We start from the raw sequence: 41,647 nt of genomic DNA on the forward strand, positions 1-41,647 counted from the left end.
GGTGTTTGTGGCTTGTGTGAGTTGGTGGTTGAGGTTGGTGAGGGCGTTGTGGGTGGCTTTGGTGTGTTGGTTGGGGATGGTGTGTTTGGGGAGGAGGGTGGGCCATCCGTGGGGTGTGGTGGTGAAGGTGATGGTGAGTTTGGTGTGTTGGTTGTTGTGGGTGGGGGTGAGGGTGTAGGTGGTGGTGCCGGTGAAGTGGCCGGTGTGGGTGGTGGTGAGGGTGTGTGGGGGTGTGGTGTGGGTGGTGGTGGCGGTGGTGTGGATTTTGGGTCCGGGTTTGGTGTGGCCGTTGGGGTGGATGGTGATGTGGGTGGTGCCGCCGGGGTGTTCGGGGGTGGGGTTGCCGGGTTGGTGGGTGTTGTGGGGGGTCCACCAGGTGGTGGTGCCGTTGAGTTCGGCGATGAGGTGGTTCCAGACTTGTTGGGTGGGGGCGTGGATGATGGCTTCGTTGATGAGGTCGTAGGTGTGCATGGCGGGCCCTCCTGTTCGTTCCTGATGTCCTGATGCCTTGAGTTCCTGAGTTCCTGAGTTCTTGTTTTCTGGTCTTTGGTTTCCTGGTTTTTGGTCTTCCGCCCTTCCGGTCTCTTATCTTTCCGCTTATCCGGTCTTCTGTTCTTCTGGTTTATTGGTATTTTTGTCTGTATTTCTTTTTTGTCGCTTGTCGCTTGTGGTCTGTGTCTTCCGTTTTTCGTTTGCTGTTTGGTGTTTTCGGTTGCGTGGCTGCTGTCTGCTGTTTGTGGTCCGCGTTTGTGTCTGCGTGTTTTATTGGTGCATGTCTGCTGTGGGCCTGCGTCTGTGCCTGCGTGCCTGTGTCTGCGCCCGTGGTTTGTTTGTTGGTTTATCTGTGGGTCTGTGTCGGCGTGTGTGTTCTTGTTTCTGTGCTTGCTGTGGATCTGTGTCGGTGGGGGTGCTACGCGTGTGCGCCTGCGGGCCGATGCCTGTGTGCCCGTGTGCCCGTGTGCCCGTGTGCCCGTGTGCCCGTGTGTCGGCGTTTCTGTGTTTCTGTGTTTCTGTGTCTGCGTGTCTATTTGTCGGTGCCTGTGTGCCTATGGCGGTGCCTGCGTGCCTGTTTGTGTGCCTGCGGCTCGCGGCCTGTGGTCTGTGTCGGTGTTTGCGGGTCTGTGGTCTGTGGTCTGTGTTTGTTGTTTGAGGGTTTGTTTGCTGGTTTGTTTTATTGCCGTGCGGTGCCGTGCTGTGTCTTGTCGTGCTGTGTCTGTGTCTGTGTCTGTGTCTGCGTTTGCTGTGTGTCTGCTTGTGCCTGCGGTTGTGTCCGTGTGTTGTTAGGGGAAGATGTTTTGGCCGGGGGTGAGGGTGTGGGTGGGGTCGTATTTGTGTTTGGTGTTGGTGAGGTTGGTCCATTGGGGGCCGTAGTGGTTTTTCCAGTCGGTGGGGGTCATGTGGGGGATGGCGCCGACGAGGTAGCGTTTGGCGCCGAGGGTGGTGGCGTGGTCGTAGAGGGTGCGGTTGTGGGTGAGTTGGGTGGTGGGGTTGGTGTTGGGGTGGGGGAAGGTGAGGAGGTCGAAGAGGTAGGTGGTGGGTTCGTTGGGGGTGATGGCGTAGGGGTGGGTGAGTTTGTTGGTGGGGAAGGGGTAGAAGAGGAGGAGGCCTTGGCCGAGGGTTTGGGGGGTGAGGAGGGGGGTGGCGTAGGTGATGAAGTTGGCGGCTTGGGTGGCGGGGAGGAAGAGGCTGAGCCAGGGTTTGGGTTGGTTCCAGTAGCCGAGGTTTTTGAGGTTTTGGGTCCAGGTGTCGGCGCGGTAGGTGTATTCGCGGTAGGTCTGGTCGGTGGTGGTGGTTTGGTGGGGGTTGGGGTTGAGTCCGGTGAGGAGGGGGGTGGGGTTGGGGGGTGTGGTGCCGTTGTAGTAGGTGGCGGTTTCGATTTTGTAGAGGGGGGTGGTGTTGGGTTGGGGGATGATTTCGCCGACTTGGGTGTGGAAGCGGCCGTCGTTGAGGATGGTTTGTTGGTCGGTGAGGTAGGTGGTGAGGTTGTTGTAGTAGAGGTTGAAGACGAGGGCGCGTTGGGGGGCGGGGATGAGTTTGACGGTGGCGCGGATGATGATGCCGAATTGTCCGGCGCCGGCGAGGGCGGCGTGGAAGAGGTCGGGGTTTTTGGTGGGGGTGGCGGTGAGGAGGCGGCCGGTGCCGGTGATGATGTCGATGGATTCGACGGTGTCGGCTTGGAGGCCGTGTTTTTGGACGGTGTTGCCGATGCCGCCGATGCTGATGGTGCCGCCGATGGAGAGGTGGAGGTAGTCGGTGAGGCAGGGTGGGGTGAGGCCTTGGTTGAGGGTGGCGTCGGTGAGTTGGGCCCAGGTGACGCCGGCGTCGACGGTGGCGTTGGTGGGGGTGATGGTGTGGATGCGGTTGAGGGTGCGGGCGTCGATGCTGATGCCGCCGTTGGTGGAGGCCTGGCCGTAGTTGGAGTGTGATTCGAGGTCGTTGTCGGTGCCGCTGCGGCCGTTCATGGCGACTTTGAGGCCGTTGCAGCGGGCGTAGTTGATGATTTTGATGATGTCCTGGTCGGAGCCGGGTTTGAGGACGGCGTGGGGGGTGTTGGTGGTGAGGCGGCCGAAGTCGTGGCTGAATTCGGTGAGGGTGGTGGTGTCGGTGGTGAGGGTGCCGTCGAGGGTGGGGACGGGGGAGAGGTGGTTGTGGGTGGTGGGGGTGTTGGTGGTGGCCCAGGTGCGGGTGGTGGTGTTGAAGGCGGTGATGAGGGCGGTGGTGGCGGTGGTGGTGAGGATGGTGCGCCTGGTGGGGTTGGGGTTGGTCATGCGGGGGTTTCCTGTTCCGGGTAGGGGTGCCTGATGGTGTGATGTTCCGGGGTTGGCGGCCGGTTGGCGGCCTGGTGGTGGTTAGTGTGAGGGTGGGTGGGTGGGTCCCTTGAGGTGATGGGGCCTGTGCAGGTGTTCGGTTGTCGGTCGTGCGTGCGTGCGGTTCGGGTGGGGTGTCCTGGGGTGTGGGCCGGCCGGGCGGCGGGGTCCGTGGGTGGGCGGGTGCCGCCCGGCCGTGTTGGGTGTGCCTGTGTGGTTGTGTGCGTGTGCCCGCGTGTGTGCCCCTGCGTGTGTCCGCGTGTGTGCCCGTGTGTGTCCGGGTGTGTGCGTGTGGGGGGTTAGGGGGTGGTGTGGGTGACGGTGGCGCGTTGGTAGTTGAGGAGGTCGAAGCGGCGGGTCTGGCGGCGGAAGCGGTAGGTGTAGGTGGGCCAGATGGAGGGGTTGTTGCCGTGGTGGTCGGTGTACCAGCTCTGGCAGCCGCCGGCGTTCCAGACGGTGTTCTTCAGGCGGTCGGTGAGGGTCTGGTTGTAGGCGTTCTGGGCTTCGGGGCGGATCTCGACGGAGGTGATGCCGAGTTTGTCGATGGTTTTGAGGGCGTCGACGATGTAGGCGATCTGGGCTTCGATCATGACGGTCTGGGAGGAGTGGCCCAGGGTGGTGTTGGGGCCCAGGAGCATGAAGAGGTTGGGGAAGCCGTGGATGGTGGTGCCGCGGTGGGCTTTCATGCCGTGGGTGTGCCAGGTGTCGCGCAGGGTGGTTCCGTCGCGGCCGTGGATGCGGCGGGCGACGGGGCGGTCGGTGGCGGTGAAGCCGGTGGCCAGGATGATGGTGTCGACGGTGCGGGTGGTGCCGTCGGCGGTGGTGATGTGGGTGGGGCCGATGTCGGTGATGGTGTCGGAGACGATGTCGACGTTGGGCTGCTGGATGGCGGGGTACCAGGTGTTGGAGAACAGGAGGCGTTTGCAGCCGACGGTGTAGTCGGGGGTCAGGCGCTGGCGCAGGCCGGGGTCGGGGACGGATTTCTTGAGGTGGCCGGCGGCCATGTTCTTCATGCCGGTGGTGCGGGTGGGGCGGGACATGAAGAACGCGACGATCTCGCGGCCGTTCTTGTTGAAGGCGCGGCGGAAGCGCTGGTAGCCGGGCAGGTGGCGCAGCATCCAGGTGTGGCGGGGGGTGTTGGGCTTGTCGGGTTTGTGGGCGACCCAGGGCGGGGTGCGCTGGTAGAGGTCGAGGCGGGCGACCTGGTTCTGGATGGCGGGGACGAACTGGATGGCGGAGGCGCCGGTGCCGATGACGGCGACGTTGCGGCCGGTGAGGTCGTGGTCGTGGCGCCAGCGGGCGGAGTGGAAGAGGGTGCCGGTGAAGGTGTCCAGGCCGGGCAGGTCGGGGACGGCGGGCTCGGAGAGGTAGCCGGTGCCGGTGACCAGGATCTGCGCGGTGTAGCGGCCGTGGGTGGTGTGGATGCGCCAGTGGCGGTGGTCGGCGTCCCAGTGGGCGTCGAGGAGTTCGTGGCCGTAGCGCAGGTGGGGTTCGACGCCGAAGCGCTGCGCGGTGTCCTTGAGGTAGGCGTGGACTTCGGCCTGGGTGGCGAAGGTGGACTTCCACCGCGGGTTGCGGGCGAAGGAGAAGGAGTAGAGGTGGGCCTGGACGTCGCAGGCGCAGCCGGGGTAGGTGTTGTCGCGCCAGGTGCCGCCGAGGTCGGTGGCGCGTTCGAAGACGAGGAAGTCGTCGGTGCCGCTCTGCAGGAGGCGGATCGCGGTGCCCAGGCCGGAGATGCCGGCGCCGATGATGGCGACTTTGAGGTGGCGTACGGCGGTGTTCGGCGACTCCGTGGTGGCGCCGGCGGGTTCGGGCTGGTCGGCGCCGGAGGGGGCGGGGTGTTCGGCGGTGGTGGTCATGGCCGGGGTGTCCCCTTTCAGGCGCGGCGGGTGAGGGTGACGCGGAAGTTGTTGAAGATGTGGTCTTCGAGGGTGTAGGCGAAGATGTCGAGGTAGCGCTCGAAGCGCTGGACGGTGGTCTCGTCGGCCATGGCGACGGCTTCGTCGCGGCGGGCGGCCAGGAGCTGGAGCCAGGCGCGGCAGGCGCGGGCGAAGGACTCGGGTTCGTTGCGGATCTCGGTGACCTCGAAGAGGCCGTCGAGGCCGGCGGCGAGTTCGGGCAGGCGCGGGATGTGGCAGCCCTCGAACTCCTCGCGCTGGAGGAACTTGAGGTCGTCCAGGAGCTGGCGGCGCAGCGGGGGGTTCTCGACGGTCATGGTGTGCAGGACGAAGCGGGCGCCGGGCTTGAGCAGGGAGTGGACCTGCTTGAAGAAGACGCGGTAGCGCTGGGTGCGCTCCTTGGGGGTGAGGGAGGAGAGCACGAAGTGTTCGAGGGCGTTGATGCAGAACGCGGCGTCGTAGGGCTCGCCGTCGGCCTTGTGGTCCTCCCAGCTCTCCACGCGGGCGTGGATGGCGGGGTTGTCGAGGGCGGCGACGAAGTCGGCCTGGGTGCGGGAGAGGGTGACGCCGACGGCCTGCTGGACGCCGTGGACGGTGGTGAGGCGGTTGAGCATGGTGCCCCAGCCGCAGCCGATGTCCAGGACCTTGGCCTTGCCGGCGGCCTGGGCGAGGTCGGTGAAGACGTCGAGCTTGCGTTCCTGGGCCTCGTCGAGGGTGGCGACGAGGTCCTCGCCGTCCTCCCAGTAGCCGCCGGAGTACATCATGGTGGGGCCCAGGATGAGCCGGTAGAGGTCGTTGCCGACCTCGTAGTGGTGGCGGATCGCGTCGACGTCGGGGTTGATGGAGCGGGTCTCGGCGGTGGTCATGCGGGTGTGCCCCTGTTCTGATGGCGGATCGGATGGACCGGGCCGGGCTCGGCCGGGCCGGGTGGTGTAGGTGTCCGGTGGTGCGGGTGTTTGTGGTGCGCGGCGGCGGGTGGTGCCTTTCCTCGCGTGGACGGCCGTTGCGGTGGCGGTGGCGGTGGCCGCTCTCGTCGTCTGCGGACGGGAGCGCCGGTGAGGGCGGCCGGGTCCGTGCGGTGTGAACGGCCGTGCGGGTCGGGGTGGTCGGGGTGTGTCCGTGCTTGCGTACGGTCGCCCTCCCGCCCCGGCGGGTGCGGCCTGCGGCGCGGTGCGGTGGCCTCGGTGCGGTGCGGTGCGGGTGCAGTGCGGGTGCGGTGCGGGTGCGGGTGCGGTGCTTCCCGGTGCGGTGGCCGGCAGCGCTGTGCGGTGCGTCGCGGTGCGGGTGCGGTGTCCGCGTCGCGCCGCGGGGTGGTGGGTGTCGTGCGTGTGGGTGCGGTGTCTCGGGTCAGGTAAGCGCGTGTCTCGCAAGCGGTGCGCAAGCGTGGGCGCAGGGCCGGGGTTGCGGGGCGTTTGCGTGGGGGTGGGTTTCATGCGGTTTCGACAAGACACGCGGCCCCCACGGCCTTCCCGGGTTTTTCCCCGGGGGGTTTTCGGGTTCCGTCGCGGTGCGTTCCGTGGCCTGTGGGCGGCGGGGGGCGCGGTGGCGGTGTCCGTGGTCCTCCCGGGGTGTCCGGGTCTGTTCTGCCTCATCACGTGTTGGCGCCCGTTCCGGGGCGTCCAGGAAGGAACGATCACTCATGTCCGACATCCCCACCATCGAGGACCTGGCCGCGCAGTTGCAGGCGGTGTCCGGGGCGCAGGAGATCGACGCGGACGCGGCGCTGCAGCACATCGCGGACGTGGACTCGCTGGATCTGATGGAGTGGCTGTACGGGTTCCAGAACCAGTACCCGCACATTCCGGCGGACGAGTCGCTGTTCGCGGACATCGACGACACGACGACGCTGCGGGTGGTGCACGAGCGGATCCTGGCGCTCGTGGGCCAGGCCGGCGTCTGAGCGCGGGGCACTGCTCGATGAGCGGCTTCGACATCACCGGGTGGGGGATCTTTGTCCCCGAGCGCGTGGTGACCAGCGTGGAGCTGGCGGAGCGTTTCGGTGTGGACGAGCACTGGATCGTCTCCAGGTGCGGGATCCGGGAACGGCGGGCGGTCGGGGCGGGGCAGAGCACCGCGTCGATGGCGGTGGAAGCCGGGCGCCGGGCGCTGGAGCGGGCGGGGCTGTCGGGTGCGGACATCGCGCACCTGATCGTGGCGACGGCGACGCCGGAGCAGCCCTCGCCGGCGACGTCGGCGTTCGTCCACGACGCGCTGAAGATCGCGGGCAGCGCGCACGACGTGAACTCCGAGTGCGCGGGGTTCGTGTACGCGCTGGTGACGGCGGTGGGTCTGCTGCACATGGACCCGCGCCCGATCCTGGTGATCGGTTCGGACACCCACACGCTGACCGCGAACCCGGCGGACCGGGACCTGTCGATCCTGGTGGGTGACGGGGCCGGTGCGGTGGTCCTGCAGCCCGGCCCGGTGGAGCGGGTCCTGGCGTGGAACCTGGGCGCGGACGGCTCGTGCAAGGACAGCCTGAAGGTCCTGGCGGGGGGCTCGCGGATGCCCACCACCGAGGAGACGGTGCGACGTGGGCTGCACTACGCTCAGATCAACGGCAACGAGATCTACCTGAACGCGGTGCGCTACACGGTGCGCACGATCCGCGAGACGCTGGAGCAGGCGAAGCTGACGCCGGCGGACGTGGACCACGTGGTGCCGCACCAGGCGAACATCCGGATCATCAACTCGGTGCTCGCCCATACCGGGATTCCCGCGGACCGTCTGGTGGCGAATCTCGACCGGTACGGCAACACCGCTTCGGCGTCGATCCCCATCGCGCTGGCGGAGGCGCTGGACGCCGGGCGCATCCAGGACGGCGACACGGTGCTGCTGGCCGGGTTCGGCGCCGGGATGACGTGGGGTTCGGTCCTGCTGACGTGGGGAGGGGCGCGGTGAGCGGCAAGGGCGCCTTCGGGCAGCGGCCCGCCTCCCCGGTGGCGCTGGTCACCGGCGCCTCGGGAGGGCTGGGCCGGGAGCTGGCGCTGGCGCTGGACGCGGCCGGGTGCCGGGTCGCGGTGCACTACAACAGCGCCCGCCAGGCCGCCGAGGAGGTGGCGGGCAAGCTCGCCGGCGACCACGTCCTGGTCACCGGCGACGTCGCGGACTACGCGCAGGTCACCGCGATGTACGAGCGGATCACCGAGGCGCTGGGCCCGGTGGACGTGCTCGTCAACAACGGGGCGGTGCGCAAGGACGCGCTGATGGCCATGCAGAACCCGGTCGAGTGGCGGCAGGTGATCGACACGAACCTGGTCGGTTCCTTCCACACCGCGCGGGTGTGCGTGCCGGCGATGCTGCGGGCCCGCTGGGGCAGGGTGGTCAACATCGTCTCCCCGTCCGCGCTGATCGCCACCGCCGGGCAGACCGCCTACGCGGCGTCCAAGGCGGGGCTGATCGGGCTGACCCGCACGCTGGCGGCGGAGTGCGGGCGCCGGGGGGTGACGGTGAACGCGCTGTCGCCCGGGTTCATGATCACGGGGATGACGGACACCCTGCCCGAGCACGTGATCGCCGGGATGCGGGAGAAGGTGCCGGTGCCGCGGTTCGTCACCCCGCAGGAGGTCGCCCGTTCCATCGGGCTCTTCCTCGACCAGGACTGCATGACCGGACAGGTCATCAGCATCGACTCGGGAGCCTCCATCACCTGACCCGCCCCCGGCCCCGCCCGCTCCCCTTCCCGGCCCGCCCCCCTTGGTGAAGACCTGAGGGGCGGGCCGGGCGGCGTGCACGGACAGGCCGGCCGGGGCCGGCGGGGCCGGGGTCCCGTGGCGGGGCCTGGGCCAGGACGGCTAGGCGAGGACGGCGAGCGCGGCCTCGTAGTTCGGCTCGTCGGCGATCTCCGCGACCAGCTCGGTGTGCAGGACGGTGTCGTTCTCGTCCAGGACGACGACGGCGCGGGCGGTCAGCCCCGCCAGCGGGCCGTCGGCCAGGGCCACGCCGTAGTTCTCGTGGAAGTCGCGTCCGCGCAGGGTGGACAGGGTCCGGACGCTGTCCAGGCCCTCGGCGCCGCAGAAACGGGCCTGCGCGAACGGCAGGTCGGCGGAGATGCACAGCACCACGGTGTTGGCCAGCGAGCCGGCCTTGGCGTTGAAGGTGCGCACCGAGGTGGCGCAGGTGGGGGTGTCGATGCTGGGGAAGATGTTGAGGACCTTGCGCTTGCCGGCGAAGTCCTGCAGCGAGGTGTCGGCGAGCCCCTCGCCGACCAGCGTGAACGCCGGGGCCTGGCTGCCGGCCTGGGGCAGCGCGCCGCCGACCTGGACCGGGTTCCCCTTCAGCGTGACCTGAGCCATGAAAAGCCTCCTACCAGCGGTGGAATGTGGTGACAACGCCGCCGATCCTACTGCGCGCCCCCGGCCCCGGACGCCGGGTGGCCACCTCTCGGACACGGGAGGGCCTGCGGGTGCCCGCGCCGGTGTGCCCGCCGGTGCGTCTGCCAGCGGGTCTACCGGTGCGCCTGCCGGCGGGTCTGGCGGAGGGTCTGGCGGTGCGTCTGGCGGTCAGGCGGACCAGAACGGGTCGTCGTGGCGGGGCAGGACGTCCAGGTTGCCGTTGGGCAGGGTCGGTTCGGGCACGTAGGTGCCGAAGGGGTCGCGGTCGCGGATGACGGGGATGGGGCCGACGGTGGCCTGGAAGGTGATGTTCCCGGCGGCGCCGAACAGCACGGCGACGCCGTATCCGGCGGGCGTGGTGGCGAACATGGCGGGCTGGCGGGGGTTGACGGCGGTGATCCGGTAGCCGCGGGCCTGCCAACCGCGTTCGGTGACGCCCAGCAGCGCCCCGTACCTGGCGGGGGCGACCCTGGTGGTGACGTGCCGCTCGCGGGTGGCGGTGGCGTAGCCCAGGGAGCGGTCCTGGAGGCCGCCGGTGGTCTGCTCGGTGGAGCGCGGCCAGCCGTCCCGGTGGCGCAGCGGGGGGCGGATGGCGGACATCGCCTCGTCGAGGAGCGCGTCGAGGGCGTGGACGGCCTGTTCGGGGGTCATGGGGGCGGCTCTCAGTGTGACCAGAACGGGTCGTCGTCCGTGGGGATGACGTCGGGGTTGCCGCCCGGCAGGGTCGGTTCGGGGGTGGGGGTGCCGAACGGGTCGCGGTCGCGGATGACGGGGATGTGGCCGCCGCCCGAGGCCTGGAGGGTGATGTTGCCGGCGGCGCCGAACAGCATCGCGATGGAGGATCCGTCCCCGGTGGCGGCGAACAGGGCCGGCTGGTTGGGGTTGACCGAGGTGATCTTGTACCCCTTGGCCTTCCAGTCGCGTTCGGCCATGTCCATCAGGGCGGTGTACTTGGCCTTGGAGACCTTGGTCGTGATGTAGCGGTCGCGGGTGGCGGTGGCGTAGCCCTTGGAGTGGTCGTCGACGCCTGTGCTCTGTTCGGTGGAGCGCGGCCAGCCGTCGCGGTGGCGCAGCGGCGGCTGGATGCCGGAGAGCGCCTCGTCCAGGAGCGCGTCGAGTTTCTGGACGGCCTGTTCGGGTGTGGTGAGGGACTGGGGTGCCGGGTGCTCGTCGCCCACGCCCACGCCCGCGCCCGTGTGCCCGCAGGCCGTCAGGGCGAGTGCCAGCGTGGCGGCCGTGAGGCCGAGCCGTCGTGCGGTCGGGGTTGCCATGCTCATCGGCCTTCCTGCCGTGTCACGGCGTCGTACCTGCCGGCCACGATCTGGCCGATGTTGTTGATCGACTCCGCGGTCGCGGTGTCGGAGGAGCTGTTCATGTAGTTGGAGTGGGAGTCCAGGGACAGGGACTTGCCGTCGGGGACCGCGAACCGGTTGGCGCCGAAGTCCTTGCTGGCCGGGTCCTGGCCGAACCAGAGCTGGTTGTCGGGGGCGAACGTCTCGTAGAGGTCGTCGGCGACGGGGCCAAGGACGGGGCCCAGGACCACGTCGGTGGCGACCCGGCCCTTGGCCGGCAGGTGGCTGACCGGGTCGTTCTCGGCGTCGCCGACCCACACGTGGTGGGGGTCGATGTGCAGTTGGGAGGCCTTGTCGGCGCCGGTGCCGGGGGAGCCGACCAGGATGATGTCGTCGGCGCCGGTGCCGCCGGGCAGCTGCGCGCCCAGGCCCACCGTGGTGGAGCCGTAGCTGTGGGCGAGGGCGACCAGGTGCGCGGGCGCTCCCTCGTGGGTGGCGCGCAGTCCGGCCATGAACGTGTCGTAGGCGGCGCCGCCCTTGGCGGCGCGGTCGGTGCCCATCACCTCCAGGGGCCGGGGGTCCCCGTCGAGGACCTTCTCCAGTCCGGGCGGCGGGTCGTAGCCGAGCCAGATCATGGAGGCGACCTCGGCACCGGAGTCGGCGATGTGGGCGGCGTTCCACACGTTCAGGGCCCGGTCGGCGTCCTTGCCGCCGACGGAGGACAGCTTGGTGCCCAGGCCCGGCACGTAGGCGCTGACGTTCTTCGCGGTGTCGGGGTTGCCGAAGGACAGGATGCCGCGGCCCTGGCCCTGTTCGCCGACGCCCAGCAGGAACGCGGGCGGCTGCCGGCCGTTCTGCACGTTCAGCTTGTCCCGGATCGCGCGGAAGCCCTCCAGTTTCTGCTTCTCGTCGTCCGACGGGTTCGGCTTGTGCTCGTAGGTGTCGATCAGGTGCGCCAGGTTGAGGCGGTTGGCCTGGTCGCGGGCGGTGGCGGGGATGCCGTCGCGCATGCCCAGCAGGTCGGGGTGGGCCTGGAGCAGGCGCTGCTGCCCGTCCGGGGTCAGGCCCTTCCACCAGGAGTTGACCTCGGTGGGGGCGGCGCCGGCGGGCGGCCAGCCGGCCGCCATCAGGCCGGTGCCGAGCTCGTCGACGGCCTTGCGGTCGGCGCCGGCCTGCGCCAGGTCCAGGCCGGTGCCGGTGCGGGCCCGCACCGTCAGGTCGTCCAGCAGCTTGGCGATCTTCTGGTCGGCGCCGTCGGCCTCGGTGACGGCGTGGGAGATGCGATCCGCCAGCGCCCTGGCCCGCTGCGGCGTGTCGTAGCCGGGGTCGTGGCGTTCGGCCTGCGAGGGCGCCGGCCAGCTGACCGTGCCGTCCTCGGCGACCGTCAGCCCCGCGCCCTGCGCCTCCTGGAGGGCCTCCTTCAGCTTGGACTGCGCCAGCTGGAAGCTCTCCGAGGCCTCGCGCAGCAGCCCCGACACCGCGGACATCTCGGTGTGCGCGGCGTCCAGGCGCCCGCTGGTGCGCTGCAGCGAGGCGTTGGCGGCGCCGGCCGCGGTGCCGACCCACTGGCTGTTGAAGACGTGCTTGGTGACCTCGGTGTTCATCGCCTGGACGTGCTTGCCGAACGCGCCGGCCAGGGTGTCGTAGGCGCCGGCGGCGCCGGCCAGGGCGGACAGGTCCGCGTCGCGCAGCTGGGCGAGGGTGACCATCAGTTCACCGCCGGCGCGTAGGGCCCGGCGCCGGGCAGCTTGAGGGCGCCGGCGTTGCCCGTGTCGGTGCCGCGGTAGTTGCCCGCGGTCTGGCCCAGCTTCAGGCTCACCCCGTCCACCTCCGAGGCCAGCTTGTTCAGGCACTCCTCCCACGCCGCCGTGCAGGCGTGCAGCGACGCCCCGGTGCGCCAGCCCGACAGCGCCGCGACCGCCGTGTCGGAGGGCTCGTGGATGTGCTTGAGCTCGCCCGGCATCGCCTCACCGGTGTCCTTGGCGACCTTCGCCGCCGCGTCCAGGTCCGCCGGGTTCACCCCGAACAGCGGCCCGCCCGCCGGCGGACCGTAGGGCCCGTACAGGCCCGGCCCGTCGGAGCCCGCGTACGCGTTCATGGATCCCGTCCCCCCGCTGGTCGACCGACTGCTGTGCCCGCCCCGCACCCGCACCCGGGGCCCGCACCCGGGGCCCGCACCCGGGGCCCGCACCCGGGGCCGCGGCCGGGCTCGCGGCCGGGGTCCCGTGCGGGCATGCGAAACCGCACGCTTGTACGGTTCGCTTCGAAGCATGGCGAAAATAGCAGATCAGCCCACCGGCGCCGGCCCGGTGACGGCCTGGCGGCGGGCTTTCGGTGCCCGCGTCCCGGCGGTGGCGCCCCGTCACCCGGGCCCGGGTCGGCGCGGCCGGGCGGTGGCGCGGGTCTACGGCTGCGGTGGTCGGGCGGCGATGAAGACGAGTTCGCGGCCCGGCCGGTCGGGGGCGTCGCGGACCTCGCGCAGGATGAAGCCGTGTGCGGCCAAGTCCGCCTCCACCTCGTCGCGTTGGCGAAAGCGCAGGGTGGAGGTGGAGGTGAGCTGCTGCCCGTCGGCGGCGAACACGCAGGTCCGCCGGAAGGCCACCGGGGCCGGCCCGGCCGGGCGGCTCAGGGGGCGGGGTCCGCCGGCCCGGCCGGGCAGTGCCAGGGGTAGTCGGGGTCCTCGGTGATCCGCACCTGCTGCGGGGCGTCGCGGGGGAAGGTCCAGATCCGTCCCAGGGTGCTGGTGGCGGTCACCGCGGTGTCGTCCAGGGTGACGTCGGCGAACGGGTTGGAGGAGCAGGAGATCGCGAGCCACTCCAGGGTGTTCTCGTCGTCGTCGCGGGTCAGCGCGACCCAGCCGATGCTGCCGTGCTGGGACGCCTCGCCCGCGAGGGCGCGGCTGCCGGCGTGGGTGCTGGTGGCGAACGTCGTGTCGACGTCCGTCCAGTCGGTGGGGGTCCACGCGGTGGCCCGCAGCAGTTCCCACCAACTCCACTGCTGGGCCCGCGGGTCGTGGAGCCGGTCGGCGGGGGAGAACCGCATGAGCCGCATCACCGACAGCGACCCGTCGCCGAACATGATGAAGTCCCCGTCGGGCGCCTCGCGGGCACGCCAGCGCTCATGGACCAGGCCGGCCCGGGGTCGTGCGTCGTCAAAAGCCACGCCCGCCATGATCGCACCCGGCAGCGCCACGTCCGCAGCCGGGCCCGAACTCCCCCGCACCGCACGGCCGGTGCGGCACGGCCCGGCGGCGGGCAGCCCGGGAAACCCCCTCCATATACTCGGATCCGAGTAGTACGATCCGAGTGTCACCGGCCCGGGACCCCAGCCCCGGGCCCCGCGTGCGACCACGGAGTGCCATGACCGCCAAACGACCCGCCAACCCCCTGGCCCTCGCCCTGCTCGGCCTGCTCCTCGAACAGCCCCTGCACCCCCACGCCATGGCCACCACCCTGCGCGAGCGCCACCTCGACCAGGTCTTCAAACTGACCACCGGTTCGCTCTACGACACGGTGCGCGCCCTGGCCCGCGACGGCTGGATCGAGGCCACCGACACCGAACGGGTCGGCGCGCGCCCCGCCCGCACCGTCTACCGCCACACCCCCCAGGGCCGGCAGTACTTCACCCAGTGGCTGGACGAACTCATCCGCGAACCCTCCCGCGAATACCCGAGATTCCTGTCCGCCGTCAGCTACCTGGGCGCCCTGGGACCACACCGCGCCGCCCAGGCCCTGCGCGAACGGGCCGCCGCCCTGCAGACCCGCATCACCGAGAGCGAACAGGCCCACCACAGCGCCACCCGTGAACACCACGCCCCCCGACTGTTCGTCATCGAGGCCGAGTACGCCCACGCCATGCTGCACGCCGAACGCCAATGGGTGCTGCGCACCGCAGAGGAGATCGAACAGGGCACCCTGGCCTGGCCGGAGGCCGCCCCCGATGCCTGACACCCCCGCACCCGCACCCGCACCCGCACCCGCACCCGCACCCGCGCCCACCGCCGGCGCCACGTCCGCCCCCGCGCCGGCCCGTACCGGACAGCGCTTACCCGCCGCCGGGGCCGCCGCAGCCGCCGCCGTGGCCGGCGACGTGGACGTCCTGGTCGTCGGCGCCGGCCCCGCCGGCCTGATGCTGGCCTGCGAACTGGCCCTGGCCCGCGTGCGCACCGTGCTCCTGGAACGCGACCCGTCCCCGCCCGGCTTCTGCCGCGGCTTCAACCTCAACGCCCGCAGCCTGGAACTGCTGGAACGCCGCGGCCTGGCCGAGCGCCTCCTCGCCGAAGGCCCCACCGTGGCGACCACCGCGTTCACCGCACAGGCCCGCCTCGACCTCGCCGCCATGCGCACCCGCCACCCCTACGTCCTGGGCGTCGCCCAGACCAGGGTGGAGGAGATCCTCACCGAACACGCCCGCCACCTGGGCGTACGCATCCTGCGCGGCCACCGCCTGACCGCACTGCACCAAGGCGACGACGGCGTCCACGCCCACACCGACACCCCCAGCGGCCCCGCACTGCTGCGCGCCGGCTGGCTGGCCGGCTGCGACGGCGGCCGCAGCACCGTGCGCGAACTCGCCGCCATCGCCTTCCCCGGCACCCCCGCCCGCCGCTTCACCCTGCTCGCGGACGTGGTCCTGACCGACCCCCGGCAGATCCCCTTCGGCGTGAGCACCGGCCCGGGCGGCACCGTGTTCGCCATCCCCAGACCCGGCTACCTCCGCCTGCTCACCGCCGACCCCCACCCGCCCCGGGACCGGCACGAACCACTCACCCTGCCCCGCTTCCAGCAGGCACTGGACCACGCCCTGGGACGCCGCGTCCCGATCGCCCGCGCCCACTGGCTGACCCGCTTCGGCGACGCCGCCCGCCTGGCCGAACGGCTGCGCCAGGGCCGGGTGCTGCTGGCCGGGGACGCCGCCCACATCCACCCGCCCGCCGGCGCCATCGGCGTCAACGCCGCCATCGACGACGCGATGAACCTCGGCTGGAAACTCGCCCTCGTCGCCCGCGGACAAGCCCCCCAAACCCTCCTGGACACCTACCACAGCGAACGGCACGCGGCCGGCGCCAGACTGCTGCGCAACACCCGCGCCCAGGCGCTGCTCGCCGGCGACGACGAGGAACTCGCGCCGGTGCGCGACCTGCTCGCCGAACTCGCGCAGGCCAAGGAGACGGCCGGCCCCCTGGCCGAGGAGATCACCGGCATCGCCACCCGCTACCCGGCCCCCCACGGCAGCGGCCACCCCTGGGAGGGCGCGATGGTCCCGGACATCCCCCTCCAACACGGCACCCTGCAGCACGGCACCCTGCAGCACGGCACTGTGCAAGACGGCACCCTCCAACACGGCGCCCTGATACCGCTGCTGGCCCGCACCGGCGCCGGCGCCCTGCTCCTGGAGGACACCACCGCGGCCGAGGCGCTGCGCGCGGCGGCCGCCCCCTGGGCGGACCGGGTGAGCGCGGCGACGGTGCGGCCCGGCGCCCTGCCCGACACGTCCGCGGTGCTGGTGCGCCCGGACGGCCACGCCGCCTGGACCGCACCGCCCACCGCACCGCCCCCGGCCGCCGCCGAACAGCTGCGCGCGGCCCTGCACCTGTGGTTCGGGCCCCCGGCGCAGGGGCCGGGGCCGGGGGTGTCCGGCCTCCCGTAGTGCGGCGCCGCGCGGGGTCCGGGCGCTCCGGCGCTCCGGCCGTGTGCTGCCGGTGTGGCGGTGGGTGAACCGGCGGTGGTGTGCGAGGCGTTGGCGGCGTCCGCGGCACAGGCGTCCGCGGCACAGGCGTCCGCGGCACAGGGGTTCGCTGTGCCGCGAGGCCCGTCCCGCCCGCCCGCTCTCCCTGGCCGCCCGCGCCGGTGCCCCCGGCGAGGACCCGGTCCGCCCGGCCGGGGACCGCGGGCGGATCGGGTGCGGCCACCGCGAGCCCGGGGCCGTCCGGCCGCGACCGCTGCGAAGACCGCCGCGGGCCGTCCGGCACCGCCGCGTCACCCCCGCCGACGCGGACCCGGCCACCCGTCGCCGCCGTCCGCTGCGGGGCCCGTGTCGCGGGGCCTGCCCGGCGGGGCCGCTTGGACGGCCCGCCGGTGTGGCGGTGGGGGCGGGCGTGTGGAGCATGGGGCGTATGCATACTTTTCGTGGCTGTTCGACTCCCCTGAGTCGCAGGATCGCTGTCGCCGCGGCCGCCGTGGCGGTACTGCCGTGCAGCCTGGCCATGGCGGCGGCGCCCGCCGCGCCCGTCGCGCCCGCTGCGGTGCCGCACGGTGAGCAGGGCTTTCCGGCGGGCCTTCCCACCAGGTTCACGGTCCCGGCCGGGGTGAGTGAGATGACCGTCTACGCGTGGGGCCCCGGCGGTAACGGGGCGGGCGGTGGCGGTGGCGGCGGCGCGGGAGGAGGGGGCGGCGGCGGCAGCTTCCCGCCCGCGGTCTCCCAGCCCGTCGGTGGAGGCGGTGGAGGCGGTGGTGCGGGCGGCAGTGGTGGCAGTGGTGGCGGCAGCGGGGGCAGTGGCGGCTACACGCAGTGCACGCTGGCCGTCACCGCGGGCCAGACGTTCAGAGTCTCCGTGTCCGGCCCCAGTCGCGGTCCGGTCGCGGGCGGTGGTGGCGGGGCGGGTGGTGGCGGAGGTGCGGCCGGCAGCACCTTCTCCAGCGGCCGGCCCGGCAGCGCCGGAGCGGGCGGCGGCGACGGCCGGGACCCCGGCGGCGCCACGACGCTGACCCAGGTCGAGGGGCCCGAGGACCTGGTCACCGCATACGGCGGCGGCAACGCGCTCGGCGGGGGCCGGGGCCCCGGCGGCGGTGCCGGGCGGGGCGGGGAGAACGGCAAGATCGGCAATTCGGGCGGTGCCGGCGGCGCGGGCGGTGCTTCCGGCGCCAGCAGCGCCGGGGGCGGGGGCGGCGCGGGGGCCCCGGCCGACGACGTGCAGTTCTGTTCCGGAACGGCCGTGGTCCTGGCCGGCAACCGAGGGGCCGCGGGTCAGCCGGGCGCCGCGGGCCTGGGCGGTGTCACCGGCGGCCAGGGCACGGCCGGTGACGCCGGTGCGGGCGGGAGAGGCGGTTCGGGCGGCGCCGGCGGGACGGGCCCCGCCGGGGGCGTACCTGCGGTGGTCGCCCTCACCCCGCCCCCCGGGACCGGTGTCGGAGGAGCCGGAGGGGGCGGCGGTGCCGGCGACGGCGGAGGCCGGGGAGGGGACGGCGGCGCCCCGGACCCCAACCCGGGCGCGCAGCCGGGCAGTTCCGGCACCGGCGGCAACGCCGGCCAGACCGGCGGCCGGGGCGGCCCCGGCTACGTCCTGATCACCTGGTAGCACCCCCTGCCCTCCCCGGGGCTGGGGGAGTGTCCCGGCCCCTGCCACCGTGCCCGGGGCCGGGGTGGGGTGGGCCGGTTGCCGTGCCTGGCCGGACCCGCCGTCGAGCGCGGCGCCGGGGAAGGCGCGCCGGGCGTCGATTCGCCGCCCGGACGGTCGCGGCCTTTACCGGGGCCGTTCCCGCAGCGCCCGTGCCGGTGGATCGCACGGGTGTCTTGTCGCGGCCCCCGGGGGCCGGTGTCGCGGGGCCTGCCCCTCGGGGCTGCCTGGACGGCCCGGCTGGTGTGGCGGTGGGGGGCGGGCGTGTGGAGCATGGGGCGTATGCATACTTTTCGTGGTTGTTCGACTTCTCTGAGTCGCAGGATCGCTGTTGTCGCGGCTGTCGTGGCGGTGCTGCCGTGCAGTCCGGCCATGGCGGCGGCGCCCGGCGCGCCCGCCGCGGCACCCCACGGTCAGCAGGGCTTCCCCGTGGGCGTGGTCACCAGGTTCGTGGTTCCCGACGGGGTGAGCGAGATGACCATTGCCGCCTGGGGCCCTGGCGGTAACGGGTCGGGCGGTGGCGGTGGCGGCGGCGCGGGAGGCGGGGGTGGCGGCGGAAGCTTCCCGCCCGTGGTCGCCGACCCCGTCGCGGGCGGTGGTGGCGGCGGTGGTGCGGGTGGCGGCGGTGGCGGCGCGGGCGGCAGCGGGGGCAGCGGCGCCTACACGCAGTGCACGCTCGCCGTCGCCGCGGGCCAGAGGTTCAGCGTCTACGCGGCCAACCCCAGTCCCAACCAGATCGCCGCCGGCGGCGGTGGGTCGGGTGGTCGCGGCGGCGCGGCCGGCAGCACCTTCACCAGCGGCCAGGCCGGGGGCGCCGGCAGGGGCGGCGGCGATGGACGCACCGACCCCTACACGACGTACACCGAGGCCGAGGGGCTCGGCGAGGTGGTCATCGCGAACGGCGGTGGCAACGGCGGCGGCGGGGGCCGGGGCCCCGGCGGCGGTGCCGGGCGGGGCGGGGAGAACGGCAAGGCCGGCAATGCGGGCGGTGCCGGCGGCGCGGGCGGCACGTCCGGCGGCCCCGGCGCGGGGGGCGCGGGTGGTGCGGCGGCGCTCGCCGACGACTTGGAGCTCTGTTTCGGAACGGGCAGGGCGCTGGCCGGCAATCCCGGGACCGCGGGTCAGCCCGGCGCCGCGGGCGGCGGCGGTGTCACCGGCGGTCAGGGCAGGGTGGGCAACCCCGGTGAGGGCGAGAGCGGCGGTTCGGGCGGCCCCGGCGGGACGGGCCCCGCCGGGGCCGCGCCTGCGGTGGTCGCCCTCACCCCGCCCGCCGGGACCGGCGTCGGAGGGAGCGGAGGGGGCGGCGGTGCCGGCGGTGCGGGAGGCCAGGGAGGAACGGGTGGTGCCCAGGACCCCAACCCGGGCGCGCAGTCGGGCAGTGCCGGGGCTGACGGCAACGCCGGCCGGACCGGCAGCCGGGGCGGCCCCGGCTACGTCCTGATCACCTGGTAGCACCCCTGCCGCGCCCGGGAACGGCCCCGGCGGGGAGCGCGGTCGAAGGCGAAGTGGAATGCGCCGAGGATCCCGCCCCGCCCCGACCGGCACGCCGCCGGATCCCGACCGCCGGGCCCCGGCCGCCGCCGGGCAGGCTGAGGACGCAGCGGTGCGGGCGGCCCCTGCGCCGCTGCGCAGCCGGCGCGGACGCCCCCCCCGGCCCCATCGGGTCACACCCCGACGTCGGCCACGGACAGGACGCCGAAGCGGTGGTGGGCGGTGGAGTAGTCCCCCTGGGTGTCGGTCCCGGTCGGGACGATCATGGCGGACGCCTGGGTCAGCTCCCGGGGGGCGCCGCTCTGGACCGCGAACGGGATGCCGATCGTGGCGGGGGTGCCGCGCCCGGACGCGCCCAGGCTGCGCGGGACCGCGAGCTGGTAGACGGAGGGGACGGCGGGGTCGTCATTCTCGTAGAGCGCGGTGAGCCCGTGCGGCCGCCCGGCGGCGGGGACGCGTGTGTAGAACGGTGTCGAGAAGGTGAACACCGCCGGGTCGGCGGTGCCGCCCGGCAGGGTGGCGGCGCCGTTGTAGAACTCGAACGGGACACTGGCGGCGCTGCCGCCGGGGACCAGGGCGACCTGGCGCGCGGTGTAGTACAGGTTGGCGCTGCCGGCGGGCGGGGCACCCGCCCGCCGGCCCACGGCCGCCGCAGGGCCCCCGGGAAGGGCCGCCCCCAGCCCCACCGCCGCGGCACCGATCCCGGCGGCCCTCAGGACGCTGCGCCGCACCACCGCACCCGCCTTCGTAGCGGCCGGCTCCCTCTCGTCACGGACTGCGTCGGTCATGCGATGCCTCCGTCGGCGCTAGCAGGGCAACAGGCCGCCCCAGCCCAGTGGTTCGCACCCTGACACGCAGGCCGTGCCCCCGGGCGCCCGGACGCGCGGCCGCCTGCCGCACCGTCACCTGCCCGGCGGCGGCGCCGCACGACCACACGGCCCCGCCGGAGTCGACACCACCGGACGCGGGAAGGGGGCCCGCCATGAACGATCCTGCGAGGGACCCCGACGAGACGCCCGGCGCCCCCGCCGGCGTGCCGGCCCACCTGCTCCCCGGCCCGCCGGCGCACGCGGTGCGCCTGGCCGGCGGCGCCGCGAACACCGTCTGGCTGGTCACCCTGGCCGACGGCGGACGCGTGGTGGTGAAATCCACCCCGGCACTGGCCCCCGACACGTACGCGAAAGAGGCCCAGGGCCTGCAATCCCTGCGCACCCACGGCGCCCTGCCGACCCCGCGGGCGCTGGCCCTGCACCCGGACGGCCTGGTCCTGGAAGCCCTCGAACAGCCGCCCGCGCACGACACCGGCTTCTGGGAACGCGCCGCACACGCGCTGGCCGGCCTGCACACCACCACCGGACAGCGCTTCGGCTGGGCCGAGGACGGCTGGCTCGGCCGCCTGGCACAGTGCAACCCCTGGACCCAGGACGGACACGAGTTCTTCGCCCGCCACCGCCTGCTGCGCTACCTCGACGAGCCCCTGGCACGCCAGGCGCTCGGACCCCGGGGGCGCGCCGACCTGGAACGCGTCTGCGACCGGCTGCCCCAACTCCTCCCCGCCGCACCGCCCGTCCTCACCCACGGCGACCTGTGGCACGCCAACATCCTCGCCCGCCCGGACGCGGCACCGGCGTTCATCGACCCGGCGGTGTGCTGGACATGGGCGGAGACGGACCTGAGCATGATGTTCTGCACCGGCGGCGTCCCCGCCCGCTTCTTCGACGCCTACCGCGAACACCACCCCCTCACCGACGGCTGGCAGGACCGCATGCGGCTGCTCCACCTGCGCGAACAGCTCAGCTGCGCCGCCCACTTCGGCGCGCGCGACGGCCACACCGGCGACCTCCTCGACGTGCTGCGCACCTACCGGTAGCGCGGCCGCCCGCTGCGCCGTCCTCAGCGGCCTTTTCGTCTGTGGTGGTCCTGCGGTGCGTCGGGGACCAGTTCCTGGTCGTAGCGGGCCAGGAGGGTCTGCATCGTCCGGCGGTCCGGGCGGCCGTCGGCGGCGAGGGCGGCGGCCTCGACGAAGAACTCCTCGAAGCCGGCCGGGGTCAGCGTCACCAGGATCGTGGCGGGGGTGTCGCCGATCGCGGTGAAGGAGTGCGGGTGGGTGCGCGGGACGTGCAGGAAGGCGCCGGGGCCCGCCTCGGTGGTGTGCTCGTCGCACCGCAGGCGGAACGCGCCGCTGACGACGTAGAACGTCTCGTCGTGGCCGCGGTGCAGGTGCAGGGGCGCGCCCTGGCCGGGTTCGAAGGTGGACTCCAGGACGGCGATCGATCCGCCGCTCTGGGCGCCCGCGAGTTTGACGACGTACGGGCTGCCCGGCACGTGGCGGCGCCCGCCGTGTCCGGGGGCCAGGGCGACGGGTTCGCGGTGGACGCCGCCACGGCCGGGCTGCCCGCCGGGCTGCCGTCCGGGTTCCGCGCGGTGGGTGTCAGCCACGGCCGGGCCCCTCGCCGGGGTCCTCGGTGAACTCCCCGGTGAACTCCTCGCGGTGGCGTTCGGCCCAGGCCCGGAACGGTGTCGCCGCGCGGCCGGTGAGCTGCTGGACCGCGGGCGTGACGGTCGCGGCGAACGGTTCGAGCGAGGCGGCGCGCAGCGCCATGACCGCGTCGGCGGTCTCCGGGCGCAGGCCGTGGTCCAGGAGTGCCTGGCGGGCGGCGGGGGGCGGGATCTCGGTGAAGTCCAGTGGGGTGCCCAGGACTTCGGCGAGTGTCGTGGTCATCTCGCCGGGGGTGAGGGCCTGGGGGCCGGTCAGCAGGTGGGCCCGGCCGTCGTGTCCGGGCTGGGTCAGGGCGTGGGCGGCGGCCGCGGCGATGTCGGCGGGGTCGATGACGGAGACCCGGCCGGCGGCGAACGGGGCCCGGACGGTGCGGGTCGCGCGGATCGGTCCGGCCCAGGCGAGGGTGTTGGACATGAAGCCCATCGGGCGCAGGAACGTCCATGCCAGGCCGCTGTCCTGGACGGCCTGTTCGCCCGCGCGGTGCCAGCGGGCGACGGGGTCGTCCGCGTCCGGGTCGGCGGCCCGGCCGGAGGACAGCTTGACGACGGCCTCGGCGCCGGCGCGGGCGGCCGCGGCGGCGAGGTTGGCGTCGTGGCGCGGGATGTCGGGGCCGTCGGAGAGCAGGAACACCTTGCGCACGCCCCGCAGGGCGGCGGCCAGGCTGTCCGGCTCGCCGAGGTCGGCGCCGACGACGTCCACGCCGCCTGGCAGGCGGGCCCGCTCGGGGCGGCGGGTGGCGGCGCGCACGGGGGCGCCGAGGGCGGCCAGGTGGCCGACGAGGGCGCGGCCGACGGTGCCGGTCGCGCCGGTCACGAGTATCACGGGGTCCTCCGGGTGTCCTTCGTCAGGCTGTTCTTCGGCAGGGTGTTCTTGGTCAGGGTGTCGAGCAGGTCGTCGTGCCAGGCCAGGTCGGCCTTCAGGCGGGCGAGGCAGTGCTCGAAGATCCACGGTTCGAGGCCGGTCAGGTCGGGCCGGGCGGCCTCGAACTGCTCCTCGAACAGGGCCACTTGGTCGGCCACGGCCTGCCGGCGCGCGGCGACGGCCCCGGCGAGGTCCTCGTCCGTGAGGTCCGCGGTGTACTGCAGGGCCAGGTCGACCGGGTCGGGCAGCAGGCGCACCTTGCGCAGGGCGGCGTCGCGCAGGGCGGCGAGCTCCCGGCGGCCCTGGTCGGTGATCGCGTAGACGGTCCGCTCGGGCGGGTTGCCGACCTTCTCGTTGCGCACCACCTCGACCAGGCCGTCGTCGGCCATCCGGTGCAGGACGCTGTAGAGCGATCCGGGCTTGACGTCGGTCCACAGCTCGGTGCGGTCGAGCTGGGCCGCCTGGCGGATCTGGTAGCCGTGCATCGGGCCGCCCCGGGCCAGCGCGCCGAGTGCGAAGAGTCGCGAAGTGCTCACAGTGTTAGTCGAACACGACTACAGGTCATAGTCAAACGCGATTATGGGGTGCGGGTGCGGGTGCGGGTGCGGGTGCGGGTGCGGGTGCGGCGTGGGAAGTCGGCCGGTCCGACTTCTCACGCTGTCGCGTCCGTTGCCGGGGGCGGGCGCGACCCGGGGCGAATCGTTCCTGCGGCCCCGTTGCTCCCCGCAAGGGGCCGCCGGTACAACAGAATTGGCCGTTCCGGCCGTCTCCAACACCTGCGCAGGGAGGTCGTGGCCACCGTGGTGCGGGTCGGGCGGGCTGGTCGGGTCGGAGCTCGCGGGCTCGGTACACCGATGGGGCCGGCGGGGCGGGTCGTCGGGCCGGACGGCATCCCCGTGGTGCTGCGGCTGTACGGACCTGTCCACGGCCTTCCGCCGGACGGCGGCGCGGCCTATTCCGACGGCTTTCCGGTCTTCCTCGTGCTCGCCGTTCTGTTCGGCGTGGTGATCCTGCTGGTCGAGGCGGTGTGGTGGGTGCGCGGGACGCCTAGCTACCAGCTGAGCGTCGAGGTCGGCGGGCCGCAGCCGCGCAGCCTCCTGCTCGGTTTCAAGTCCCGGGCGCAGGCCGAGAATTGCCGCCGGAGCCTGACCGCCGCCATCGGCGAGCACGGCGGGGAAGCGGTGCCCCGCACCCCCGAGGAGGCGGGAGGGCTACCGGTTGCGGCCGGCCGCCGCCCCAGGGTCCCCAAGGGCCGCAGGGCGGCGAAGGCGGACTGAAAGCGCGGGAAGTCGGCCGGTCCGACTTCCTGTGCGGAACAGCGGTTTGCTGCAGCCCGTCGCTCTGCTGGGTCCTGTTCGGCTCCCACTCAGAGGCCTGGTGGATCCGCTGGGACGGGTCCTTGTCGCTCACGGTACGTCGCAGGCGGTGGCGGGGGCGGCTGGGGGTCAGGCGGTGGGGAAGTCGCCGGCCTTGATTCCGGTGAGGAAGGCGGTCCAGGCGTCGGCCGGGAAGACCAGTACGGGCCCGTCGGGGTCCTTGGAGTCGCGGACGGCCATGCCGTCAGTGACGATGTTCCCCGCCTCGACGCACTCGCTAGCCTGTGCGCTGTAGCTGCTCTTGCGCCACCGTGTCTGGTCGTTCGCGTGCACGGTTGTCTCCCTTGGCCGCAGGGTGTTGTGAACGAGACGCTACGCCACGGGGGTTGGCTTTCGGTACAGCATCGCGATCAGCGGCGGCGCGTCCGGGTGGGGGCGGACCTCGTTGACGTCCTCGTAGCCCCACGCCCTGTACAGCGCGTGCACCTTGCCGTCCCCGGCGGCGGGGTTGACCATGAGCGTGGCCCGCTCCTCGGGCCGGGCGGCGAGGAGTGCGTCGTGGATGCGGCGGGCGACGCCGGTGCCGCGCCACGGGGTGCGCACGCCCAGCTCCTTGAGGGCGAACACCGGTGTGGCGGTGAGGCGGTGGGGCATCGGGCGGGCCATGCGGGTCCACCAGCGGTCGGCCGCCTCGACGGTGTTGCCGTAGGCGTAGCCGACGGGCACGGTGCCGGTGTAGCCGATGACGGCCTCGAAGCCGGGCTCCACGCCGTGGCGTTGCAGGCGTTCGGTGAAGGTGGGCAGGGCGTAGTTGGGCAGGTGCAGCAGCGGGGCGCGCACATCGGCGTACAGGGCGGCCAGTTCATGGCGGACCGCGTCGGTGAGTTCGTGGTGGTGGCGCAGTTCGATGCCGGTCATGCCGCCGTCCTCGGGGAGTCCGCGAAATGCCCGGGTCCCTGCCGCGGTGGCAGGGTCCCGGGTTTGCCAGCTGTCAGATCTGGCCGAACGCGCCGTCGCGCACGGCTGTCACGAAGGACTGCCAGGCATCAGGGGAGAAGGCCAGCCGGGGGCCGTCGGGGTCCTTGGAGTCCCGGACGCGGCCCGGGTGTGCGTCGTCGACCTCGACGCAGACACCGCCGTCATTGTTGCTGTGGCTACTCTTGCGCCATTCTTCCTGCGTCTCTGTTCGCACGGCCGTACTCCTTCAGAATGCGTCTGATCATCGCCCGGGAGTCCCGGGGCGACAGGGCCTGGGCCCTCAGTAGATCGTAGGACTCACGCCGCTCGGCGACCTTGGGCATTTCGTCGATGACCTCACCGTTCTTTGCACCTTCTGCCCAAGCGATCACACCGCCCGCCGGGAGGGTGTACAGCATGAGGGAACCGCCCATCTCAGGGTGTTCGCCGGCGGCGAAGGGCAGGACCTGGATCGTGATGAAGGAGCGCTTTTCGTCTGCCAGGGCGGTGAGTTGCTCGCACATCACATGGAGGCCGCCGACTGGTCGCCGGAGCGTCGCCTCGTCCAGGATGAACCAACATCGCGGCGGCGTCGTGGAATCCAGCCGCTTCTGACGTTCGAGTCGTGCGGCGAGCAATGCGTCGATCTCTTGCTCGGTAGCGTGCTGTTGGCCTGCACGTAGCGAGTGTCGGGCGAAAGAAGGAATTTGCAACAGGCCGGGGATGGTCGCAGAGGCGAACTCCTCGATGACGGCAGCCTGACCTTCCAGATGGATCGCCTGCCGGTACTTGCCAGGGAACTTCTCGTTCTTGGCCAACTGGTAGATGCGGTCGAATCGGCCGTCGGTGCCGAACGCCGCGTCCAGCATGCCGGGCAGGTCCGGCGGTGGCATCGATTCGGCGCGTTCGACCCGCCCGAGATGGCCCTTCGAGATATTGACGATCTTGGCGAGTTGGTCGAGCGACATGCCCGCTCGCTCACGATGGGCACGCATCTCCCAGCCGAACTGGTCTCGCGCCGACCGCCCAGGATCCAGCTCGTTTGGTTGGAACCCCATGCTCAGCCTCCATGTGCCCAATCGCAGCGTGACACAGGGTCACCCTTCCCAGGATAGCTGCTCAGAGCGATGCTTGATGCACGCACAGTGAGAATGGTGCGCAGCGATCAAGGCCACAGAGAGCTCATCATGACGAACGATCAACCAGCGGCCCGGCGGCACGGCCCGACGTGGCGGAACTCCGGCATCCGGGACAACTCCGAGGCGAGTGAGGCCATGCCCGAAGTGTTGAAGGAACAGCCGGAAACGGTGGGGGAGTACTCCTGCTGGCTGTCGCGCCACCAGAAGTCCGTGCCCACCGCGCGGGGGCTGCTGCGCGGCTTCCTCTCCGACCACCAGGGGGGTGAACTGTTCTGCGACTACTCCGGGTTGGTGCTCGGCGAACTCGTCACCAACGCCGTCCAGCACGCCCGCACCCCGTCCGACCGGCTGCTGTTCGTGCGCTTCGCCCTCTCGGCCGACGACCTCAGGATCGAGGTCCACGACGCCGACTCCCGCCAGCCCGTGCTGCGCCGCGTCAACGGGGACGAGGAATGCGGGCGGGGGCTGTGGCTGGTGTCCGAACTCGCCCTCCAATGGGGCTGCCGACCGTGCGCGGGCGGGGTCGGCAAAGCGGTGTGGGCGGTCCTCGGACCCCAGAGCGGCGCCGCCGCGTGACCACCATCGCGCCCCGCGACTACCCGCACCCGGTCACCGTCGAGATCGCCGGCGTCACCGAGACCGCCACCTTCGCCCGGCTCGCCGACGCCCTGGCGGCCGTGCGCACCGCCCTGGCCCGCCTTCCCCTCGACGACGACCACGCCGCCTACCTCGCCGACCTGTTCGCCCCCGAATCCACCGCCCTCATCTCCCGCCGGCTGACCGACTTCGGCGCGCTGCGCACGATCGCCTTCGTCGGCATCCACGCCCACCCCATCCACCTGCGCCCCGCTGACGGCATCGACGAGTTCCCGGACCCGAGGTGAGGCGCAGCTGCGCCCGGGTCGTGAGGTGGTGGTGCCTGCGCGGCCAGTTCTCCCTGCCCGTACGGGCGTTGAGTCCGGGGCGCCGCGCCGCCTACGCCGAGATACGGAGCTGGGCGGCCACCCCGGGCAGTGCCGAGGCCCTGCTGCGGGCCGTCGCCGACCGCGCCGCCCGCCAGGCGCCCTCGCGCTAGTGCTGTGACCGGGACCGTTCGCCGTGTACGGGGGCGCCTCTCAGTCTTCCTGCGAGAGGTCTGATCACTCGGCCACTGCCGCGCGCCAGATCCATGAGGTGCGGCGGGGGCGGTCTTCCAGATCGCCCCGGCCGGTGCACCAGAGGAGGACATGAGCCGGGTCACCGGGTGGAGCTTCGGGGAAGAGCCGGTGGAGTACCGCCGCGCAGAGCGGCGCCGGGGGCAGCCACGGCACGCCCAGCCCCTGGGTGATGTCGTGGGTGTGCAGGAGCACCTCGGCGACACCCATTGCCGCAAAGCCTGACGGGTCGCAAGGACCCCAGTGCCAGGCCCGCGCCTCCGGGCCGGCCGTGGCCAGTGCACTGCCGAGTAGCCCTGCGCAGGCGGTGACCACCTGGAGCACCTCGTGTGGGGAGCTGTCCGGGCGGACGGCGAGGTCGAAGGGCAGGTAGGCGTCCGTCGGGCGTGCGGCGATCTGCCCGGCGTAGGCCAGCAGGTCATGGGCGATGTGGGCGGCCGTCGTCCAACAGCTCCATTCCAGCGAACCTGCCGGTACCGACCAGTCCTCCGCGTCGTGCGGGCCAAGTACCCGCATCATCTCGGTCACGGCCTCGTTGACGTCTCGGCTGTCGATGTAGTGCATCCGGCGATGCTACGGCTGCGACAGGAGGGTTCATCCGTCCACGGTTGGGCTGCCGCGCTTGCGAGGGGGCGTCCGCCCCGGCGGAGGCCCTTCTCGCTGCGGATGCGTGCGCGTTCACGGCGTTGGGCGGCCAGGACGTCGGGGTTCTGGGCCCACTGGCGGATCTCGGCGCCCTTGTGGGCGGAGAGGTTGTCCACCACCGGGGGCGACCGTCGCCGAATGTGACGAATCGTCAATCATGCATCGATAAAAGAGAGTTGCAACAGTAGCCCGGACCGGGAGGTCTCAGCGCCGCGCGTGGCGGACCTTCAGTCGTCCGAATCCGGTGGTCCCGGAGATCCGGATCGTGGGGCCGCCGGGGGTGGGGTGCCGCGGGGGCTTGTAGCGGGCCTCCTTCCAGCCGGCGTGCATGCCCTCGATGTCGACGACCGCGTCGTGGGGCACCGTGATCCTGGCGCCGCCGGTGCCGAGTTGCAGTTCGATGTCGACGACCGGGTGCTCGAAGACCGCCCGGGACAGGTCCAGGTGCACCCTGCCGAGCGCGGAGGCGACCTTGAGCGTCCGGGGCACCCGCCAGGCGCCGCTGCGCCGGATGCGTCCCGTGGCGGCGCCGATCGTCGTCTCGGTGCCCGCGCCCGGCTCGGGGAGCGAGGCCAGGGACCGCGCGAGTGCGCCCTGCGTCCTGGCGGTGAGCGCCTGGTCGAGGCGTTCGTCCATCTCCTCGTGGGAGATGCGCCCTTGGCTGTACGCCTCTTGCAGGCGTTGCACGGCCGTGTCGCGGTCGTCGTCGCCGGCCAGGGGCGAGAGGTCTTCCGGCAGCGAGTTCACCGCCCCACCCTAGCGCCGCGCCTGCGCCGTGAGTCCGCCAAGGCCCCTGGCGGGAACGGCCGGTGCCGCGCGGAGCCGGTGCGCGCAGGATCGCGGCCCCGCGTCGGGCGGCGTGCGGTCAGCGCAGGGCGGCGAGTTCGCTGACGCGCAGGGTGGGGGTGCCCAGGAAGAGGTCGGCAGGTGCCGGGCCGTGGGCGATGTTGAGCGTGTCGAGCCGGTAGGTCCACGCGCCGTCGTGCGCGTGGGCGAAGCGGTAGTTGATCTGCCAGCGCAGCCATTGCCCGCGGGCCAGGCGCAGTGCCGGGGGGCGGCGCCGTCGGCGCGGCATGCCGAAGGGCGTCGCGACGAGCTGGACCCGCAGCAGGTGGCCGGCCTCCTGGAGGAGCACGCCGGTGTCCGTGCGGGAGCCGGGTGTGCTCTCGTGCGTCAGGGAGCGGGGCCGGAAGCCGTCGGCCTCGTGCATCCGGACCTCGTGGACGAGGGGCGGTGAGCCGGGCGGCAGCAAGAAGGCGGTCGGGGCCGCGTTGCGCCGGGCGGCTTCGGGTCCGCCCCGGGACTGTCCGGTCCATGACGTGCGGACCCACTGCATCACCGTTTCCACGGGGCCGATCCTGCGGCAGGGCGGTGCCCGGGCGCCACGTCGTTTCGGCGCCTCACGGCACCGGCCGGTGCCGGGCGGGTGGGCCTGACGGCACCGGCCATGCGCGGGTGGGCGCGTAGTCGGCCTTGAGGCTGTGCAGCTGGGCGGCGAGCAGGCGGCCCGCCGCCCCGGCCAGGCCCTGGCGGTCCGTCACCGGATGCGGACCGTCCAGGAGGGACATGGTGAGGCGGTAGGCCGACAGGGCTCTGTCCGTCCGGGCCCCGGTCTGCTCCCGGGACGGTGCGCGGGACAGCACCAGTACCGCCGGCTCGCGGTTCTCGGCGATGGCGGCGCCGAGGCGGGCGTGGCCGTCCAGGACCACATGGCAGTTGAGCCCGCTGAACCACCAGAGCAGGACGGGCGCCAGGATGCCCTCCCGGGCCTGCTTGCGGCAGGCCTTCACCCGGGGGTCGTCGGGTGGCGGCATCCGGCGCAACGGCATGACCCGCCACGAGCCGTCGAACCAGTCGATGTAGCCGTCGGGATGGCCGTCGAGCAGCAGGGAACGCCACTGGCCGCCCGGCCCGCCTGCGGCCGGTGCCATCCCCTGGCGGGCGAGCCGCGGGGAGAGCACCCACCGCCCCTCGTGGAGCGGGCCGGCGGCGCGGGCGTGCAGGGCGCCGGCGAAGCGGTGCGCCCAGCGGGCGTACCAGGACGGCCCTCCCGGTCCGGCGACCGCGCGTGCCTCGGTGACCGCGCACGCCTTGGCGACCGAGCACGCCTCGGCGACCGCGCGCGCCTCGGCGGCCCGCAGGGGGGCGATGGGGGAGCGGTAGTGGTCCGTGCGGGAGTACTCGACGCCGCACCGGTCGTCGTCGATCCTGCCGGTGAGCACCACCCGCGGACCCTGCGACAGGACGATCAGGTTCCCGTTCGCCGTCCGCGGCCGCAGCCCCGGCTCGGTGGCAGGGGGGAGCTCCAGGCCCAGGCCGCCCCAGGATTCGCCGTCGGCCGCTGTCAGATTCCTCCGGTGCACCGGCCGATCCTAGGCGCAGGCGGGCAGGCCCGTGTCGGCCCGCCCGGCCCGGGTTGACACGCTTCTTCACATCTAGAATATTGGATACGTCATCTGGTCGAGGGTCGGGCGAAGGGAGCGCGCGGTGGATCCGCTGGCCGTTCACAAGGCGCTCGCCAATCCGGCGCGGGCGGACTTCCTGCGCTGGCTCAAGACGCCCGAGCGCTACTTCGACGAGGACTACTACCGCGAACGCGGCGTGGGCTTCCACATCGGCGTGTGCGTGACGGACATCCGGGAGAAGTCCGGGCTCGCCCAGTCCGTGGTCTCCGGCTACCTGCAGATCCTGCGCGACGCCGGACTGCTGGTGTCCGAACGCGTCGGCAAGTGGACCTTCTACCGCCGCGACGAGGAGACGATCGCCGCGTTCGCCGCCTACGCCCGCGACGAACTCTGACGCTCCGCCCCTCAGGGGCGCACCCCACCGCCCCCGCCGGGGCGGCCCGGGCTGCGCCCTTCCTTTTCGCCCCATTCCATCTAACTATCTAGATTTGTAGCCCCGTGCGTGGGGGGCGGGTGCCGTGCGCCCGCACACCCCGCGCACCGGGCGGACGGAGGCAGCACATGGCAAGGACCGGCCCCGCCGTCCTGACCCTCTCCCTGGGAGTGTTCGGGATCATCACCACCGAGATGGGCGTCGTCGGCGTCCTGCCCCGCATCTCCGAGGACCTCGGCGTCACACCCTCCGCCGCCGGCTGGCTGGTGGGCGTCTTCGCCCTCGTGGTCGCCGCCACCGGGCCGTTCGGCACCCTGCTAGCCTCCGGCCTGCGCCGCAAGGCCGTCCTGGCGGGCGCCCTGGCCGTCTTCGCGCTCTCCAACGCCGTGTACGCGCTCACCGACGACTTCGCCGTGATGTTCGCCTTCCGGATCCTGCCCGCGCTCTTCCACCCCGTCTTCTTCGCCGTCGCCCTCACCACCGCCGCCAACCTGGTCCCCGCACACCGCGCCACCCGGGCGGCCACCACCGTCTTCGCCGGCGTCACCCTCGGCTTCGCCTTCGGCGTGCCGCTCACCTCCTACCTCGCCGAACACGCGGGCCTGGCCGCCGCGTTCTGGTTCGGCGCCGGCGTCAACCTGCTGGCCTGCCTGGGCGTCCTGCTCCTCCTGCCCGCCACCCCCGCCACCCCCGCCACCCCCGCAGCGCCCGCCGGCCGGCGCCCCTCCTACCGGGGCCAGCTGGCCATCCTGCGCCGGGGCCGGCTGTGGCTGTCCGTCCTCGCCGTCGTGTGCGTGTTCGCCGCGATGTTCTCCGTCTACGGCTACTTCGCCGAATACCTGGAACGCGTCACCGGCCTGAGCGCCTCCCTGGTGGGCGCCGCGCTGATGGCCTTCGGGATCGTCATGGTCCTCGGCAACCTCCTCTTCGGCCGCCTCCTGGAACGCGACCTCCTGCGCACCGTCACCGCCTTCCCCGCCCTCTACGTCCTCCTCTACGCCCTGCTCTACGCGATCGGCCCCTGGCCCGCGCCGATGACCGCCGGCGTCCTGCTCTGGGGCGCGGTGCACTCCGGCGGACTCGTCGTCAGCCAGAGCTGGCTGGCCCGCGACGCCCAGGACGCACCCGAGTTCGGCAACAGCCTGTTCATCTCCTTCTCCAACCTGGGCATCACCGCCGGCAGCGCGGTGGGCGGCCTCGTCGTCTCCACCGCCGGCGCCCGCCACCTGCCCTGGGCCGGAGCGGGCTTCGCCCTCGCCGCCCTGGCCGCCGTCCTGCTCCGCCGCCGCCTGGGCCCCGCCACCCCCATCCCCACCGCCGCCCCGGCGCCGCAGGCGCAGGACGCACCGCCCGCCACCGTCTGAGCCGGCCGGCCAGGGCTTCGCGGGCCTGCTGGACGCTCGCAGAGGGGTGCGCGGGCACGGAGGCCGGCCTTCGTCAGATTCCGTACAGGTGGTGCGGGACCGCTCGCTCCCAGACCGCTTCGAACGCGGTGGCGCACAGCTTGACGGTCTGCGGGTCCTCGGTGATCTCGTCCTCGACCACCGCGCCGTCGCCGGAGAAGTGGTGCACCCGAAGCAGCGCGCCGTCGAACAGCCAGAAGTCGTTGCCCGGCAGGGGGATGCCCGTGGCCCGCCGCCGGGGCAGCCAGCGGACCTCCTCACCCGCCGTGACGTTGGCGTGGGTGACGTAGTGCTCCCACCGGATGTACGCGGACACGGGCTCGGAGACGACCCGGGCCCGGCGCACGGCCACACCCCGGGCCACCGTGTCCGTGATCAACTGGTCATAGGGATGCCACCAGGACCCGCGGTCCTCCCAGTCGATCCGCTCGCCGCGCCGCCACGCCTCGAACCGCTCCGTCGGGGCGTAGGAGTCCCGCAGCTCCAGATGGACGGCGGACCGCCGGCACCGCCCGAGCAGCTCGGCGAAGTCGGGCACGCTCGACGGCATCACAGGCCTCCTGATCATGGTCACCATCCGGGCCGCAATTCTGGCGGGACGGCTTTCGGGGGTGTTGTTTCAGCGGGGGACGGGGACGGGCGAATTCCCGCGACGGACCGGGTGTACGCGGGCGGCGTCCTTCACGTGCATGAGTTGCGCCACGTCCTCGGGGTCCGTCACGGCGTACCCCTGCACGACCACCTCGCCGGTGTCCACGTCCTCGTACAGCGTCGGGCAGTCGCCGACACCCGAGGTGCTACCGATGACGCGCAGCCGCCTTGCCATGGCTGTTCCTCTCGACGGCGGACAGGAAGGTCCTCCCATGATCGGCCTCAACCGGCGCTCCGGAAGGCGTGATTCTCGATGATTCTCATGACGGTCCAACGCGGGCGCGGTGACGGCCGGATGCCGGGGGTGTGAGCCGGGTGCCGGTGGCCTGTCAGTGGCGTGCCGGTGGGCCCTGGGAGCTTTCCGGGGACAGGCCGGGTGCCCATCCGGCAGGCGTGCGACAGACAGGGAACCACCATGACCACCGACATCACGATCATCGGCGCCGGACTCGGCGGGCTGACCCTGGCCCGGGTCCTGCACCTGCACGGCATCGCGTCCACGGTCTACGAGGCGGAGGCCTCGCCGGCGGCGCGTGCGCAGGGCGGGATGCTCGACATCCACGACTACAACGGGCAGCTCGCCGTCCGGGCGGCCGGCCTGATGGAGGAGTTCGAGGCCCTCGTGCTGGAGGGCCGCCAGGCGATGCGGATCCTCGACCGGGACGGGAGCGTCCTGCTCGACAAGGCCGACGACGGCACGGGCGGGCGCCCCGAGGTGCAGCGCGCCGAACTGCGGCAGATGCTGCTCGACTCGCTCCCGGCCGGCACCGTCCGGTGGGGCCGCAAGGCCGCCGGCGTCCGCGCCCTGGGCGCCGGCCGCCACGAGGTGGCGTTCGCCGACGGCGCCACCGCCGTCACCGGCCTGCTGGTCGGCGCGGACGGCGCGTGGTCCCGGGTGCGGCCGCTGCTGTCCGCCGCCACCCCCGAGTACACCGGCACGTCGTCCGTCGAGACCTACCTGTTCGACGCCGACACCCGCCACCCCGCCGCCGCGAAGGCGGTCGGCGGCGGGTCGATGATGGCGCCCTCGCCGGGCGCGGAGATCTTCGCCCACCGGGAGAGCGGCGACACCCTGCACACCTACGTGATGCTCACCAGGACGCAGGACTGGTTCGCCGCCGTCGACTTCGCCGACCCCGCCGCGGCACGCGCCCGCATCGCGGCACAGTTCGACGGCTGGGCACCGGAACTCACCGCGCTGATCACCGACGGCGACACCGCCCCGGTCCTGCGCCCCCACTACACCCTGCCGATCGCCCACCGCTGGGACCGGGTGCCGGGGGTGACCCTGCTGGGCGATGCCGCCCACCTCACCGCCCCCAACGGCGAGGGCGCCAACCTCGCCATGCTCGACGGCGCCGAACTCGGCCAGGCCCTGGCCGCGCACCCCGGCGACACCGAGGCCGCCCTCGCCGCGTACGAGCGGACCATGTTCCCCCGCAGCGCCGAGGCCGCCTCCGAGGGCGTGCACATGCACGAGCTCCTCAACGGCGACGACACCCCCCAGGCCCTGATCGCCGCCTTCCTCGACGGCGAACCGGCCTCCTGAACCACCCACCTGAACCGCCCACCGGCAAACGGGCGCAGGGCGGCGCTCAGGCGTACCGGTCGAGCAGCGCCTCCAGGTAGTCCTCCAGGCGCCGGCCCAGCAGGGCCGGCGTCAGGTCGCCGCGCCCCAGCTCCCGCCACGGCACGGCGACCTTCTCCGCGTCCGGGGCGAACGCCAGCGCGTCCAGCAGCCGCCAGTACAGGTGCGCGCCCGGGTCGGCCTCCAGCGTGCCGCCGGCCGCCAGGTAGCGGGCGGCGAAGTCCAGGCCGGTGTCCACGCCGTGCAGCAGGGCCAGGGCGGTGGAGCAGTGGGCCACGTCCAGGTCGGCCGGGCCCCAGGAGGTCTCCACCCAGTCCACGACCCCGCTGACGGCCAGCGCGGCGCCCTGCCCGGTGAACAGCACGTTGCCGGGGTGGAAGTCGCGGTGCAGGAAGCACGGCCGGTACGCGGGCACCTCGCGGCGGATCACGTCCACCGCCCGCCGCCACACCCCGGGACGCGCCGTGGCCCCGGGCACCCGCACCCGCTCCGGGGCCGTCCACGCCTCGAAGGCGCGGGGTCGCTCGCCCGGCGCCACCGCGAGGGCGTGCACGGCGGCCAGCTGACCGGCCAGCAGGTCCGCGCGGCGCTCCACGTCGCCGTCCTGCGCCACCCGCACGCCGCCCGGCAGCAGCGACATCACCAGCGACGGGTGGTCGCAGAACTCGCCCGCCGCGTCCAGGGCGTGCAGCCGCGCCGCCGGCACGCCGCCGTCCGCGAGCAGCCGCAGCACGCCGGCCTCACGGGTCAGCAGGGCGGGCGCGTGGCGCAGGTAGAACGGCTTGACGAACGAACGCAGCACCAGCCCGTACCCGCCCGGGACCGGGCCTGCCTCCGGGCCGACGTCCAGGCGCCGCATCCGCGACGTCCAGCCGCCGCGCAGGCCCGTCACCGACCGCACCCGGTGGCCCGGGGGGAGGCCCTGCTCCACCCAGCGCAGCGTGGCGGCCCAGTCCCGGCCCGAGGACCCGTACGGTTCGTGCGGCGGTTCGTGCGGCGGCGCGAAGGCGTTCATCCGCCGAAGGATACGAACACCGCCCGCCCGCCGCCATGCCGGGTTCCCACCCGCCCCCGCAGCCCGCACGGCCCCTGGCCTGACGCAGGGTCAACTCACCGTCAACGCCCGCCGACCGCCCCCTATTCCGAGACCAGTCGAAGTTTGACAGTTCCCCGCGCACCGGGTTACGTAAGTGGCCGCACCGCACGCCACGCCGCACGCCGCACCGCACGCCACACCGCCACCGGCCCGCCGCAGCAGGGGAGTTACGCCATGTCCAGGACCGTCGTCTTCGACCGCACCGGAGGACCGGAGGTCCTGACCGTGCGAGCCGCCGCCGTCCCCGTGCCCGGCCCCGGCGAACTGCTCATCCGCGTCAGCGCGATCGGCCTCAACCGCGCCGAGGCCCTCTTCCGCGCCGGCGCCTACCTCGACGAGCCCAAACTGCCCGCCACCCCCGGCTACGAGGCCGCCGGCACCGTGGAGGCCCTCGGCGAGGGCGTCACCGGCTTCGCCGCCGGCGACCGGGTCGACACCGTCCCGGCCTTCTCCCAGAACGACTACGGCGTCTACCGCACCCACGCCCTCGTGCCCGCCCGTGCCGTCGTCCACCACCCGGCCGGCCTCACCGACGTGCAGGGCACGGCCGTGTGGATGCCCTACCTGACCGCCTACGGCGCCCTCGCCGAGGACGGCCACCTGCGCCCCGGCGACCACGTCCTGCTCACCGCCGCCGCCTCCGGCACCGGCCTGGCCGCCATCCGCACCGCCCGCCGCCTGGGCGCCGTCCCCATCGCCACCACCCGCACCCGCGCCAAGAAGCAGCAACTCCTGGACGCCGGCGCCGCCGACGTGATCATCACCGGCGAGGAGGACCTGGTGGCCCGCGTGGACGCCATCACCGCCGGCACCGGCGTGCGCACCGTCTTCGACCCCGTCGCCGGCCCCGGCGTCCTCACCCTCGCCCGCACCATCGCCCCCGGCGGCCGCCTGATCGTCTACGGCCGCCTCGACCCCCGCGACACCCCCCTGCCCGGCCAGGACACCTTCGCCCCCGTCACCAGCCGCTTCTACTCGATGCACGAGGTGACCCGCGACGACGAACGGCTGCGCCGCGCGCAGGCCTTCGTCACCGCCGGGCTCGCCGACGGCTCCTTCACCCCCGCCGTCGACCGGGTCTTCGAGGGCCTCGACCGGATCGCCGAGGCCCACCGCTACCTGGAGGCCGGCACCCAGGTCGGCAAGATCGTCCTCACCGTCCAGAACTGACCCCACTGACCCCACCAGGGCCGAGCCTTCCAGAACCGGCCCGCCCCACGGCCGCCGGCCGCGGGACGGGCCGGCCCGCTCAGGGCGCCGTGCGGGCCTCGGCATCGGCGGCGGCGACCACCGCCGACAGCAGGCCCGGGAAACGGCCCTCCAACTCCTCGGCGCGCAGCGAGTTCATCTTGGTGGTGCCGACGTAGTACTGGTGCAGCAGTCCGGCCTGGCGCAGCACGTTGAAGTGGTGCGTCGAGGTGGAGCGGGAGACCGGAAGGTCAAAGGAGCCGCAGCTCAGCGCGGCGCCCGCGTGGGCCAGCCGGCGCACCACCGATCTGCGGGCAGGGTCCGCGAGTGCCTCCAACACCTGCTGGACCCTGAGGTCCTCCACACCAGGGTGCACGATCACCCGCGCCGCCACGCGTGCCCGTCCCACACCCACCACCCCTTCCCAACGCTCGACCCCCGTCCCGGTTCGGTAAAAGCCGCGCGGCGTGCGCGACTTCGCGCCTCGACGCTACTACGAGCGCGCCGTGCGCCACGCCCACCGCAACACCTCCGCAACACGCGCGCGCCCGCCCCGGCGCGCCCGCGACCCCCGCGCCCCCGCCCGCCCCCGTGCGCGCACGCGGGCGGGCGGCCCCCTCAGCGTCGGGGGCCGCCCGCCACGACGACAGGCCGTCAGGCCGCGCGCACCGGCGGCCCGGCCGGGCGCGCCAGCCGGGCCAGGGCCAGCGGCTCGAAGATCCCCATCAGCACCGGGTCCACCGGCCGCACCACCGCCGGAGCGGGCGCGACGGGAGCGGGGGAGCGCAGCAGCGCCAGGTAGAGCTCCTGGGTCTCGGCGGCCGGGTCGATGCCCAGCTCCTCCGCCAGCACCCGGCGCAGCTGCTGGTAACAGCGCAGCGCCTCGGCCCGGTTGCCGGCCGCGGCCAGCGCCTCCATCCGGCAGCGGTAGGCGCTCTCGCGGAACGGGGCGCGGCGCACCGCCTCGTCGGCCCAGCGCAGCGCGTGGTGCTCCTCGCCCAGCGCCGAGGCCGACAGGCTCGCCGTCTCCAGCGCGGACATCCGCAGCTCCTCCACGTGCTCGCGCACCCCGCCCGCCCACTCGCCCTCGTGGTCGGGCAGGAACGCACCGCGCAGGTTGGCGATCGCACCCGCGGCCAACTGCTGCGCCACCGCGTAGGAGCGGGCCGCGTACGCCTCCCCGGCCTCCCCGACCGCGCTGGCGGCGGCCTCCAGGTCCACCGCCGCGTCCGCGGGCAGCCGCAGGACGTAGCGCCCGCCCTGGGCGATCAGCGGGGTGGCGCCCGGGCCCTGGCCGGGGGAGGCGACGAAGGCCCGCACCCGCGAGACCACGCTGCGCAGCGCGGAGGCCCAGGTGTCGGGCAGGCCGTCGGGCCAGATGGTGTCGGCCAGCTGGTCGCGGCTGGTGCCGGCGGAGCGTTCCAGGACCAGGCGGGCGAACGCCACCTGGGCCTGGGCGCTGGACAGGTGCTGCGGGGCGCCGCGGTCGTGCTCGATCGTCACAAGTCCTGTCAGGCGGATCAGCATGAGAATGTCCCCGATCTGCCGGACGGACTGTCTTCCCGGAAGCCGTTCAACGTGCTCCAACCCCCTTGAGCCAAAGCGGAGCCGACGGCCCGTGACGCCGGGCCGACGGCGTGGGAAACCTGGACCGGAAATTCCGCCTACCAGCCGTTCGGTTTCGGCGGATTTCGACCATACATTCGGCGCATCACACGGTGTCAACACTGGTCGACAAAACATACCCACCGGCCGGTCCATGCGTCGTGGACGCAGGGTTTCTGCACGTCAGAGCGTTACCGCAGGCCGAGAACACGGCTATTGCGGACGCCTTGCGCATCCTGCCGTAGAAATGTAGTCATCCTTGAGCACCCCGCGTGAAGGCTTCGAGAAACACCACCCACCCCCTGCGCCGGGCACCACCCGTAAAAGCCCCGGGACTATCCCGGGAGGAAACCCCAGCACCACCACCCGCCCCCGCGCCGGGAAATACCGAAAACAATCCGGAACAAGCCGACGACGAACCGCCGAACAGCCGACGGACAACCGGCGGCAAACCGACGGCAAACCGCACGGCAAAACCGCCGCGCGCCCGCCGCGCCCCGCCGAGAAGGAGACCCGCACGTGAACGCCACCGGAGCATGGGACCGCCTGGAGCCGAAGCTCGCCGCCACCCTGGACCGCGTGGCCGCGCTGGAGTCCGACCCCTCACGCCGCAACAGCTTCGTCGCCTACACCATGGAACGCGACAGCGCCTACTGCGACCTGGACGGCGAGCGCCTGCTCATGATGTCCGGCTACAGCTACCTGGGCCTGGCCGGAGACGAACGCGTGGTGGCCGCCGCCAAGGCCGCCGTCGACGTCTACGGCACCGGCAACCACGGCGTGCGCGCCCTGGCCGGCACCATCCCGCTGCACGAGGAACTGGAAGCCGAGGTCGCCCGCTTCGCCCGCCGCGAACGCGCCCAGGTCTTCGGCTCCGGCTACGCCGCCAACGTCGGCACCGTCGGCGCCCTGGTCGGCCAGGGCGACACCGTCCTGATCGACAAGTACGACCACGCCAGCATCGTCGACGGCTGCCGCCTCTCCGGCGCCACCGTCACCCGCTTCCGCCACAACGACGTCGACCACCTGGAACGCCGCCTCAAGGCCGCCTCCCCGACCGGCGTGCGCCTGGTCATCGTCGACAGCGTCTACTCCATGGACGGCGACATCGCCCCGTTGCCCGAACTGCGCGCGGTCTGCGACGCCCACGACGCCCTCCTGATGGTCGACGAGGCCCACGCCCTGGGCGTCATCGGAGAAACCGGCGGCGGCATCGAGGAGCACTTCGGCTACCGCCACCGCGTCGACATCAAACTCGGCACCCTCTCCAAGGCCATCCCCTCCATGGGCGGCTGGGTCGCCGGCAGCCACGAACTGATCGGCCACCTGCGCTACGCCGCCCGCCCGTTCCTGTTCTCCGCCGCCCTCGGCCCCGCCCAGACCGGCGCCGCCCTGGAGTCCCTGCGGATCCTGCGCCGCGAACCCGAACGCGTCACCCACATCCAGGTCCAGGCCGAGCGCCTGCGCCGGCGCCTCAACGACGCCGGCATCTCCACCATGGACTCCGCCACCGCCGTCCTGCCCGTCATCGCCGGCTCCGACGACGCCGCCTACGACTACGCCACCGCCTGCCGCAAGGCCGGCGTCATCGGCCTGCCCGTCGTCACCCCCGCCGTGCCCAACGACCTGGCCCGGCTGCGGATCGCCGTCACCGCCCGCCACACCGCCGCCGACATCGACTTCGCCGCCGACGCCTTCCTGACCGCCGCCGCCCAGACCGGCCTCATCTGACCGAGCCGGCCCCCGGCCCACCCAGGAAGGCCCGCCGGCCCCCGGCCCCGCCCCACCTGGGAAGGCCCGCGCCGGCCCCCAACGCCCGGAAAGGACAAGACCATGGCAGCCCGCCCCACCCGGCCCCCCATCGCCGTCACCGGCCTGGGCGTCGTCAGCCCCGCCGGCCACACCCCGGACGCGTTCTGGCACACCGTCAGCACCGGCACCCCCACCGCCACCGCCCTCACCGACCCCGCCCTGGCCCGCCACCGGGTCCGCCTGGGCTGCCGCGTCACCGACCTGCCCGACAACAGCCCCGTCCCCGCCAAGGACGCCCGCCGCCTCGACCCCTTCGCCCACTACGGCACCCTCGCCGCCCTCGCCGCCCACCAGGACGCCGGCGCCCCCGAACCCGACCCCGGCCGCAGCGCCATCGTCGTCGGCAACGCGGTCGGCGGCCGCACCACCAGCGACCGCGAATCCGCCCTCTTCACCACCGCCGGACCCCTGCGCGTCAGCCCCCTGATGCCCCTGGTCACCATGCCCAACGCCGCCGCCGCCCAGATCGCCATGCGCCTGGCCTGGACCGGCCCCGCCCTGACCATCGCCACCACCTGCGCCTCCAGCGCCGACGCCATCGGCCACGCCGCCCTCCTCCTGGAAACCGGCCGCGCCGACATCGTCATCGCCGGCGGCTGCGAAGCCACCCTCACCCCCGTCACCCTCGCCGCGTTCGGCAACCTCGGCGCCCACTCCCAGCGCAACGACGACCCCGCCCGCGCCAGCCGCCCCTTCGACACCGACCGCGACGGCTTCGTCATGGGCGAAGGCGCCGGCTTCCTCGTCCTCGAACGCCTCGCCGACGCCCGCGCCCGCCACCGCACCCCCTACGCCCTCCTCGCCGGCTACGGCTCCAGCGCCGACGCCTACCACCTCTCCAACCCCCGCCCCGACGGCGCCGGCGCCGTCGCCGCCATGCGCGCCGCCCTCACCGACGCCGGCCTCACCCCCGCCGACATCGCCCACGTCAACGCCCACGGCACCTCCACCGTGCACAACGACCGCGCCGAAGCCGCCGCGCTGCGCACCGTCTTCGGCCCGCACGGCGTGCCCGTCACCTCCACCAAGGGCTCCATCGGCCACCTCATCGGCGCCGCCGGCGCCGTCGAGCTGATCGCCGCCGTGCAGGCCATGAACAGCCGCCTCGCCCCTCCCACCGCCAACCACGAGCACACCGAACAGGGCCTGGACCTCGACGTCGTCCACGGCACCGCCCGCCCCATCCGCGCGGGCGCGGCCCTGTCCAACTCGTTCGGCTTCGGCGGCCACAACTCGACCCTGGTGGTGACCCCGCTATGACCACGACACCCGCGACCACACCCGCGACCGCGACGGCGACCGCGACCGCTACGGCGACCGGGCCCGCCCACACCGCCCGCACCAGCACCACCGTGACCGCCGACGCCCTGGCCGCCTACCGCACCGCCGCCCGCACCGGCCTGCCCCCCGCCCCGGACGGCGCCGCCGCCCCCGCCCACCCCTTCGTCCTCGCCCACACCCTCGCCCAGCACACCGTCACCACCCTGACCACGGGCGATGCCGGCTTCACCGGCGTGGTCCACCTCGCCCAGGAGATCCACACCCACCACCCCCTCACCGCCGGCACCCACGTCGACATCGACGTCACCGTCACCGCCGCCCGCCGCGAAGCCCGCGGCACCCGCCTGGCCCTCACCACCCACCTCACCAGCGGCACCCGCACCCTGGCCCACCTGACCACCTCCGCCCTGCTCGTCGGCGCCACCACCATCGAACCCTTCGGCACCCTGGGCCCC

The 41,647-nt window shown here is 73.2% G+C and carries 45 protein-coding genes and 2 pseudogenes; 19 read left to right on the forward strand and 28 right to left on the reverse strand.

What is annotated here, in order from left to right; genetic code table 11:
* The 4 genes from AB0R04_RS34795 to AB0R04_RS34810 form a co-directional block, all read right to left on the reverse strand.
* A partial coding sequence (locus AB0R04_RS34795; protein ID WP_363377627.1) for an SRPBCC family protein occupies positions 1–471 on the reverse strand: 471 nt, incomplete at its 3' end.
* Positions 472–1,280: 809 nt separating this feature from the next.
* Positions 1,281–2,768 carry an FAD-binding protein gene (locus AB0R04_RS34800; RefSeq protein ID WP_363377629.1) on the reverse strand — a complete coding sequence of 496 codons (1,488 nt, stop codon included), beginning with the start codon at positions 2,766–2,768 and terminating at the stop codon, positions 1,281–1,283.
* 338 nt (positions 2,769–3,106) lie between these two features.
* Positions 3,107–4,666 carry an NAD(P)/FAD-dependent oxidoreductase gene (locus AB0R04_RS34805; RefSeq protein WP_363377630.1) on the reverse strand — a complete coding sequence of 520 codons (1,560 nt, stop codon included), beginning with the start codon at positions 4,664–4,666 and terminating at the stop codon, positions 3,107–3,109.
* A gap of 17 nt (positions 4,667–4,683) precedes the next feature.
* Positions 4,684–5,571 carry a class I SAM-dependent methyltransferase gene (locus AB0R04_RS34810; protein ID WP_063350786.1) on the reverse strand — a complete coding sequence of 296 codons (888 nt, stop codon included), beginning with the start codon at positions 5,569–5,571 and terminating at the stop codon, positions 4,684–4,686.
* 773 nt (positions 5,572–6,344) lie between these two features.
* Here AB0R04_RS34810 and AB0R04_RS34815 point away from each other — a divergent pair.
* The 3 genes from AB0R04_RS34815 to AB0R04_RS34825 are packed head-to-tail and all read left to right on the forward strand — an operon-like array spanning position 6,345 to position 8,358.
* The gene (locus AB0R04_RS34815) at positions 6,345–6,605 is read left to right on the forward strand and encodes a hypothetical protein (protein ID WP_063350787.1); all 261 of its coding nucleotides are present in this window, start codon (positions 6,345–6,347) and stop codon (positions 6,603–6,605) included.
* Positions 6,606–6,622: 17 nt separating this feature from the next.
* Positions 6,623–7,606, forward strand: a complete 984-nt coding sequence (locus AB0R04_RS34820; protein ID WP_363377633.1) for a beta-ketoacyl-ACP synthase 3 — start codon at positions 6,623–6,625, stop codon at positions 7,604–7,606.
* Entirely contained in the window at positions 7,603–8,358 is a 756-nt protein-coding gene (locus tag AB0R04_RS34825; protein WP_363377635.1) for an SDR family NAD(P)-dependent oxidoreductase, read from the forward strand. Before AB0R04_RS34820 ends, AB0R04_RS34825 begins: the two co-directional genes overlap by 4 nt.
* A 141-nt stretch (positions 8,359–8,499) precedes the next feature.
* Here the strand turns inward: AB0R04_RS34825 and tpx are convergent, their stop codons facing one another.
* From tpx to AB0R04_RS34860, 7 genes and pseudogenes are all read right to left on the reverse strand, one after another.
* Complete coding sequence (gene tpx, locus AB0R04_RS34830; protein WP_063350790.1) at positions 8,500–9,000, reverse strand: thiol peroxidase; 501 nt, start codon at positions 8,998–9,000, stop codon at positions 8,500–8,502.
* Between the two features lie 207 nt (positions 9,001–9,207).
* Positions 9,208–9,690 (reverse strand): hypothetical protein, encoded by a 483-nt coding sequence (locus AB0R04_RS34835; RefSeq protein ID WP_363377637.1) that lies wholly within the window; start codon positions 9,688–9,690, stop codon positions 9,208–9,210.
* 11 nt (positions 9,691–9,701) lie between these two features.
* Positions 9,702–10,316 carry a hypothetical protein gene (locus tag AB0R04_RS34840; RefSeq protein ID WP_363377639.1) on the reverse strand — a complete coding sequence of 205 codons (615 nt, stop codon included), beginning with the start codon at positions 10,314–10,316 and terminating at the stop codon, positions 9,702–9,704.
* Complete coding sequence (locus tag AB0R04_RS34845) at positions 10,313–12,040, reverse strand: alpha/beta hydrolase (RefSeq protein WP_363377641.1); 1,728 nt, start codon at positions 12,038–12,040, stop codon at positions 10,313–10,315. Before AB0R04_RS34845 ends, AB0R04_RS34840 begins: the two co-directional genes overlap by 4 nt.
* On the reverse strand, positions 12,040–12,429 hold the full coding sequence (locus AB0R04_RS34850; RefSeq protein ID WP_363377642.1) for a type VII secretion target: 390 nt from the start codon (positions 12,427–12,429) through the stop codon (positions 12,040–12,042). The genes AB0R04_RS34845 and AB0R04_RS34850 overlap by 1 nt, the downstream gene beginning before the upstream one ends.
* Positions 12,430–12,735: 306 nt before the next feature.
* A pseudogene (locus AB0R04_RS34855) lies at positions 12,736–12,945 on the reverse strand (SAM-dependent methyltransferase); the annotation flags it as partial.
* A gap of 11 nt (positions 12,946–12,956) precedes the next feature.
* Complete coding sequence (locus AB0R04_RS34860) at positions 12,957–13,502, reverse strand: hypothetical protein (RefSeq protein ID WP_363377698.1); 546 nt, start codon at positions 13,500–13,502, stop codon at positions 12,957–12,959.
* A gap of 188 nt (positions 13,503–13,690) precedes the next feature.
* On the opposite strand from AB0R04_RS34860, the gene AB0R04_RS34865 reads away from it, so the two are divergent.
* The 4 genes from AB0R04_RS34865 (at position 13,691) to AB0R04_RS34880 (ending at position 19,119) form a co-directional block, all read left to right on the forward strand.
* Positions 13,691–14,278, forward strand: a complete 588-nt coding sequence (locus tag AB0R04_RS34865) for a PadR family transcriptional regulator (protein WP_363377645.1) — start codon at positions 13,691–13,693, stop codon at positions 14,276–14,278.
* On the forward strand, positions 14,271–15,980 hold the full coding sequence (locus AB0R04_RS34870; RefSeq protein ID WP_363377646.1) for an FAD-dependent monooxygenase: 1,710 nt from the start codon (positions 14,271–14,273) through the stop codon (positions 15,978–15,980). Before AB0R04_RS34865 ends, AB0R04_RS34870 begins: the two co-directional genes overlap by 8 nt.
* Positions 15,981–16,647: 667 nt before the next feature.
* A complete protein-coding gene (locus AB0R04_RS34875) occupies positions 16,648–17,628 on the forward strand; it encodes a hypothetical protein (RefSeq protein ID WP_363377647.1) in 981 nt (326 codons plus the stop codon).
* A 609-nt stretch (positions 17,629–18,237) separates the two neighbouring features.
* A complete protein-coding gene (locus AB0R04_RS34880; RefSeq protein WP_363377649.1) occupies positions 18,238–19,119 on the forward strand; it encodes a hypothetical protein in 882 nt (293 codons plus the stop codon).
* Between the two features lie 212 nt (positions 19,120–19,331).
* On the opposite strand, the gene AB0R04_RS34885 is transcribed toward AB0R04_RS34880, so the two are convergent.
* A complete protein-coding gene (locus tag AB0R04_RS34885; protein ID WP_363377650.1) occupies positions 19,332–19,946 on the reverse strand; it encodes a hypothetical protein in 615 nt (204 codons plus the stop codon).
* A gap of 194 nt (positions 19,947–20,140) precedes the next feature.
* Here AB0R04_RS34885 and AB0R04_RS34890 point away from each other — a divergent pair, with 194 nt between their 5' ends.
* Positions 20,141–21,028, forward strand: a complete 888-nt coding sequence (locus AB0R04_RS34890) for a fructosamine kinase family protein (RefSeq protein ID WP_363377652.1) — start codon at positions 20,141–20,143, stop codon at positions 21,026–21,028.
* Between the two features lie 23 nt (positions 21,029–21,051).
* On the opposite strand, the gene AB0R04_RS34895 is transcribed toward AB0R04_RS34890, so the two are convergent.
* From AB0R04_RS34895 to AB0R04_RS34905, 3 genes are read right to left on the reverse strand one after another with little or no spacing between them, the layout of a single operon-like run.
* Positions 21,052–21,597, reverse strand: coding sequence for a cupin domain-containing protein (locus AB0R04_RS34895; RefSeq protein ID WP_363377654.1), 546 nt, complete (start codon positions 21,595–21,597; stop codon positions 21,052–21,054).
* Positions 21,590–22,480, reverse strand: a complete 891-nt coding sequence (locus AB0R04_RS34900; protein WP_363377656.1) for an NAD(P)H-binding protein — start codon at positions 22,478–22,480, stop codon at positions 21,590–21,592. The genes AB0R04_RS34895 and AB0R04_RS34900 overlap by 8 nt, the downstream gene beginning before the upstream one ends.
* Positions 22,477–23,055 carry a PadR family transcriptional regulator gene (locus AB0R04_RS34905; protein ID WP_363377658.1) on the reverse strand — a complete coding sequence of 193 codons (579 nt, stop codon included), beginning with the start codon at positions 23,053–23,055 and terminating at the stop codon, positions 22,477–22,479. The genes AB0R04_RS34900 and AB0R04_RS34905 overlap by 4 nt, the downstream gene beginning before the upstream one ends.
* Before the next feature lie 318 nt (positions 23,056–23,373).
* On the opposite strand from AB0R04_RS34905, the gene AB0R04_RS34910 reads away from it, so the two are divergent.
* Entirely contained in the window at positions 23,374–23,796 is a 423-nt protein-coding gene (locus AB0R04_RS34910; RefSeq protein WP_363377660.1) for a hypothetical protein, read from the forward strand.
* A gap of 168 nt (positions 23,797–23,964) precedes the next feature.
* Here the strand turns inward: AB0R04_RS34910 and AB0R04_RS34915 are convergent, their stop codons facing one another.
* The 4 genes from AB0R04_RS34915 to AB0R04_RS34930 all read right to left on the reverse strand — a co-directional run bounded on the left by AB0R04_RS34915 (position 23,965) and on the right by AB0R04_RS34930 (position 25,850).
* Positions 23,965–24,168, reverse strand: a complete 204-nt coding sequence (locus AB0R04_RS34915) for a DUF397 domain-containing protein (RefSeq protein WP_363377662.1) — start codon at positions 24,166–24,168, stop codon at positions 23,965–23,967.
* A 39-nt stretch (positions 24,169–24,207) separates the two neighbouring features.
* The gene (locus AB0R04_RS34920) at positions 24,208–24,753 is read right to left on the reverse strand and encodes a GNAT family N-acetyltransferase (protein ID WP_363377664.1); all 546 of its coding nucleotides are present in this window, start codon (positions 24,751–24,753) and stop codon (positions 24,208–24,210) included.
* A 73-nt stretch (positions 24,754–24,826) separates the two neighbouring features.
* On the reverse strand, positions 24,827–25,027 hold the full coding sequence (locus tag AB0R04_RS34925; RefSeq protein ID WP_363377666.1) for a DUF397 domain-containing protein: 201 nt from the start codon (positions 25,025–25,027) through the stop codon (positions 24,827–24,829).
* Positions 24,990–25,850 carry a helix-turn-helix transcriptional regulator gene (locus AB0R04_RS34930; protein ID WP_363377668.1) on the reverse strand — a complete coding sequence of 287 codons (861 nt, stop codon included), beginning with the start codon at positions 25,848–25,850 and terminating at the stop codon, positions 24,990–24,992. The genes AB0R04_RS34925 and AB0R04_RS34930 overlap by 38 nt, the downstream gene beginning before the upstream one ends.
* 216 nt (positions 25,851–26,066) lie before the next feature.
* Here AB0R04_RS34930 and AB0R04_RS34935 point away from each other — a divergent pair, with 216 nt between their 5' ends.
* The 3 genes from AB0R04_RS34935 to AB0R04_RS34945 are packed head-to-tail and all read left to right on the forward strand — an operon-like array spanning position 26,067 to position 27,006.
* On the forward strand, positions 26,067–26,507 hold the full coding sequence (locus tag AB0R04_RS34935) for an ATP-binding protein (protein WP_363377670.1): 441 nt from the start codon (positions 26,067–26,069) through the stop codon (positions 26,505–26,507).
* Positions 26,504–26,815, forward strand: a complete 312-nt coding sequence (locus AB0R04_RS34940) for a hypothetical protein (protein WP_363377672.1) — start codon at positions 26,504–26,506, stop codon at positions 26,813–26,815. The genes AB0R04_RS34935 and AB0R04_RS34940 overlap by 4 nt, the downstream gene beginning before the upstream one ends.
* Positions 26,812–27,006, forward strand: a complete 195-nt coding sequence (locus AB0R04_RS34945) for a hypothetical protein (RefSeq protein ID WP_363377674.1) — start codon at positions 26,812–26,814, stop codon at positions 27,004–27,006. Before AB0R04_RS34940 ends, AB0R04_RS34945 begins: the two co-directional genes overlap by 4 nt.
* A 64-nt stretch (positions 27,007–27,070) precedes the next feature.
* On the opposite strand, the gene AB0R04_RS34950 is transcribed toward AB0R04_RS34945, so the two are convergent.
* The 4 genes from AB0R04_RS34950 to AB0R04_RS34965 all read right to left on the reverse strand — a co-directional run bounded on the left by AB0R04_RS34950 (position 27,071) and on the right by AB0R04_RS34965 (position 30,093).
* The gene (locus tag AB0R04_RS34950) at positions 27,071–27,649 is read right to left on the reverse strand and encodes a maleylpyruvate isomerase N-terminal domain-containing protein (protein WP_363377676.1); all 579 of its coding nucleotides are present in this window, start codon (positions 27,647–27,649) and stop codon (positions 27,071–27,073) included.
* Positions 27,650–27,934: 285 nt separating this feature from the next.
* Entirely contained in the window at positions 27,935–28,477 is a 543-nt protein-coding gene (locus AB0R04_RS34955) for a DUF1707 domain-containing protein (RefSeq protein WP_363377678.1), read from the reverse strand.
* A 118-nt stretch (positions 28,478–28,595) separates the two neighbouring features.
* Positions 28,596–29,078, reverse strand: a complete 483-nt coding sequence (locus AB0R04_RS34960) for a hypothetical protein (RefSeq protein ID WP_363377680.1) — start codon at positions 29,076–29,078, stop codon at positions 28,596–28,598.
* Between the two features lie 52 nt (positions 29,079–29,130).
* Positions 29,131–30,093: a hypothetical protein gene (locus AB0R04_RS34965; protein WP_363377682.1), complete on the reverse strand. Its 963-nt coding sequence runs from the start codon at positions 30,091–30,093 to the stop codon at positions 29,131–29,133.
* Positions 30,094–30,217: 124 nt separating this feature from the next.
* Between AB0R04_RS34965 and AB0R04_RS34970 the strand changes: the two genes are divergently transcribed.
* Both AB0R04_RS34970 and AB0R04_RS34975 read left to right on the forward strand, forming a co-directional pair.
* A complete protein-coding gene (locus tag AB0R04_RS34970; RefSeq protein ID WP_063352995.1) occupies positions 30,218–30,529 on the forward strand; it encodes a helix-turn-helix transcriptional regulator in 312 nt (103 codons plus the stop codon).
* A 167-nt stretch (positions 30,530–30,696) separates the two neighbouring features.
* Positions 30,697–31,932 (forward strand): MFS transporter, encoded by a 1,236-nt coding sequence (locus tag AB0R04_RS34975; protein ID WP_363377685.1) that lies wholly within the window; start codon positions 30,697–30,699, stop codon positions 31,930–31,932.
* 73 nt (positions 31,933–32,005) lie between these two features.
* Here AB0R04_RS34975 and AB0R04_RS34980 read toward each other — a convergent pair whose 3' ends face one another.
* Positions 32,006–32,521 (reverse strand): DUF6879 family protein, encoded by a 516-nt coding sequence (locus AB0R04_RS34980; RefSeq protein ID WP_363377687.1) that lies wholly within the window; start codon positions 32,519–32,521, stop codon positions 32,006–32,008.
* Between the two features lie 69 nt (positions 32,522–32,590).
* On the reverse strand, positions 32,591–32,797 hold the full coding sequence (locus AB0R04_RS34985; protein ID WP_363377689.1) for a hypothetical protein: 207 nt from the start codon (positions 32,795–32,797) through the stop codon (positions 32,591–32,593).
* A 240-nt stretch (positions 32,798–33,037) separates the two neighbouring features.
* On the opposite strand from AB0R04_RS34985, the gene AB0R04_RS34990 reads away from it, so the two are divergent.
* A complete protein-coding gene (locus AB0R04_RS34990) occupies positions 33,038–34,171 on the forward strand; it encodes an NAD(P)/FAD-dependent oxidoreductase (RefSeq protein WP_363377690.1) in 1,134 nt (377 codons plus the stop codon).
* A 46-nt stretch (positions 34,172–34,217) separates the two neighbouring features.
* Here AB0R04_RS34990 and AB0R04_RS34995 read toward each other — a convergent pair whose 3' ends face one another.
* A complete protein-coding gene (locus tag AB0R04_RS34995; RefSeq protein ID WP_363377692.1) occupies positions 34,218–35,225 on the reverse strand; it encodes an aminoglycoside phosphotransferase family protein in 1,008 nt (335 codons plus the stop codon).
* Positions 35,226–35,480: 255 nt separating this feature from the next.
* Between AB0R04_RS34995 and AB0R04_RS35000 the strand changes: the two genes are divergently transcribed.
* Entirely contained in the window at positions 35,481–36,476 is a 996-nt protein-coding gene (locus AB0R04_RS35000) for a zinc-dependent alcohol dehydrogenase family protein (protein WP_363377694.1), read from the forward strand.
* A 79-nt stretch (positions 36,477–36,555) separates the two neighbouring features.
* Here the strand turns inward: AB0R04_RS35000 and AB0R04_RS35005 are convergent, their stop codons facing one another.
* Positions 36,556–36,903 carry a helix-turn-helix transcriptional regulator gene (locus AB0R04_RS35005; protein WP_063352990.1) on the reverse strand — a complete coding sequence of 116 codons (348 nt, stop codon included), beginning with the start codon at positions 36,901–36,903 and terminating at the stop codon, positions 36,556–36,558.
* A gap of 245 nt (positions 36,904–37,148) precedes the next feature.
* A complete protein-coding gene (locus tag AB0R04_RS35010; protein WP_063352989.1) occupies positions 37,149–38,021 on the reverse strand; it encodes a bacterial transcriptional activator domain-containing protein in 873 nt (290 codons plus the stop codon).
* Positions 38,022–38,618: 597 nt separating this feature from the next.
* Between AB0R04_RS35010 and AB0R04_RS35015 the strand changes: the two genes are divergently transcribed.
* The 3 genes and pseudogenes from AB0R04_RS35015 to AB0R04_RS35025 form a co-directional block, all read left to right on the forward strand.
* Complete coding sequence (locus tag AB0R04_RS35015) at positions 38,619–39,830, forward strand: aminotransferase class I/II-fold pyridoxal phosphate-dependent enzyme (RefSeq protein ID WP_063352988.1); 1,212 nt, start codon at positions 38,619–38,621, stop codon at positions 39,828–39,830.
* 102 nt (positions 39,831–39,932) lie between these two features.
* Entirely contained in the window at positions 39,933–41,171 is a 1,239-nt protein-coding gene (locus AB0R04_RS35020; protein ID WP_363377696.1) for a beta-ketoacyl-[acyl-carrier-protein] synthase family protein, read from the forward strand.
* Positions 41,168–41,647: pseudogene (locus tag AB0R04_RS35025) on the forward strand (hypothetical protein); the annotation flags it as partial. The gene AB0R04_RS35020 and the pseudogene AB0R04_RS35025, both read left to right, overlap by 4 nt.

Source organism: Kitasatospora sp. NPDC056731 (genome assembly GCF_040687675.1).
In the GTDB taxonomy this organism is placed as follows: Bacteria; Actinomycetota; Actinomycetes; order Streptomycetales; family Streptomycetaceae; genus Kitasatospora.

Bases quoted from the DNA above. Each gene is read 5' to 3' on its own strand.
- AB0R04_RS34800 (WP_363377629.1), bottom strand. From the start codon at position 2,768: ATGACCAACCCCAACCCCACCAGGCGCACCATCCTCACCACCACCGCC.
- AB0R04_RS34805 (WP_363377630.1), bottom strand. From the start codon at position 4,666: ATGACCACCACCGCCGAACACCCCGCCCCCTCCGGCGCCGACCAGCCC.
- AB0R04_RS34810 (WP_063350786.1), bottom strand. From the start codon at position 5,571: ATGACCACCGCCGAGACCCGCTCCATCAACCCCGACGTCGACGCGATC.
- AB0R04_RS34815 (WP_063350787.1), top strand. From the start codon at position 6,345: ATGTCCGACATCCCCACCATCGAGGACCTGGCCGCGCAGTTGCAGGCG.
- AB0R04_RS34820 (WP_363377633.1), top strand. From the start codon at position 6,623: ATGAGCGGCTTCGACATCACCGGGTGGGGGATCTTTGTCCCCGAGCGC.
- tpx (WP_063350790.1), bottom strand. From the start codon at position 9,000: ATGGCTCAGGTCACGCTGAAGGGGAACCCGGTCCAGGTCGGCGGCGCG.
- AB0R04_RS34835 (WP_363377637.1), bottom strand. From the start codon at position 9,690: ATGACCCCCGAACAGGCCGTCCACGCCCTCGACGCGCTCCTCGACGAG.
- AB0R04_RS34840 (WP_363377639.1), bottom strand. From the start codon at position 10,316: ATGAGCATGGCAACCCCGACCGCACGACGGCTCGGCCTCACGGCCGCC.
- AB0R04_RS34845 (WP_363377641.1), bottom strand. From the start codon at position 12,040: ATGGTCACCCTCGCCCAGCTGCGCGACGCGGACCTGTCCGCCCTGGCC.
- AB0R04_RS34850 (WP_363377642.1), bottom strand. From the start codon at position 12,429: ATGAACGCGTACGCGGGCTCCGACGGGCCGGGCCTGTACGGGCCCTAC.
- AB0R04_RS34860 (WP_363377698.1), bottom strand. From the start codon at position 13,502: ATGGCGGGCGTGGCTTTTGACGACGCACGACCCCGGGCCGGCCTGGTC.
- AB0R04_RS34865 (WP_363377645.1), top strand. From the start codon at position 13,691: ATGACCGCCAAACGACCCGCCAACCCCCTGGCCCTCGCCCTGCTCGGC.
- AB0R04_RS34870 (WP_363377646.1), top strand. From the start codon at position 14,271: ATGCCTGACACCCCCGCACCCGCACCCGCACCCGCACCCGCACCCGCA.
- AB0R04_RS34875 (WP_363377647.1), top strand. From the start codon at position 16,648: ATGACCGTCTACGCGTGGGGCCCCGGCGGTAACGGGGCGGGCGGTGGC.
- AB0R04_RS34885 (WP_363377650.1), bottom strand. From the start codon at position 19,946: ATGACCGACGCAGTCCGTGACGAGAGGGAGCCGGCCGCTACGAAGGCG.
- AB0R04_RS34890 (WP_363377652.1), top strand. From the start codon at position 20,141: ATGAACGATCCTGCGAGGGACCCCGACGAGACGCCCGGCGCCCCCGCC.
- AB0R04_RS34910 (WP_363377660.1), top strand. From the start codon at position 23,374: ATGGGGCCGGCGGGGCGGGTCGTCGGGCCGGACGGCATCCCCGTGGTG.
- AB0R04_RS34920 (WP_363377664.1), bottom strand. From the start codon at position 24,753: ATGACCGGCATCGAACTGCGCCACCACCACGAACTCACCGACGCGGTC.
- AB0R04_RS34930 (WP_363377668.1), bottom strand. From the start codon at position 25,850: ATGGGGTTCCAACCAAACGAGCTGGATCCTGGGCGGTCGGCGCGAGAC.
- AB0R04_RS34935 (WP_363377670.1), top strand. From the start codon at position 26,067: ATGCCCGAAGTGTTGAAGGAACAGCCGGAAACGGTGGGGGAGTACTCC.
- AB0R04_RS34950 (WP_363377676.1), bottom strand. From the start codon at position 27,649: ATGCACTACATCGACAGCCGAGACGTCAACGAGGCCGTGACCGAGATG.
- AB0R04_RS34975 (WP_363377685.1), top strand. From the start codon at position 30,697: ATGGCAAGGACCGGCCCCGCCGTCCTGACCCTCTCCCTGGGAGTGTTC.
- AB0R04_RS34980 (WP_363377687.1), bottom strand. From the start codon at position 32,521: ATGCCGTCGAGCGTGCCCGACTTCGCCGAGCTGCTCGGGCGGTGCCGG.
- AB0R04_RS34985 (WP_363377689.1), bottom strand. From the start codon at position 32,797: ATGGCAAGGCGGCTGCGCGTCATCGGTAGCACCTCGGGTGTCGGCGAC.
- AB0R04_RS34990 (WP_363377690.1), top strand. From the start codon at position 33,038: ATGACCACCGACATCACGATCATCGGCGCCGGACTCGGCGGGCTGACC.
- AB0R04_RS34995 (WP_363377692.1), bottom strand. From the start codon at position 35,225: ATGAACGCCTTCGCGCCGCCGCACGAACCGCCGCACGAACCGTACGGG.
- AB0R04_RS35000 (WP_363377694.1), top strand. From the start codon at position 35,481: ATGTCCAGGACCGTCGTCTTCGACCGCACCGGAGGACCGGAGGTCCTG.
- AB0R04_RS35010 (WP_063352989.1), bottom strand. From the start codon at position 38,021: ATGCTGATCCGCCTGACAGGACTTGTGACGATCGAGCACGACCGCGGC.
- AB0R04_RS35020 (WP_363377696.1), top strand. From the start codon at position 39,933: ATGGCAGCCCGCCCCACCCGGCCCCCCATCGCCGTCACCGGCCTGGGC.